Annotated in this window: 47 protein-coding genes and 2 pseudogenes; 11 read left to right on the top strand and 38 right to left on the bottom strand. The window is 54.3% G+C overall.

What is annotated here, in order from left to right; genetic code table 11:
- Positions 1–320: ATP-binding protein (locus tag SDD30_RS12770; RefSeq protein ID WP_434075310.1), on the bottom strand; the 320-nt coding region annotated here is incomplete at its 3' end.
- Between the two features lie 114 nt (positions 321–434).
- The gene (gene nth / locus SDD30_RS12775) at positions 435–1073 is read right to left on the bottom strand and encodes an endonuclease III (RefSeq protein WP_434075311.1); all 639 of its coding nucleotides are present in this window, start codon (positions 1071–1073) and stop codon (positions 435–437) included.
- A gap of 60 nt (positions 1074–1133) precedes the next feature.
- On the opposite strand from nth, the gene SDD30_RS12780 reads away from it, so the two are divergent.
- Both SDD30_RS12780 and SDD30_RS12785 read left to right on the top strand, forming a co-directional pair.
- Positions 1134–1382 carry a YkoF family thiamine/hydroxymethylpyrimidine-binding protein gene (locus tag SDD30_RS12780; RefSeq protein ID WP_434075312.1) on the top strand — a complete coding sequence of 83 codons (249 nt, stop codon included), beginning with the start codon at positions 1134–1136 and terminating at the stop codon, positions 1380–1382.
- A gap of 145 nt (positions 1383–1527) precedes the next feature.
- Positions 1528–1974, top strand: coding sequence for an OsmC family protein (locus SDD30_RS12785; protein ID WP_434075313.1), 447 nt, complete (start codon positions 1528–1530; stop codon positions 1972–1974).
- 110 nt (positions 1975–2084) lie between these two features.
- Here the strand turns inward: SDD30_RS12785 and pckA are convergent, their stop codons facing one another.
- Both pckA and typA read right to left on the bottom strand, forming a co-directional pair.
- Positions 2085–3665, bottom strand: a complete 1581-nt coding sequence (gene pckA, locus SDD30_RS12790; protein WP_434075314.1) for a phosphoenolpyruvate carboxykinase (ATP) — start codon at positions 3663–3665, stop codon at positions 2085–2087.
- Between the two features lie 108 nt (positions 3666–3773).
- On the bottom strand, positions 3774–5549 hold the full coding sequence (typA, locus tag SDD30_RS12795; RefSeq protein ID WP_434075315.1) for a translational GTPase TypA: 1776 nt from the start codon (positions 5547–5549) through the stop codon (positions 3774–3776).
- A 75-nt stretch (positions 5550–5624) separates the two neighbouring features.
- Between typA and SDD30_RS12800 the strand changes: the two are divergent.
- Positions 5625–5873 (top strand): annotated as a pseudogene (locus SDD30_RS12800) (ATP-binding cassette domain-containing protein); the annotation flags it as partial.
- Between the two features lie 362 nt (positions 5874–6235).
- Here SDD30_RS12800 and SDD30_RS12805 read toward each other — a convergent pair.
- The 6 genes from SDD30_RS12805 to SDD30_RS12830 form a co-directional block, all read right to left on the bottom strand.
- Positions 6236–6643 (bottom strand): HEPN domain-containing protein, encoded by a 408-nt coding sequence (locus tag SDD30_RS12805; RefSeq protein WP_434075316.1) that lies wholly within the window; start codon positions 6641–6643, stop codon positions 6236–6238.
- Positions 6640–7014: a nucleotidyltransferase domain-containing protein gene (locus SDD30_RS12810; RefSeq protein WP_434075317.1), complete on the bottom strand. Its 375-nt coding sequence runs from the start codon at positions 7012–7014 to the stop codon at positions 6640–6642. Before SDD30_RS12810 ends, SDD30_RS12805 begins: the two co-directional genes overlap by 4 nt.
- Before the next feature lie 90 nt (positions 7015–7104).
- Complete coding sequence (locus tag SDD30_RS12815) at positions 7105–7398, bottom strand: carboxymuconolactone decarboxylase family protein (protein WP_434075318.1); 294 nt, start codon at positions 7396–7398, stop codon at positions 7105–7107.
- Between the two features lie 74 nt (positions 7399–7472).
- Positions 7473–8459 (bottom strand): glucosidase family protein, encoded by a 987-nt coding sequence (locus tag SDD30_RS12820; protein ID WP_434075319.1) that lies wholly within the window; start codon positions 8457–8459, stop codon positions 7473–7475.
- 36 nt (positions 8460–8495) lie between these two features.
- A complete protein-coding gene (locus SDD30_RS12825; protein ID WP_434075320.1) occupies positions 8496–8804 on the bottom strand; it encodes a hypothetical protein in 309 nt (102 codons plus the stop codon).
- Positions 8805–8873: 69 nt separating this feature from the next.
- Positions 8874–9236: a response regulator gene (locus SDD30_RS12830; RefSeq protein ID WP_434075321.1), complete on the bottom strand. Its 363-nt coding sequence runs from the start codon at positions 9234–9236 to the stop codon at positions 8874–8876.
- A gap of 356 nt (positions 9237–9592) precedes the next feature.
- Between SDD30_RS12830 and SDD30_RS12835 the strand changes: the two genes are divergently transcribed.
- The 3 genes and pseudogenes from SDD30_RS12835 to SDD30_RS12845 all read left to right on the top strand — a co-directional run bounded on the left by SDD30_RS12835 (position 9593) and on the right by SDD30_RS12845 (position 11577).
- Positions 9593–9925 carry a cupin domain-containing protein gene (locus tag SDD30_RS12835; protein ID WP_434075322.1) on the top strand — a complete coding sequence of 111 codons (333 nt, stop codon included), beginning with the start codon at positions 9593–9595 and terminating at the stop codon, positions 9923–9925.
- 13 nt (positions 9926–9938) lie between these two features.
- Positions 9939–10172, top strand: a pseudogene (locus SDD30_RS12840) (DUF488 domain-containing protein); the annotation flags it as partial.
- Positions 10173–10551: 379 nt separating this feature from the next.
- Positions 10552–11577 (top strand): uroporphyrinogen decarboxylase/cobalamine-independent methonine synthase family protein, encoded by a 1026-nt coding sequence (locus tag SDD30_RS12845; protein ID WP_434075323.1) that lies wholly within the window; start codon positions 10552–10554, stop codon positions 11575–11577.
- A gap of 131 nt (positions 11578–11708) precedes the next feature.
- Here the strand turns inward: SDD30_RS12845 and nrfD are convergent, their stop codons facing one another.
- The 8 genes from nrfD to SDD30_RS12885 form a co-directional block, all read right to left on the bottom strand.
- Positions 11709–12974, bottom strand: coding sequence for an NrfD/PsrC family molybdoenzyme membrane anchor subunit (gene nrfD / locus SDD30_RS12850; RefSeq protein WP_434075324.1), 1266 nt, complete (start codon positions 12972–12974; stop codon positions 11709–11711).
- Between the two features lie 184 nt (positions 12975–13158).
- Positions 13159–13845 (bottom strand): 4Fe-4S dicluster domain-containing protein, encoded by a 687-nt coding sequence (locus SDD30_RS12855; protein WP_434075325.1) that lies wholly within the window; start codon positions 13843–13845, stop codon positions 13159–13161.
- On the bottom strand, positions 13842–16406 hold the full coding sequence (locus tag SDD30_RS12860) for a molybdopterin-dependent oxidoreductase (RefSeq protein ID WP_434075326.1): 2565 nt from the start codon (positions 16404–16406) through the stop codon (positions 13842–13844). Before SDD30_RS12860 ends, SDD30_RS12855 begins: the two co-directional genes overlap by 4 nt.
- Before the next feature lie 287 nt (positions 16407–16693).
- Positions 16694–18904, bottom strand: a complete 2211-nt coding sequence (locus SDD30_RS12865; RefSeq protein WP_434075327.1) for a molybdopterin oxidoreductase family protein — start codon at positions 18902–18904, stop codon at positions 16694–16696.
- Positions 18905–19017: 113 nt separating this feature from the next.
- Positions 19018–20715, bottom strand: a complete 1698-nt coding sequence (locus SDD30_RS12870; RefSeq protein ID WP_434075328.1) for a sigma-54 interaction domain-containing protein — start codon at positions 20713–20715, stop codon at positions 19018–19020.
- A 51-nt stretch (positions 20716–20766) separates the two neighbouring features.
- Positions 20767–22197: a PIG-L deacetylase family protein gene (locus SDD30_RS12875; RefSeq protein WP_434075329.1), complete on the bottom strand. Its 1431-nt coding sequence runs from the start codon at positions 22195–22197 to the stop codon at positions 20767–20769.
- Positions 22198–22284: 87 nt separating this feature from the next.
- Positions 22285–23781: a 23S rRNA (uracil(1939)-C(5))-methyltransferase RlmD gene (gene rlmD / locus SDD30_RS12880; RefSeq protein ID WP_434075330.1), complete on the bottom strand. Its 1497-nt coding sequence runs from the start codon at positions 23779–23781 to the stop codon at positions 22285–22287.
- Positions 23782–23906: 125 nt separating this feature from the next.
- Positions 23907–24608 carry a CPBP family intramembrane glutamic endopeptidase gene (locus tag SDD30_RS12885; protein WP_434075331.1) on the bottom strand — a complete coding sequence of 234 codons (702 nt, stop codon included), beginning with the start codon at positions 24606–24608 and terminating at the stop codon, positions 23907–23909.
- Between the two features lie 486 nt (positions 24609–25094).
- On the opposite strand from SDD30_RS12885, the gene SDD30_RS12890 reads away from it, so the two are divergent.
- From SDD30_RS12890 to SDD30_RS12905, 4 genes are all read left to right on the top strand, one after another.
- Positions 25095–25691 carry a DUF4912 domain-containing protein gene (locus tag SDD30_RS12890; protein WP_434075332.1) on the top strand — a complete coding sequence of 199 codons (597 nt, stop codon included), beginning with the start codon at positions 25095–25097 and terminating at the stop codon, positions 25689–25691.
- 245 nt (positions 25692–25936) lie between these two features.
- Positions 25937–27523 carry a glycoside hydrolase family 57 protein gene (locus SDD30_RS12895; RefSeq protein WP_434075333.1) on the top strand — a complete coding sequence of 529 codons (1587 nt, stop codon included), beginning with the start codon at positions 25937–25939 and terminating at the stop codon, positions 27521–27523.
- A gap of 82 nt (positions 27524–27605) precedes the next feature.
- On the top strand, positions 27606–27893 hold the full coding sequence (locus tag SDD30_RS12900; RefSeq protein WP_434075334.1) for a hypothetical protein: 288 nt from the start codon (positions 27606–27608) through the stop codon (positions 27891–27893).
- The gene (locus tag SDD30_RS12905) at positions 27890–28258 is read left to right on the top strand and encodes a toxin-antitoxin system TumE family protein (RefSeq protein WP_434075335.1); all 369 of its coding nucleotides are present in this window, start codon (positions 27890–27892) and stop codon (positions 28256–28258) included. The genes SDD30_RS12900 and SDD30_RS12905 overlap by 4 nt, the downstream gene beginning before the upstream one ends.
- On the opposite strand, the gene SDD30_RS12910 is transcribed toward SDD30_RS12905, so the two are convergent.
- Entirely contained in the window at positions 28223–28894 is a 672-nt protein-coding gene (locus tag SDD30_RS12910) for a superoxide dismutase (RefSeq protein ID WP_434075336.1), read from the bottom strand. The genes SDD30_RS12905 and SDD30_RS12910 overlap by 36 nt on opposite strands.
- Positions 28895–29146: 252 nt before the next feature.
- On the opposite strand from SDD30_RS12910, the gene SDD30_RS12915 reads away from it, so the two are divergent.
- Complete coding sequence (locus SDD30_RS12915; protein ID WP_434075337.1) at positions 29147–29569, top strand: nucleotidyltransferase domain-containing protein; 423 nt, start codon at positions 29147–29149, stop codon at positions 29567–29569.
- A 170-nt stretch (positions 29570–29739) separates the two neighbouring features.
- Here SDD30_RS12915 and SDD30_RS12920 read toward each other — a convergent pair whose 3' ends face one another.
- The 19 genes from SDD30_RS12920 to SDD30_RS13010 all read right to left on the bottom strand — a co-directional run bounded on the left by SDD30_RS12920 (position 29740) and on the right by SDD30_RS13010 (position 50055).
- Positions 29740–31044 (bottom strand): ABC transporter substrate-binding protein, encoded by a 1305-nt coding sequence (locus SDD30_RS12920; protein WP_434075338.1) that lies wholly within the window; start codon positions 31042–31044, stop codon positions 29740–29742.
- Positions 31045–31164: 120 nt separating this feature from the next.
- Positions 31165–32118 (bottom strand): DMT family transporter, encoded by a 954-nt coding sequence (locus SDD30_RS12925; RefSeq protein ID WP_434075339.1) that lies wholly within the window; start codon positions 32116–32118, stop codon positions 31165–31167.
- Entirely contained in the window at positions 32093–32842 is a 750-nt protein-coding gene (locus tag SDD30_RS12930; protein ID WP_434075340.1) for a copper homeostasis protein CutC, read from the bottom strand. The genes SDD30_RS12925 and SDD30_RS12930 overlap by 26 nt, the downstream gene beginning before the upstream one ends.
- Before the next feature lie 59 nt (positions 32843–32901).
- Positions 32902–33717, bottom strand: coding sequence for an amidohydrolase family protein (locus tag SDD30_RS12935; RefSeq protein WP_434075341.1), 816 nt, complete (start codon positions 33715–33717; stop codon positions 32902–32904).
- Positions 33714–34565: a sugar phosphate isomerase family gene (locus tag SDD30_RS12940; RefSeq protein WP_434075342.1), complete on the bottom strand. Its 852-nt coding sequence runs from the start codon at positions 34563–34565 to the stop codon at positions 33714–33716. The genes SDD30_RS12935 and SDD30_RS12940 overlap by 4 nt, the downstream gene beginning before the upstream one ends.
- 42 nt (positions 34566–34607) lie before the next feature.
- A complete protein-coding gene (locus SDD30_RS12945) occupies positions 34608–35441 on the bottom strand; it encodes a sugar phosphate isomerase family (RefSeq protein ID WP_434075343.1) in 834 nt (277 codons plus the stop codon).
- Positions 35438–36238, bottom strand: coding sequence for a GntR family transcriptional regulator (locus SDD30_RS12950; RefSeq protein WP_434075344.1), 801 nt, complete (start codon positions 36236–36238; stop codon positions 35438–35440). The genes SDD30_RS12945 and SDD30_RS12950 overlap by 4 nt, the downstream gene beginning before the upstream one ends.
- Positions 36239–36414: 176 nt before the next feature.
- Positions 36415–36648 carry a DUF433 domain-containing protein gene (locus SDD30_RS12955; protein ID WP_434075345.1) on the bottom strand — a complete coding sequence of 78 codons (234 nt, stop codon included), beginning with the start codon at positions 36646–36648 and terminating at the stop codon, positions 36415–36417.
- Positions 36649–36802: 154 nt separating this feature from the next.
- Entirely contained in the window at positions 36803–37909 is a 1107-nt protein-coding gene (locus SDD30_RS12960; RefSeq protein WP_434075346.1) for a M24 family metallopeptidase, read from the bottom strand.
- Between the two features lie 91 nt (positions 37910–38000).
- Positions 38001–39158: a Gfo/Idh/MocA family protein gene (locus tag SDD30_RS12965; RefSeq protein WP_434075347.1), complete on the bottom strand. Its 1158-nt coding sequence runs from the start codon at positions 39156–39158 to the stop codon at positions 38001–38003.
- A 25-nt stretch (positions 39159–39183) separates the two neighbouring features.
- Entirely contained in the window at positions 39184–40551 is a 1368-nt protein-coding gene (locus SDD30_RS12970) for a Na+/H+ antiporter NhaC family protein (RefSeq protein ID WP_434075348.1), read from the bottom strand.
- Positions 40552–40565: 14 nt separating this feature from the next.
- Positions 40566–41897 carry an L-fucose/L-arabinose isomerase family protein gene (locus SDD30_RS12975; RefSeq protein WP_434075349.1) on the bottom strand — a complete coding sequence of 444 codons (1332 nt, stop codon included), beginning with the start codon at positions 41895–41897 and terminating at the stop codon, positions 40566–40568.
- A gap of 20 nt (positions 41898–41917) precedes the next feature.
- Positions 41918–43054, bottom strand: coding sequence for a uroporphyrinogen decarboxylase family protein (locus tag SDD30_RS12980; RefSeq protein WP_434075350.1), 1137 nt, complete (start codon positions 43052–43054; stop codon positions 41918–41920).
- A gap of 30 nt (positions 43055–43084) precedes the next feature.
- Positions 43085–43930 (bottom strand): carbohydrate ABC transporter permease, encoded by an 846-nt coding sequence (locus SDD30_RS12985; protein ID WP_434075351.1) that lies wholly within the window; start codon positions 43928–43930, stop codon positions 43085–43087.
- Between the two features lie 21 nt (positions 43931–43951).
- Entirely contained in the window at positions 43952–44872 is a 921-nt protein-coding gene (locus SDD30_RS12990; RefSeq protein WP_434075352.1) for a carbohydrate ABC transporter permease, read from the bottom strand.
- Positions 44862–46181, bottom strand: a complete 1320-nt coding sequence (locus tag SDD30_RS12995) for an ABC transporter substrate-binding protein (RefSeq protein ID WP_434075353.1) — start codon at positions 46179–46181, stop codon at positions 44862–44864. The genes SDD30_RS12990 and SDD30_RS12995 overlap by 11 nt, the downstream gene beginning before the upstream one ends.
- Before the next feature lie 25 nt (positions 46182–46206).
- The gene (locus tag SDD30_RS13000) at positions 46207–47520 is read right to left on the bottom strand and encodes an ABC transporter substrate-binding protein (RefSeq protein ID WP_434075354.1); all 1314 of its coding nucleotides are present in this window, start codon (positions 47518–47520) and stop codon (positions 46207–46209) included.
- A 26-nt stretch (positions 47521–47546) separates the two neighbouring features.
- Positions 47547–48653 (bottom strand): ABC transporter ATP-binding protein, encoded by a 1107-nt coding sequence (locus SDD30_RS13005; protein WP_434075355.1) that lies wholly within the window; start codon positions 48651–48653, stop codon positions 47547–47549.
- Between the two features lie 169 nt (positions 48654–48822).
- Complete coding sequence (locus SDD30_RS13010) at positions 48823–50055, bottom strand: diphosphate--fructose-6-phosphate 1-phosphotransferase (protein WP_434075356.1); 1233 nt, start codon at positions 50053–50055, stop codon at positions 48823–48825.
- Between the last annotated feature and the right edge of the window lie 141 nt (positions 50056–50196).

Raw genomic sequence — 50196 nt, forward strand, 5'->3', positions numbered from 1 at the left:
CAGTGGCGGGCAAAGAGGAGCACGGCCTCTCCTTCCCCGGCCCCGCAGCGGGCGCAGCGGGGGGCTTCACCCTGACTCCTTTTGGCGGCCAGGTTAGCCTCGGCAGCCACGGGATCGAAGGCCGGCGCTTCCCGTTCCTCAATTGTCAGGGCGCCGGTGGGGCAGACGTTCAAGCAAACCCCGGCGCCGTCGCAGAGTTCTTCCCGCAGGACCCGGGCCTTACCATTTACCAGCTCTATTGCCCCTTCAGCGCAGGGGCTGACGCACAGGCCACAGCCAGTGCACTTCTCGTCGTCAATACGAACAATCTTACGTTTCATAACAACCACCTTCCAGCTCATGTTTTCTTGATCTGTTAACGCTGCATCTTTATTTTATCCCCCGGATTGGAAGATAGTTGTGAGGCTTTTTTAAAACTATTGTGATCCTGATCACTAATCACCGGCTTCATCACTTGCTTCCCGGCAGTAGCCACGCAGGATACAATCCCCGCAGCGGGGGTGACGCGCCCGGCAGACCTCCCGACCGTGGTAGATCAGCAGATGGTGAGCTTCCCCCCGGCTGCCCGGCGGCAGGGCGGCCATAAGCTGCCTTTCCGTCTCCCCCACATCATCAGCCCGGGCCAGGCCCAGGCGATTGGCCACCCGGAAGACATGGGTATCCACGGCAATAACGTCCCGGCCGAAGGCGTTGCTCAAGACCACATTAGCCACCTTTCGCCCCACGCCGGACAGGCGTAAAAGGTCATCCGGGTTATCAGGAACCCGGCCGCCATAGTCACTAACTATGGTCCGGGCGGCATCGACCAAATGAGCGGCTTTCATCCGGTAGAGGCCTAGACTCTTGATACAAGTCGCCACAACAGCAGGTTCGGCAGCCGCTAAGGCCGCCGGGTCGGGATAGCGCTGGAAGAGGGCCGGGGTTACCCGGTTCACCTGATCGTCGGTGGTCTGGGCCGAAAGGATGGCCGCCACCAGGAGCTCGAAGGGGTTGCGATAATGCAGGCGGGAACTCGCCCCGGGATAAGCGGTTCGCAAACCCTGCAAAATTGCTTCTACCCTGTCCCTTTGCATAACTTCCACTCCCGGTACAAAAAATATTTAACGGGCCCTATTTGCAAAGGAGGAATCCCTGTGCTCAGTGCCGAGGTAAGTCTCTATCCCCAAAAAACCGCCCGGGCCAGTGAGATCATCAACGAATCCCTGCAATCCCTGGCCCAGCAAGGGGTTAACTACCAGGTCGGACCCATCAGCACCGAAATCCACGGCTCAGAAGAGCAGGTCTGGTCCGGCATCCGCTCCCTGTTCGCCAAAGCCAGCTCCGCCGGCGAGGTCAACATGGTCGTCACCTTTTCCAATTCAGCTCACAAAGACCAAAAATAGCCACCGATAGCGTTTTTCTCCTCTAGCCCTGGGAAATTCTCCAGAATCCTTTTTCCCGCGGCTACTTTTTTTACTTCACATAACTATATTATCGTGCTATCATGGACAATGTCAAACTGCATTATTTGTGAAAGGGATGACCAGTATGGCTAAAACTACTTTTACCGCCACCGTCAAGTGGAGTGGCGAAGGCCTGTACTGCAGGGGCCAGGCCCGGGGTTTCCAGGTAGCCGTTGACGAGCCCCCGGATTTGGGCGGCAGCGATAAGGCCATGAACCCGGTAGAACTCCTCCTCTGCTCCCTGGGGGGCTGCATGTCCATCTGCGCCGCCGCCTTCGCCCCGGCCTGTCACGTGGAACTCAAGGATTTCCGGGTCGAGCTGGAAGGCGACCTGGACCCCGACGGTTTCTTAGGCAAAAACCGCGACGTCCGCAAGGGTTACCAGCAGATCCGCTACCGCATCCATATCGACTCCCCGTCACCGGAACGCAATATTAAACGTCTCCTGGAGATGATCGAGGAGCGCTGCCCAGTATCGGATACCCTGAAGGGCGTCGAAGTGGTGAAGCAGGTCATTGGCGACGATAAGTAAGCCAGGGCAGATGTCCATGCCGCCAGCGCGGCACCAGCAGATGGATAAAATCGGAAAAAAAGCCGGCATATACGCCGGCTTTTCTGCTTACTAAAAACCTTTTTATCTGCCTAGCTGGCTACCGGACCGGCGGCCCGGATGGCCTCCGGTACATCCTTGAATTTGGCGAAGTTCTCGTTAAAACGGCCTGCCAGCTTGCGGGCCATGGCGTCGTACTTCTCTGCATCTGTCCAGGTCCGGCGCGGGTTCAGGACCCCGGCCGGCACCCCCGGACATGAAGCCGGTACCAGGACGCCAAAAATCGGGTCCGGAACGAACTCGACCCCTTCCAGTTCACCCTTGACGGCCGCCCGGACCATGGCCCGGGTGTAGGGCAGGCTCATCCGCCGGCCGACACCATAGGGTCCCCCGGTCCAGCCGGTGTTGACCAGGTAGACGCTGGCGCCGTGTTGGGCTATCCTTTCCCCCAGAAGGTTGGCGTAGACCAGTGGTGACCGGGGCAAGAAGGGCGCACCGAAACAGGTGGAAAAGGTCGCCTGGGGGTCGGTAATCCCCCGCTCCGTCCCCGCCAGTTTGCTGGTATAGCCGGAAAGGAAGTGGTAGAGAGCCTGCTCCCGGGTCAATTTGGCAATCGGCGGCATGACGCCGAAGGCATCGGCCGTCAGGAAAACCACCGCCCGCGGGTGGCCGCCCACGCCTGGAATGACGGCATTGGGAATATAGTCCACCGGGTAGGCAGCCCGGGTATTCTCGGTCAAAGCATCGCAGTCGTAATCGATGCTCCGGCAGTCGGGGTCGACGGCTACATTTTCCAGGACGCTGCCAAAGCTGATGGCGTTCCAGATCTGGGGCTCGTGTTCGGCCGAGAGCTTAATGCATTTGGCGTAACAGCCGCCTTCAAAGTTAAAAATACCCTTATCCGACCAGCCGTGTTCATCATCACCGATGAGGCGCCTCTCCGGGTCGGCCGACAGGGTGGTCTTGCCGGTGCCGGAGAGGCCGAAGAAGAGGGCCGTATCCCCTTCCGGGCCCATATTGGCCGAGCAGTGCATGGGGCAGACGCCCCGTTCCGGCAGCAGGTAGTTCATCACCGTAAAAATGGACTTCTTTATTTCCCCGGCGTAGGAAGTCCCGCCGATGATAATCAGCCGCCGGTCAAAGTGCAGGAGGACAAAGGCCTCTGAATGGGTGCCATCGATCTCAGGTATAGCCTGGAAACCAGGGGCGCAGATGACGGTAAACTGCGGTTGGTGTTCTTTCAATTCAGCCGCCGCCGGCCGCACAAAGAGCTGGTGGACAAAGAGGTTCTGCCAGGCGTACTGGTTGACGATGCGCACAGACATCCGGTAGGAGGGATCAGCGCCGACAAAACCATCAAAGATAAACAAATCCCGGCCCTGGAGGTAGGCCGCCAGGCGGTGATAAAGGGCTTCAAATTTAGCCTCATCAATAGGCTGGTTAACTGCTCCCCAGCTGATGGTATCGTGCACGGAAGGAGTATCCACCATAAACCTGTCCCCCGGGGAACGGCCGGTATACTTGCCGGTCTTAACACTCAGGGCCCCGTTGGGGGCCAGGACGCCCTCTCCCCGGGCCAGGGCCATTTCCACCAGGCGGGCCACCGGCAAGTTGCGGTAGATGCTGCCGGTATTTATTAGACCCAACTTTGCCAAACCAAAAGTATCACCCACGGGTTCTCCCTTCCCTCTCTTTATGATCTTTTGCAATATACCATAAGCCCCGCGGGAAGGTCAACAGAATCGCGGCATGTATACAATACACCTGTGGACCCGGCCTTCTTATCCCCGCTTGCGCATCCGCAAACTTTTCGGCGTCACTTCCAGGAGCTCATCATCAGCAATAAACTCCAGGCACTGCTCCAGGCTCATCTCCCGGGGCGGCACCAGCTTGATGGCAATATCGGCGGTGGAGCTGCGAACGTTGGTCAGCTGCTTTTTCTTACAGACGTTGATCATCAAATCGCCAGGCCGGGAGTGCTCGCCGACGATCATGCCCCGGTAGACGGGCACCCCCGGGCCGACAAAGAGCTCGCCCCGCTCCTGGGCGTTCTCTAGGCCGTAACTGGTGGTTTCCCCGGCCTCAAAGGCCACCAGGGACCCCCGGCTGCGGGCGGCAATCTCCCCGGCGTAGGGGGCGTAGTGATGAAAAGCGTGGTACATAATGCCCAGGCCTTTGGTGTCGGTAAGAAACTCGGAACGGAAGCCGAAGAGGCCGCGGGTGGGAATATGAAAGGTCAGGCGCACCTGGCCGTCGCCCTTATTCTCCAGGTTGACCATCTCGCTCTTGCGGGGGCCCAGGCGCTCGATAACGATCCCCATATAGGTTTCGGGAACCTCGATGACCAGTTCCTCGACGGGCTCGCATTTGACGCCCTTGATTTCCTTAATAATCGCCTGGGGCCGGGAGACTTCGAACTCGTAACCCTCGCGGCGCAGGGTTTCTATTAAGATCGAGAGGTGCAGCTCACCCCGGCCGGAAACAGTCAGGGCATCGGGGGATTCTGTTTCCGCCAGCCGCAGGCTGACGTCGGATTCCGCTTCCCGGAAGAGACGCTCCCGCAATTTGCGGGAGGTGACGTACTCCCCTTCCCGGCCGGCGAAGGGGCTTTTATTCACCAGAAAGGTCATGGTCACCGTCGGCTCATCGATATGGACGAAGTCCAGGGGCCGGGGGTCGTCCGGGGAGGTAATGGTGTTGGCGACGTTAATATTCTCCAGACCGCTGATAACCACGATCTCACCGGCGGCGGCCTCTTCCACCGGCACCTTGTTGAGGCCTTCAAAGACGTGGAGGGTGGCTACATGGCCCCGGGCCAGGCTGCCGTCGGCGCGGACGATGGCCACCTCCTGTTTGGCGCGGATGGTACCGTTATACACCCGGCCGATGGCCTGGCGGCCGATGTAGTTGTCGTAATCGATGAGGTTGACCCCCACCTGGAGGGTGGCCGCCGGGTCGCCGCCGGGGGCCGGGATATGGCGGATAATGGTGTCAAAGAGGGGCTGTAGGTCCTCCCCGGCCCGGTCCGGGTCCAGGCTGGCCGTTCCCTGGCGGGCGACGGTGTAGACCACCGGGAAGTCCAGCTGCTCCTCGGCGGCCCCCAGGTCGATAAAGAGGTCCAGGACCTCGTCCACCACCGCCCCGGGCCGGGCATTGGGGCGGTCCATTTTATTGATGACGACAATTGGTTTCAGGCCGACGGCCAGGGCCTTTTTGAGGACAAAGCGGGTCTGGGGCATGGGGCCCTCGAAGGCATCCACCAGCAGCAAGGCGCCGTCTACCATCTGGACGATGCGTTCCACCTCGCCGCCGAAATCGGCGTGGCCGGGGGTATCGACGATGTTCAACTTATAACCCCGGTAAAAGACGGCGGTGTTTTTGGCCATGATGGTGATACCGCGTTCCCGCTCCAGATCGTTGCGGTCCAGGATGCGCTCCTGGACCACCTGCTTCTCGTGGAAAATGCCGCTCTGTTTAAGCATACCGTCGACCAGGGTCGTCTTGCCGTGGTCAACGTGGGCGATAATCGCCAGGTTGCGTAGCTTGTGCTGCTCCATAAATTACTTCCGTTCCTTCGTGTTGTGCAGTTTTTGCCGTATAGAGTATAACGCAAGGAAGGGGAGGAAGCAAGGGGAGAGGTGCATGGCTTCCTGGGGCCGAACGGTGCCGGTAAAACCACGACCATCCGCATCCTGCTCGGCCTGCTCCGGGCCGACGCCGGCCAAGCTCGCCTGCTAGGCGGCGACCCCTGGCGGGACGCCATCAAATTGCACCGCCGCCTGGCCTACGTGCCTGGCGACGTTACCCTGTGGCCCGATCTCACCGGCGGTGAGATTATCGACCTGCCGGGCCGGTTGCGCGGTGGCCTTGACCCGCGCCGTTAATCTTTCCCGGGAGAGGCGGAAAAGTACTAACCCTACGATACGGGCACTCTTGGAGATGTTTGATTATCTCCTGGTGGTTAAACAGGGTCCGGAATGGGCGTTAATCAACTATCATGGTTCGGAGGTGATTAGAGCCCTTGAGCTTGCTGGTTTCGGTAAGGGAATCTACCTTTTTCCCTCTCGCGGTATGGAAGATAGAAGGACCCCCGGAAGCCTTGCGTTCCTGGCGCCAAGATAATCCTGCATATAGCCGCCAGATCCTGGCCGGAGCCAGAACCCGGTGGCGAAATAAAACGCCCGGCGGGTTTCCCTGCCGGGTGCTTTGCTGCAATTCATTTGACTTTCTATAGTTGGATAGATCAGCCAGGACTGCGGATCTCTTTAACCACAAGAGTTTCAATCTGATCGACAAGAGATTTTACTTCCTCAAACCAGGGAGCAACAATATCGGCTTCAAATTTAACCAGGTCGGCATAATCCGCTTTCTGCCGGGCATCGAACAGCCTGTTATATAATGTTCCAGCCGAAGGATCAACCAAACCAGCTTTAACGATCTTCTGGTGGAAAAACGAACGGATACCTGAATGTTTGGCTGACGAGTAACCCTTAGCAAGGAGAATGGCCGAAACGGCGTAGAAACAGGCATAATATAACCGGTTAACGGAAGTACGTATATGGCCTTCTGAAAAAAGCAATTCCGCCTCAGCTATAGCTTCTTTAGCGCGTTCCATCCTGTACAGGATTAACTGCTTAATTTCTTCATTCATAGAACTATCCCCTCACGTCTTACATTCTGGTTGAAAGGCATGGCCTGGTATAGCGGGGAATTCCACTCCTGTTCGCTAAAAACCGCTATAGATAAAGCCGCTCCTGTCTCTAATTCCAGCGGGTAAAGTTTCTCGCGGATCGCATCTTCCAGGTGCCAATTAACAGGTCCTTTCGTAAGGATTAGTACATCATAGTCCGAATCTGGTTCGGCATCACCACGAGCCCTGGAGCCATAGAGTATTACTGTCGCACCGGGGACAACTTCGTGAATAAAATCACGGCAGCGTCCTAATAAGCCCTGTTCCTTATCTCCCGGGTAGTGACGAATGGCTCGGTAGCTTGTCGGGCTGCTCTTGTCCTCAACGGCCACGTTAATAATCACCCCTGCCACTATTATACACTTTGCGGCTTATAATAATATATTATTAAGGTCACGATCCATAGCCATAAAAAATCCCTTTTACCGGTAGGCGGCGCCGCCGGCGGCCAGGACACCGTTGCCAGCGACAAAGTAGGCCAGGCGTAGGGCTTCCCCGATCTCCTCTTCACTGGCGCCCAGCTCTCGGGCCTGTTTGGCCAGGACGGCTACGCCCTCGCTGGCGCCATGGGCGGCGTCCAGGGCCAGCGTAATCAGGGTTTTGGTTTTGGCGTCCAGGGCGCCGGGGGCCATGGCCGTTTCCGCCACAGCTTTGACGGCCCGGTAAAATTCAGGGTCCCGCCCGGAGAGGGCTTCAATAAAGGCTGGTAGGGGCATAGTATCGCCTCCGTATTTTTTAGTTAGAGTTATTATTTCTCCATCCTCCTTTAAAACCCTGCCAGGGTTTACATTTACCCTTCCTGGAGGTAGTGCCTGAGGGCCATCAGTAGAATGCCGGCCTCGGCGGCGTGATAGGGCCAGGGGTGGCCGCGGGCGATAATATTCTCCCGCAGGCCGGTCACATACTGGCGTACCCGCCAGCGATCCTCCATCAGGATGGCAGCGTAGACCACCAGGGTGGTGAGGAAATTTGCCGGTGTCGTTTGCTCGTACCAGTGCGGGTAATTACGCAGGAAATTACCGTAGATCCGCCTGGCCGTCCTTTCCTCCAGGGACAAAACGCCGGTGATTAGAGGAAATAGCTGGGCCAGGGCGTCGGGATACCATTTCTTCCAGTTGGGCCGCCGGCGCAGGCCGGCCCGGTAAATAGCCGGACAGTAACCGCCGTCGACCCGCATCTTGGCCTCCATGGCGCTTTTGACCCTCCCGGCCAGGACATCGTACCTGTCTGCCTCCCCAGTGTACCCCTTGGCCTGCGCCCGCAGCCAGGCGTAATCTTTTAAGCCCCGGTAGACCTCGCAGTTGTCCATCAGGTATTTAACCTTCCAGTCAGGCCGGGCCAGGGTGAGGTTGTCACGCTGCAGGGTAGCCAGCATGGCCCCGGCTACCTGGTCCAGCTCCGGCCAGTGGTGCGCCAGCCAACCCCCGTCACCGCTGCTTTCATAATAGCGCCGCACCAGGGTGAGGAAGGTGGCGGCATAAGAATCGGAAGAATCGTAGCTAAAGGTGGGGCTCTCCATCCCTTCCCTATCCAGATGATAATCGTAGACGGTTCCAGTGACACCGTAGCGATCCGGCTTTTCCAGGTGGGCCAGGTACCAGTCCAGATAGGCCCGCACCCGCTCCGGGCTATAACCCCAGGCCGCCAGGCCGTAGAGGGCCAGGTGGGCGAAATAGGGGACAATTTTGGGCTGGCCCGGATAGGCGGTGACCACCGCCCCGCTGGCCAGTTGCTGGGTAAGGATCCAGTCGGCTTCCTGCCGAATAATAGCTTCCATAAAAAACACCCCCACCATATGGTATGGTGGGGGTGGCTATTCTAACATTGAAGCCAACCCATTTTTACTCAGCCTGGCTAGTTCACTACGTAGTTCCCCCAACCTGGTTTCAGCCAGTTCCCAGTCAAAATAATCCTGCTCAACTTCCCAATCGCCCTGTGGTAATGATTGTCGAAAGGTATTAAAATCGGTACTATATTTTTTTTGGAAAGTGGTGCTCATTACTTCATATTTACGGATATCACTCAGTACTTTTTGCCGGAGCAATTTCCGCAAACTTTCATTAGGTTCTTTGGCTGGCTCTAAACGAATTAAGGTCTCAAGTAACTCTTTACTAACGGACATCCCTTGTGCCCCCTTTCTATGAAACCATTCTAACATTAATTCCATATACTGTAAAAGCCAGGTTTATTTCTAAATATTACCCCGGACCCTTTCCAGGGCCAGGCGTACTCGTTCCGGGTCGAAAGGCTTGACGATAAAATCCACCGCCCCGAGGGACCGGGCTTCCTGGACCATCCACCCCTGGCTCATGGCGGTGATCATGATGGCCTTCACCCCGGGGTCATAGCCCCGCAGCAGCCGCAGGGTTTTCAACCCGTCCAGGTCGGGTAGAGTAAAATCCAGGGTGACGACATCTGGTTTGAGCAGGGGGTACTGCGCCACTGCCTCCTTGCTGCTGCCGGCCTCGCCGACGACCTCATGTCCCTGATCTTCCAGGATGTTCCGCAGCACTTTACGCATAAACAGGGCATCATCAACAATGAGAACACGCAAAACAAAACCCTCCTGTATGGCTTCAGAAAAGACAGCTTTTCATGGCGAACGTAATATCATTATTTCGCCCTTTTCTTATTAATACCTGCCAGGGCTAAAAGTTCTTTAGCGCACAAAAAAGAGGGCCTATGTCCGTAAGTAAGCCTTTTATCGTCAACTAAAACAATGGTCCCCTGACGGCGCAGAGCCCCCACACCTCGTAGCCGTCTTTATACTCTAAAATGTAACGTCCTGGAATACGCCATGAAGTTTTTCCTATTATGTGCGTAACATCACTGCTTTCTTTACGGGACAGCTTACAATTATAGTTGACAAACATAATGACGGCCAGAAGGCCGCCGGGGAGGTACAAATAAATGGATATTATCCGCATTGCTGAGCAGCCACAACAGGTTTCCCCCAGGGGTGTAAAGGCCCGAGCCGTGTTAGATTTACCCTCCATCAATATTATGAATCTGACCCTGGCCCCGGGTGACGAGGTGCCATCCCACCTTACCCCGGTAGACGTTCTCTTCCATGTTATTGAGGGTGAGGATTCCATTACCATTGGCCCGGAAACGGCCCGGGTCACCGCCGGAGATATAGTGGTCAGCCCAGCCCGCATCCCCCACGCCCTGGAGGCTAATGCCGGCACCGATTTCAGCGTCCTGGTCATAAAGATCCCCAACCCGAAAAAAATGGCCAAATAAAACCAGTATCGGGATGTTTAAGCTGAAGCGTATTTACGAAAAAGCAGTTGCCGATGATGGGCTAAGGGTCCTCGTTGATCGCCTCTGGCCGCGGGGAATCAGTAAAGAAAAGGCGGCTGTGGACCTGTGGTTAAAAGATATCGCCCCCAGTTCCGGGCTGCGGCAAAGGTTTGCCCATGACCCGGCCCGGTGGGAAGAATTTCGCCGCCGCTATGAGGAAGAGCTGGACCTTAAAGTGTATCACTTCATCCCCCTTTAGTAGTAACTAATTTTGTCCGGCCATAGCACGGAACTCACCTGGGCGCCATTAACCTGGCTACCGGCCGACCATAAACATGATAGCCCGGTAGATATGCCGGCCCTGTCAAGAGCCTGATTCGCTCAAACCTCTATATACTTTTCGCCAGCAGGATAAAGCCCTTCCTCCCGGCGCGGAGGCGCCCGGTCAAGGCTCCGGTTAATTCCCCGGACGAGTATTCCATTACAAACCAACCCGCAATAAGCCGCGTGTGATAAGGATCACACTGGAAAAGGAATCCGCTCACAAATACAGCCAGCAAAAAAGGTTAAAATTCTTATATAAGCTAAAAGAGCAACAAATAAACATGATAAAGGAGAGCCGCCTCATGAAACTACCCGGTAACTGTTTAACAACAGCCATGGGTATTCTTCCCCACCCTGATCCGGAGACAGCCTTAAAACTGGCCCTGTCACTGGATATCCCCTTCTGGCCGCAACTACCCCGGCTGAGCTTTTATGAGGATATGTACGCCCAGGTATCAGAACACCTGCCCGGCATTAAACTGGATTTTAACGCCAAGGTTATCCGCTTCAATATCCACGACTTTTACGAAGAACTTCCTGCTTATATCGATAACTGGGAAGATCCGGGCTACTTTCGCCTCTCACCCCGGTACGCCAGGGTTTACCAGCGGTTTTTGGCGGCAGATTTAGCCGCTTATCCCGCCATTCGCGGCCAATCCATCGGCCCCATCAGTTATGGTCTCAAAATTATTGATGAAAAACAAGCGCCCATCATCTATAACGACGAAGTCAGGGGGGTCCTCTATGATTTCATAGCCAAGAAAATCCAGGCCCAGTACCAGGACCTGGCAGCCAGGAACTCCCAGGCTTTTGTCTGGGTAGATGAACCGGGCCTGGAACTGGTCTTTATGGCCGTTACCGGCTACAGTTCGGAAAGAGCAAGGGAGGATTACCGCCAATTCCTGGCCACCCTCCCCGGCCCTAAAGGGGTACATCTCTGCGGCAATCCCGACTGGTCCTTTTTGCTGGGCCTGGAACTCGACATTATCTCCCTCGATGCCCTGCAGTGGGGACACATTTTTACCCGTTACACCGGCGAAGTGAAAGAGTTCCTGCAAAGGGGCGGCATTATCTCCTGGGGCATCACCCCCACCCTGACCGAAGAGGTAGAAAAGGTAACGGTTGCCAGGCTGGTAGCCCAGTTGGAAAACCTCTGGGATTATTTGCAAGGGCAGGGGATCAGCAAAGAAACTATTATCTCCCAGGCCTGGCTGGCGCCGGCCCGCTGTTGCCTGGTAAATGCCGACGGCACCGCTTCCGTCGAAAAATCCTTCCGGCTGCTCAAAGAAGTGGCCGGGGTAATTAGGAAGAAATACGGGTTATTATAAGGGTCGCCAATACGCTTTAATCTTAAACGCAAAGGCGTTAAGCCGGGCCATCATCCCGGCTTAACACCATTAATATCTATGACCTTGTTGCTTCTGGGGAAACACCAACGCCTTGTTAGCAAACACCAATGTTACTCCTTATCTGGTAGGGACCGTTGCGGCGGCAGGAAATTATAGGTACTCACCATCAAAGCAATAATTAACAATACCAGGCCGAAGGGCAATAGGTCTACGAGCGTCTCGGCGATGCTTGGTACATAGGGCCAGGAGCTGGCAAAGACCGGGGCACCGGCCCGGAAGACCCCGACAGCTACGGGGTAAGGCCACCCTTCCACCCCCATACCGGGCAGGTCCAGGCTCAAAGGAAACTGGTTGAAGGCCGGGAACATCAGCATCAACCGGTGGACGAAGACACCGATAAAGAGCAGGGTGCACCCCAGCAACAGGTTTCCAGGCGCGCGCACTCCCCGGCCGGTGAAGAAATAAACCATGACGAGGGCCGGAAGGACGATTTCCGCCAGATAAAGGGGGCCGTAGCGCTTAAAGAGCAGCGTCAGGGTACCCAGGGAGGCATGGCTACCCCACCACCAGGAGAGGAGGAGATCCATGGCAACGAAGAAAAAGTGAACGGCCAAAGCCCCGGCTGCAATCCAGGCCAGGGTCTGATAGGCGCCGGCATGCCGGTCAAACCTTTCCCGCCCGGCTACCACCAGGCTGACCACCAGGACCAGGGCCGTACCCGAGGCTACGGCCACGGCGATGAAATCCGGCGGCAGGATGGCCGTATGCCACCATTCCCGCGAAGCCTGGGTGGCAAAAATCAAGGCGGTAATGGTGTGAATGAGAATGGCCACCGGCAGCCCCACCAGGGCCACCCGCCGCGACCAGCGGGCGGCCAGACAGGCTACTTCTTCGTCAGCAAGCTTCCTCGTCCAGCCGTTAAAGAAACCACGGTCTTCCCGCCGCCAGTCGGGCAGGAGCTGGAAATAGACGCTGCCAAAGGTTAGGATGATATAGGCGCTGACGACGATGACGTCCCAGACCAGGGGCGAGCGGAAATTGGGGTGCAGCAGCAGGTTATAAATCCTGTCCACCCGGCCCAGATCGGGCAGGATAATGGCCGCCGCGGCCAGAATGCTGGCGAAGGCGGACAAAGAAGCGATGCGGGTGAAGGGCTTGAGCTGCTCCAGGTTGAAAAGGTAAACCGACGAGGAAACAATCAGCCCCCCGGCGGCGATGCCGACAAAGAAGGCGAAAGTAGCGATATACAGCCCCCAGCTAAAGGGGTTGCGCATATGGGTGACCACCAGGCCGTTATTGAGCTGGTAGCCCCAGGCTGCCAGGCTGGCCAACAGTAGAGTAAGGGCCGGAATAAAAAGCCGGTTTCTCTTTAACACCCTTAATCCCCTCCGAAACTATTTTCCATCGTAGCCGCCCGGGTAAGCCAGGTTTCCGGGGCGGCTCGTTGACGTGCACAGCTCCGCTTTGTATCGCAGCTGCCCGGGTGAGCCATGTTCCCTGCATTGTCACCGTTCGTGTGGGTGGCGTTCCCCGGGTTGGATTCCTTTAAAGCGGTACGCCTTATTTCCGCGGGCCAACAGGTGGCAAATAGAAGACCTTCGGCCTGGTGCTCAGTTCCTCCTGCAATCGCGTCGCCGCCCGCTCCCGCACCAGGCGGCTGACCTCAGAATTGGGGTCGTCCAGGTCGCCAAAGAAGCGCGCCCCGGCCGGGCAGGCCTGGACACAAATAGGTAGATCTCCTTGATCGGTATACTGCACGCAGAAGGTGCATTTTTCCACTATTCCTCTGGGACGATCCGGCGTGTAAACCAGGCGGCCGTTCCGGTCGCGATGCTCGAAAGGATAGCCGTAATCATACCCCGGCATATAACCTACCTTCGCTTTGGCCTTTTGCTGGTCCTCCCAGTTAAACTGGCGCACGCCATAGGGGCAGGCGGCCATACAGTAGCGGCAACCGATACAGCGCTCGTAGTCCACCAGCACCCGGCCCCGGTCGTCGGTGTAGGTCGCCCCCACCGGGCAGACCTTTTCACAGGGCGCATTTTCACACATCTGGCAGGATACGGGTAAGAAATACATCTCCACTTCCCCGTTTTGCGCTACGGGAAGCTGGTGTTCTGGACTTCCCGGAGTAAAAACCCGGTTCCACCACATCCCCGGCGGCTGGGAGTTGTGCCCCTTACAGACCACGGTGCAAGTGCGGCAACCGATGCAGCGATCCAGGTCGATCACCATGCCCAGCCTCATTGCCCTTCACCCACCTTTCGCACATCACATAAGGCCTCGTTCCAGGCCGTATTGGGCGACCAGATACCAGGGGTAAAGTAGACTTCGTGGGTTGGTTTGATAAAGGGGTAAGTTAGGGAGTTATAAAAATCCTCTTCGAGATAGCGGCTCCACCACCCCTGCTCAAAGACGACGACCTGCCGCCCCTGGCCGGGGTCCAGGGCGGCGTAGCCCCGCACCCGGCCGCGGTCGTTATAGGCCTCCACCAGGTCGCCTTCTTTAATCCCTCTGGCGGCAGCGTCCTCCGGGTTTAAAAAAACCCGCGGCCGGTTGTCCTGGAGCTCGTTCATCCAGATGTTGTTGGAGTGAGTGGAATGAACCCGGTAGAGGGAGTTGCGGGTAATATAGGCGAACTGGTATTTACCCTTGACCTGGGGGTTCAGGGCGTACTCACTCTCATTAAAGGGCGGTTTGTGCACCGGCAAGGTTTCCCCCAGCCGGATAAAGGTATCCTCCTCTTTATAAAATTCGATGCGCCCGCTCTTGACGAAGCGCGCCGTAGCCGCCAGGGCCGCCGGCCGGCTGATGGGGGGAAAGGGTTTCTTAAACTGCACCTGCTCGTAAAAGGGGATCTGCCGGTCACCCGGGGCTTCACTATGGACCCGCACCGGCCCTTTTTTGAGCTGATCAAGGGTAATCCCGGCCACCGGCGGCCCGCCTTTAGCCAGCAACAGCTCAATGGCTTTTTCGGCAGCAGCGTTCTCGTCCAGGCCGGGGAAGAAATGCTGCTCAAACCCCGGGTTCAGCCTCCGGGCGAGTTCCCGGGCCATCCACAGTTCGGAATGGGACTCGTAAAGGGGTTTAATGGCCGGCTGTTGCAGCTGCATATAGGGGTGCAGGGGCGTAGTGACCAGTTCGGTCTTCTCGTACCAGGTGGCCGCCGGGAAGACGACGTCGCTGTAGCGGCAGCTGGTGGTCAGGGAGAAGTCCAGGCCGACAATCAATTCCAGTTCATTCTGCAGGGCCATTTGCCGCAGGCGGTCGGCCATATTGTGCTGGTCCAGGGGATTGCCCCAGCCGTAGATCAGGGCCTTGAGGCCGTTCCTAGGCCAAGATGCCGTCATACTGGTAGTCGGGCCGTGGAGTATATAGAGCCACGGCACCCAGCGGGGGGCCTTGGGGAACCACCAGTCCTGGATGTCAAAGCGGATCTTGTACTGGCCGGCGTAGGTGGAGATACCCGCCCCCGGTTTACCGATATTGCCGGTTAAAACGGGCAGCAGGGCCAGGGCGCGGCCCTTTAAGTCGCCGTGATACCACTGGTAGTTGCTGGCGCCGTAAATGACGTTTAAGGGTTTCGCCGCCGCCATCTCCCGCGCCAGGCGCACCACCGTCGCCGCAGGCACCCTTGTCTCCTGCTCCACATAGGCCGGGGTGTAGCGACCCAATTGCTCCTTGAGGAGCTGGAAGATGGGTTTGGCTTTGATCCTCGCCCCATCCCGGAGCTCGACCTCCACTTCCCCTTCCAGGATGACGTCGCCGGGTAAGTCCAATTTTTCCGGGTTCACGGCTAGGGGCCGGCCGTTATAGGCGACAAAGGCCTCCCGGTACTCCGGCAAGGCCGCCGGCGGCTCCAGCCCCTGGATCTCTTGCGCCCGCAGGCGCTTCCCGGTATCCAGGCGCACCAGGAGGGGCAGGTCGGTAAAGGTCTTGATAAAATCAGCCTCGTAAAGCTTTTCCGTAACGATTAACCGGGCGATACCTAAGGCCAGGGCGGCGTCGCTGCTCGGTTTCAGCTGCACCCACTCATCGGCTTTGGCGGCCGTTGGTGAATAGTTGGGATCAAAGACAACCACCCGGGCACCATTATTCCGGGCTTTGATGAGCAGGTCAGCGTCAATCAGCCGGGTCACCAGGACGTTGGAGCCAAATATGGCGATATAGCGGGAGTTAAGCCACTCCAGGGGTTCCAGTTCCTCCGACTGGACCCCGAAGGTCATGGGCCAGAACATGGGCAGGTCGCCGTTCTGGTCGTAGGGGTGGATGAGGCTCCAGCCCACCAGGGTGGAGAGGGCGATCCAGGCGCCCTTCTGGACGTGGCCGGTGCCGCCCACCTGGAAGATAAAACCGATGCTCTCGGGACCGTACCGGGCGGCAATTTCCTTCAGGCGGCCGGCGGTATAGTCCAGGGCCTCTTCCCAGGAAACCTCTTTGAAATCACCCTTACCCCGGTCCCCGGTCCTAATTAAAGGTTTTTTAATGCGGTCAGGACCATAGATCAGGTTGATAAAGGAGAGCCCCCGCAGGCAACCCCGGGGGCCGTATTCCGGCTCCGGGTAGTCGTTGGACGGCAGTAAAGCCTTGATCTGCCCGTCCACTACCATGGCGCGGATGCCGCAGGCCAGGGTGCAGTTGGGAGAACAGGTGGTACGGACGTATTGAACCTCCCGGGCCACGGCTGGCCCTTCGGCCCCGGCCTTCGGGACGAAGTACCTGGTGGCCCCCGCCGTACCCGCCAGGGCGGCTGCCGCCGCCGAAGCCTTGAGAAACTGGCGCCGGGTGAGTTTAAGCTTCTGTTTCATATATACCCCCTCATCCTCCTTGTGATAGTAACCCGTGGAACAAGCCTGGGTAAATCTAGTAATTACATGATGCAAGATTTATGCCAACCCATAAAAAAATCCCGGGGCTTATCCGGCCGGGATTTTGGGTGCACCTGGTTTAACCATGTCTCTAAGATTTTATAATGACTCTCTAAGATTTTAGAATATCCCCCTTTCCTCCGTAAATAGGGTTCTGTTAAAAATGGGCTGCGGGGCTGGCGGTACAGGCTCCATGCTCCCTGGCCTATCCCGGAGCACCTTGCCACTTATTCTCCGCTGCTTGCCACCAACTTTTCAAGGCGGCATACCCCGGCCTTGGCCAGGGGTTGGCCGGAAAGAGGGTCGACGTTACGGCCGGTCAGGTGGTTGGCCGCCTGCTGCCGGCCCTGTTCACTGGGGTCCAGGTCGCCAAAGTGGAAGGGAACAAAGACCTCTCCCGGTGCTACTACATCGGTAACCCTGGCCGGCACCTCAATCCAGCCATGGCGGGTCACTACCCGGACTACTTCGTCATCCGCTACCTGGAGCCGGGCCGCATCGGCAGGATTAATCTCCACATAGGCCCCCGCTACCAGGGCCTGGAGTTCCGATATCCGCTTGGTCCTGGTCCGGGTATGGTAATGTTCGATAATCCGCCCGGTATTGAGCCAGAAAGGAAATTCCCCGCCAGGTACTTCCGGTGGCGGTGCATAAGGAACAGCCCAGAGGCGCGCCCGGCCCTCCGGGTGATTAAACTCGCCGTAGCCCTGGGCCTCCTCCGCCCGGGTGGGAAAAACACCGGCGGTATAGAGCCGCGGCGTTCCCCGGCTTCCCGCCGGGCAGGGCCACTGGACGCCTCCCAGGCGTTCCAGCAGGGCATAATCTACCGCCGTCATGTCGTTAGGACGGCCGCGGGTAAGTTCTTTTAGCTCGGCGAAAGCCGCCGCCGGCCCCTTCCAGGCCATAAATTCCCCTGCACCCAGGTGCCGGGCTACCCGGCTAACGATGGCCAGGTCGTCCCGGGCCTCACCCGGCGGGGCTACAGCCCGGCGGACCAGGTTGAGGCGCCGCTCGGAGTTGGTAATCACCCCCGTCTTCTCGCCCCAGCCGGCGCCGGGGAGGAAAAGATCGGCAAAGGCCGCCGTTTCCATGGGGTAAAAGATGTCCTGGACAATAAGAAAGACCTTCTCCAGCTGACGGCGGGTGAACCCCTGGTCAGGCAGGGAAACGGCCGGGTTGGTACCAATTACCCACAGAACCTTCAGCCTGCCGGCGTTGATTAAGGAGAGCATTGCGTTGATGTTATTGACCCGGCGGGGTAACCGCTCCTCAGGGATACCCCAGTAAGCAGCCACCTGATGCCGATGTTCGGTGTTCTCCGGGTTACGGAAACCGGGCAGGCTGCTGCTACCGCCAATTTCCCGCATACTAAGGGCCGAAGCCTGGCCGGTAAGGGAGAAAGGAGCCGCCCCGGGCCGGCCGATTTTCCCGGTGATGAGGTGCAGGGAGTTAATCAAAGTCACGGTGTCTACAGCGCAGCAGCTCTGATTAACCCCCTGGCAGAAAACCGTGACCGCGTTCGGAGTGCGGCCGAAGAGGCGGGCGGCAGCCACAATGGTCGCCGCCGGTACGCCGGTAAGTTGCGCCGCCCGTTCCGGGGGATAGGTAGCCGCCGCCCGGGCGAGTTCGTCGAAACCCGTCGTCGCCCGCCGGATAAAATCCCGGTCCAGGAGCTCTTCTTTAATGAGGATATTAATTAACCCGTACAACAGGGGAAGATTGCTGCCGCAGCGCAAGCGCAGGTGCAGGTCGGCCACCCGGGCCGGCAGGGTCAAGCGCGGGTCGGCCACCATGATCTGGGCGCCGTTGAGTTTCCGGTTGCGTAAAATTCGCTGCCAGAGCTGGGGGTGCATCTCGGCCGGATTGGCGCCAAAGATAAAGATCAGGGGGCTGACGTCCAGATCCTCATAACACCCCGGCGGGGCATCGACGCCAAAAGAACGGATATAGCCCTTCGCGGTGGAAGCCATGCAAAGGCGAGTATTGGCATCGATATTGGGCGTTCCCAGGACGCCTTTGGCCAACTTGTGGATGGCATAATACTCTTCCAGGGTGAGCTGACCGCCGTGGTAGATGCCTACGGCTTCCGGTCCCCCGGACGCCAGGGCTTCCTGGATACGACGGGCCACCTCGTCTAGGGCCTCGGTCCAGGTAACAGGCTCCATCCCCTGGCCGCGGCGACGCAAGGGTACTGTTGCCCGCTCCGGGTGGTGCAGGGTTTTCCACTCATACAAACCCTTGAGGCAAAGATGGCCTTGATTAACCGGGGCGGCGGCGTCAGGCTTTACGGCCACGGCGCGGCCGTCTTTCACGCCGAGGTACAGGCCGCAACCGGTACCGCAATAACCGCAGGTGGTAGCCACCCAGCGGTCCACGGCTGTTTCCCCCTGGTCCCGAAAAAGATTGATTATGCCCTGTTGTAACTCTGCCGGTGCCATCAGCGCTCCCCCAAAATGAAATATGCGATGTGGGAGGTGAGAAGTGGGATTCTTGTAGAAACTGGCTACGCCAGTTTCAAAATTAAAACTTACTCGCCTCGCAATAAACCGGGCTAATTTATATCGATGTTATACCGTTTCAATTTCTGGTACAGGCCGGAGGGATGGATACCCAGGATCCTGGCTGCCTCTTGCTTGTTGCCGCCGGCAGCCGCCAGGGCCCGCTGGATGGCTTCTATCTCAGCTGCGGCCACGGCTTCCTTTAACTCCAGCCCCGGCTCCCTGCCCGGCACCTGGGACAGCGTTGCCGGCAGGTGCTCTCGGCGGATAATCTCTTCCCCCGGTTCCAGGAAATTAAAGGCGTGTTCCAGGACGTTCTCCAGTTCGCGGACGTTACCCGGCCAGGTGTAACAGTAGAAGAGTTCCTGCACCTCCGGGGCCAGGCCCTTTACGGCCAGGCCATAACGGCTGTTCAGGCGCCGGATAATGGCCACCGCCAGGACGGCGATATCCTCCGGCCGCTCCCTCAGGGGCGGTATGGTCAGGGTTACCACCGCCAGACGGTAATAGAGGTCGCGGCGAAACTTGCCGGCCGCTTCCAGGGCCAGGAGGTCCTGGTTGGTGGCGGCGATAATCCGCACGTCCACTTTGATGGTCTTACGTCCCCCGACTCGCTCAAAGGAACGTTCCTGTAAAGCCCGTAGGAGCTTGGGCTGCATACTTAATGGCAAATCGCCGATCTCATCGAGGAAGATAGTGCCGCCGTCGGCCAGTTCAAACTTGCCCGGTTTGCCGCCCCGGGCCGCCCCGGTAAAGGCCCCCTCTTCATAGCCGAAGAGCTCCGCCTCCAGCAGGTTCTCCGGAATGGCGGCGCAGTTAATTTTAATCAAGGGCTCATGGCCACGGGGGCTGGACCGGTGCAGGGCCTGGGCCAGGAGTTCCTTCCCGGTGCCACTCTCGCCGGTGATTAAAACGTTAGCCTCCCCGCCGGCCACCCGGGCCGCCAGGTGTTTCAGCCGAACCATGGCCGGGCTGTTCCCCAGGATGCCCTGCCAGGCATCCTGTTCCCCCTGGAGGGAACGGAGTTCCTGCCGGTAAAAAATAATCTTGTTTTCCAGGACCTGGAGGCGGCGGGAGATATCCGTAAGACCTGATGCAGCCAGGTCTTCCAGGGCCAGGGCCTTGCCCGCGGCCCCCAGGAGGTTACCGCCAACATCTTTCACCGGCATTTCCGATAATAGCAATTTCTTGCCGGCATACTGGACCTCATGGCCCACCACTGGCTTCCCGGTAGCCAGGACCTCAGGCAGGCGGCTGAAGGGTAAAACAGATCTTACCTCCCGGCCGATAAAGGTCTCGGCCCTCTGGCCCAGGAGCCCGGCATAGATCTGATTGATGCTGACGATTATTCCCTGGCTGTTTACTACCACCAGGTAAAGGGGAAAGTCATCCAGGAGGGAGGCATAGAGCCCGTTAATGGTTTGCAGCTGGGCCGCGTCTGGTTCCCTGGCCTTAAAGAGAAGGGCTACGCCACCCTGACCGTCGGGGAAATAGTCAACGCGGTAGTTTTTAGCCCCAGTGGCAAAAAGGGTGTCCATCAGGGGTCTACCACCGGTAAACACTTCCGCCAAGCGCGTCTCAGGAAAAACCTCCGTCAGCCGCCGGCCTTTTAGATCCTGGCCGGCCAGTCCCAGGATGGCCGCTGCCGGGGCATTGGCCGCCATGATACGGCCGCCGGCGTCGACGTAGATCATCCCTTCTCCCCCGGTTGCCAGAACTCTCCCCCAAAATTCCAGGTCGATGCCCGGCACTATCTCCCCTCACCACCTTGCCCCTGCAGGTTTCTTGTTTTATGTTAACATTTACGGGCCGCTTTTGTAAAGCGTGCGCACCAGCCGCCAGGCTGCGCGATCGATAATCCTGTCGCCGCTGCCGGCAGTGGCGCTCATCAGTATACCTGTAGCCCCGGCGGCTACACCGGCCGGCATACTCAGCCACAGCCGCTTGCCCCTGACCTCCAACCTGGTGCCCGCCGGGAGGTCCAGGCTGTTGGCTGCCTCCTTTCTGGCTTTAACTCGAGTACCCGTGACTGTCAAATCAAGCCTCTGCACCCCCTCCGGCCGGAAGATACGCATCTGGAGGGCGTATTGGATTCGGGGATTAATAGCCTCCCTGGTTGCCAGGCCAATGGTAAAATGATCGGCAGCCTGCGCCGCCCCCACGCCCACCAGGTCGGCGCCGGACTCCAGTTCCCGGCCGACGGTATCCTCTACCGGGTCCAGGAAGAGAATAGGGGGCGGGTTGCCGGCCCCGCTACCCTCGTCTCCCGGCAGCACCGGGTCGGTAAAGCTGCCGAAAAGCTCGTTGGTGCGGATAAAGGCCATGAGGAAGGGCGCGATCACCCGGACCTGGGTGACGTATTTCTTAACGGCCTCCAGTTTCAACCCCTTCTCCCGGTCATCCAGGGGCAGGTAATGCCAGCGGGTATCCAGGCCCTCCAGTGCCCGGGGCGGGTGCAGGGACAAATTGGGGTCATACTTCCAGGGCCAGGGGAAATCGCCCCGGTGTACCAGATAAGTCCATTCTTTAGTCTTAAAGTTTTGTTCCGCCAGGGTATATTTGACGAAAGCACTGGTAGCCAGGTGATCGTGGTTCTGGTCATTGGGGTCGGGGTAAACCACGTCCGTTGGATTAAAATCGCGGAGGATAGCGGCCAGGTTTTGAACGACACCGGCGCCGCAGTAAACGGCCTCCTGCTGGTAGCTAAAAGGATAGGGGGACTGCCGGCTGCCGTTCAACCCGGTATAGGGGCAGTTTTCATCCCAGTTCGTCTCCCACAGCCTGCTCAAACCGCCATCTGGGTAACCCAGGAAGAGGATATCCCCAGAACTAAGGCCTAGATGCGCCATGGCCGCAAGGGATTCCTGGTGGCGGGCCTCCCCCAATCTCCGGTAATCGGCCGGGGTCGGGGCAGCTACCCTGGAATTCTCCGCGGCCGCCATTTTAAAGCCGTCGCCACTGGTCATGACTACTACCCGCACCCGGCTGCCGGCAGCCCGTGCTTTCAGGATTACCCCAGCCCCGCCCAGGGCCTCGTCGTCGGGATGGGGAGCGACGATTAACACCCGCTCCCCGAAGGCAGATGCCCCTGTCCCTGGGAGGCCCTTCCGGGCCGGTGGCAACCAGTCAGCTAAATAAGGGCGGTAAAGGACGACGGCCAAAAGCGTCGCTAGAGCCAGGACTATGCCAGCTCTTAATCTTATTAATACCTTACCGATTCGGCCAGGTGCCATGATCATCCCCCCGCTCCCATCTGCAGGTACACCTGGCCTTAGGGTGCCAGACCGCTTACCTTTTTAATCATAATATCTTTACTTAACTTAATAAGCTGGTTTCTTTTCCAGCCCGACCACGCACTCCACATGGTGGGTATGGGGAAACATATCCACCGGCTGTACCGGGCCAAGAGTAAAACCAGCTTCCTGCAAGTAAGCCAGGTCCCGGGCTAGAGTCGCCGGGTTGCAGGAGACATAAATCACCCGCCGGGGCGCCATGGCGGCCACCGCCGCCAGCACCCGCTGGTGGCAGCCGGCCCGGGGCGGGTCTAGGATTACTACCTCCGGCCGGTAACCTGCCCCGGCCAGGCGCGGCATTACCGCCTCGGCCGCCCCGGCGCGAAAGCGCGTGTTGGTAATCCTGTTTACAACCGCGTTGCGCCGGGCGTCAATAATGGCCTCCGGCACCACTTCCACCCCCGTCACCCGGCCGGCCCGGCGGCTGAGCCACAGAGCGATGGCGCCGTTGCCGCAGTAGGCGTCCAGAACCTCTTCCCCACCCTGTAACCGCGCCCTGGTCGCGGCTTGATCATAGAGCACCTCCGCCTGGGCGGAATTAACCTGAAAGAAGGTCGCGGCCGATATGTGGAAGCGCAGGTCCCCCAGGCGTTCCTCCAAATAATCGCGGCCGTAAACAAGTGACTGTTGGGGGCCACCCCCCTGCTCAGGCTGCCCTTCCCCGGAGAACTTGCTGGCTGCCGCCGGCGTCCATCCCCGCCTGCCTGGTGCTACTCTTTCCTGGTGACCTGGTCCCCCGGCTTCTGGCCTCTTTGTTTTTCGGTAAGTGATACTAACATCGAAAGGTTTATTAGTAAAATTCTGCGCCTCGTTCCGGCCTCTGCCACCAGCCGCCAGGGATACAACTCCTACCAGTTGTGGCAATCTCCCCGCCAGTTTCTCCGCCAGCTCCTCTCCTCCCGTCCAGCCCACCCTGTTCTCCAGGGCCACCAGCAGTTCACCGGTGGCCCGGCCCTGGCGTAGGGTTACATGCTGCAGGCCCGAGGTCAATCCCGGTAGCAACCGGGCTATCTCCCGGGCCGCCGCCAGAAGACCTTCAGACAACAACGGGCAGCAGGAAAAGGGAGCTACTTCATGGCTCCCCGGACGATAAAATCCCAGCCGGTTTTTAGCAACGTGCAACCGCACCTTGTTGCGGTAACCCCAGGGGTTGGTCATGCCCAGAACCGGTAACACCCGCACCTCCTGCAGGTGCCCCAGGCGCAACAGGGCATCGACCACCAGGCGCCTTTTCCAGTGTAACTGGGCGCGATAATCCAGGTGCTGCAGGTCACAGCCGCCGCAGGTGGCCGTCTCCGGACAGGGAGGCAATACCCGGTCCGGCGACGCCTTAACGACCTGCACCAGCCGGCCCAGGGCGTAATTTTTTTTAGTGGTCACCACTTCCGCCCCGACCTGCTCCCCCGGTAGGGCGCCGGGCACAAAAATGACCCGGCCGTCCGGAAGGTGGCCGACGCCGGCCCCTTCATGGCTTAAGCCGGTAATGGTGATAAGGTTATAGGCTGGATGCATTGCTGTACCCATCGTGACTCCCCCTGGCGCCGTATCCCCTGGAACCCCTCATGTTGAGTGCCCCCACTAAAAACGAAAAAATGAGGGGACGGTAAATTACGGTAAATCGTGGTAAACTAAGGAGGCGATAAATTCATTTACTGAGCCCACCGTAGCGCATAATAAAGGAGGAGGATCATAATCGTGTTCCAGGTAGCGTGGGCCGTGATTGAGGCCAGGATGTTGCCTGTACGCTCATAAAGGTAGGCCAGGCCCATACCACCCAGGGCCAGGGGTAAAAACCGCATGAGGTCCAGGTGCAGGAGGCCGAAAATAGCGCTGCTGCCCACCAGGCCGGCTACGAAACCATAGCGAGCCTTCAGGGCCGGGAAAAGAAAACCCCGGAAATAGAGTTCTTCCGTCAGGGGAGCCAGAAAGGACCCCAAAAACAAAGGAATAAGCAAGTCGGCCGGGCGCCTGGCCTGCGTCACCAGGTCGGCGAAGGGCTGGGGGGTCGGGTTGGGAAAGAAGGCCTGGATAAATGTCCCCACAACCATTACTAAAAAAAATAAGCCAAGACCGCCGGCCAGGCCTGTCGCCAGGGCCTGCCCGGCTCCTTCCTTCTGTAACCCCAGAGCCGCCAAGCCCAGGCCGGATTTCCAGCGGACGAAATAATGCAGACCACCCAGGATAGCGGCCGCCTGGGCCAGACCTACCAGGAGGTAGCGATAGGTCGCTGGTAGCCCTAAGCCAAAAAAGTGGATAAATAACCCCGCTCCATAGCCCGCTGTTAGCAGGCCCAGGAGTACCAGCAAAGTATCCCGTAAACCCCAGGGGATCCTGCTATCTTCTTCTGGCAAAACCTCACCCCATCCCCTGGTTTGACCGGGTTCCCGTCATCGATCCCAAGGCTTTTATCCGGGCTTGAGCCCATTACGAATCCTTTCCTTATCTCTTAATCCCTTACTATATCCTTCTGCGTCGCCACCGGCTTGAGGTAGCGTAAATCATTACCACCCTTACTTACCACGGCCGGGTCTAAAATCTACACCAGCCTCGATTAAGCGGCGGCCGATATTGTTCGAGGGGCAGACATTTATTTTAAATATACCTCAAAGAACTACTGTTTAAAAGTATTTTTTTGTCAATAGCGCGCTATTTCTCTGTTTCTCTTCCCGGGGACAAACCCTACTAGAAAATTTTTCCTGCTTGCATTAAGCTGGAGGATTAAGGGTAGTTTCCTCATCTTAACGGCAATAAAGTAGAGGCAAGTGGATATAATAAGCTATGAATTTAAACTTCTGTTAGCGCTAAGCATTATTCCACCAGAGAGCGGGGATTATGGCATGGTCACCACAGTTTCAGTGCTCATTCTGGCCTGCCTGGCCGGGATGTTGCTCTGGTATTGGCGCCGGCGGGCTAATAACCCGGCAGCCAAACCATTAACGGCGGCGCAACCGCCGGCCCGGGATCTACCGGCAAAATACGGGAAAGACGAAATCGTCCTCATGGTCAAAGACCCTTACTGGCTCTATGCCTACTGGGAGTTGAGCGAGGGCAAAAAGGAAGAGCTACACCGCCGGTTCGGAACGGGTGTCTGGGAGAATTCCCGCCCCATGCTCAGGGTCTATGATCTGACTGATCACCCCTATGATTTTCTCAGGGCACCTTTTTTTGAAATCGCCATTACCGATATGGCCGATAACTGGTATATCCACACCGGCAAGCCCTGCAGCACCTTTTGCATCGACCTGGGACGGTTGATTCCCAATTACGGTTTTGTCACCCTGGTCCGGTCCAATATCGTGACCACGCCGGCCGATAGGCCCAGCGGCGTTATCGATCCCCTGTGGTCTCCCCTTGAGGCTTGCTGGCAGGCGGTAGAACGTTATGGTAAGGGCCAGGGGTTGAGTTCCCCTGAATTAATTAAAGACCGGAGCTAAGGACGGCACCAAATCCTGGTTTCCGTCCGCCCCCGGTTTACATATAGGACCCAAAGCCCTTATTCAGCACCCTTAAATATAATTGATAGGCATTTGTCCAGGCAAGCAACCTGGTAAAGGTGTAGCGGCCGTGGGGCCGGAAGTAAATAACTCAAGCTTAAGTCTGGAGATGATGATGCCGAATCCCTCCGCGCTTGAGCCCTGGCAATGCCTGCCCAAGAAACTAATTAGAAAGGAACAAACCTATGCCCCGTGGTTATGTCGCCTTAGTTCTGCACGCCCACTTGCCCTATGTCCGGGACCGGGAAGACGACTTTTCCCTGGCGGAAAAATGGTATCACGAGGCCGTTACCGAGACCTACATTCCCCTAATTCATGCCTGCCAGCGCCTGCACCGGGATCAGGTGCCTTACAAGATTACCATCTCCCTGAGCCCGCCCCTGACGGCCATGATGGCCGATACCCTAATCCAAGAGCACTACCGCCGTTACCTGGAACGCCTGCGGGAGCTGGCGGCCCGGGAGGTCTGGCGCACCCGCAACGACCCTCGTTTCCACATCGTGGCCCGTATGTACCAGGATCTCTTCGAAAAAACCTATGGTACTTACCTGGCTTACGGTGGTAATTTGATCAACGCCTTCCGGGAACTCCAGGAGAGCGGCAACGTGGAACTGATTACCTGTGCCGCCACCCACGGCTACCTGCCTTTAATCGGCCTACAACGGGAGGTCGTCCGGGCGCAAATAGAGGTGGCCGTCAACAACCACCGCCGTCTCTTCGGCCGGCCGCCGGCTGGATTATGGCTGCCGGAATGCGCCTACAATCCCGGCGACGACGAAACCTTACGGGATTATGGCCTGAAATACTTTTTCTTGGATGCCCACGGTCTTCTTTACGCTAAGCCGCGGCCGCGTTACAGTATCTTTGCCCCTATTTACACCCCAGCCGGGGTGGCGGCCTTCGGCCGCGACCTGGAGTCTTCGGAACAGGTCTGGAGCGCCCAGGAAGGCTACCCGGGGGATTGCGACTACCGAGAGTTCTACCGGGATATCGGCTACGACCTGGATTTTGACTATATCAAACCCTACATCCACCCATCAGGCCTGCGCCTGGATACAGGGATGAAATACTATCGCATTACCGGCAAGTCCAATTATAAAGAGCCCTACGTTCCGGAGTGGGCGAGTTTTAAGGCCCATACCCACGCCGGTAATTTCCTGTTTAACCGGGAGCACCAGGTTAACTACCTGGCCGACTACATGGACCGGCCACCCATCATTGTCTGCCCCTATGACGCCGAGCTCTTCGGCCACTGGTGGTTTGAGGGGCCCCAGTGGCTGGAATCCCTTTTCCGCCAGGTGGCGGGACTCGCTCACCGACCCTTCAGTTTTATCACTCCCAGCGAATACCTGGAGCGCTTTCCCGTCAACCAGCCGGCCACGCCCTGCATGTCCAGCTGGGGTAACAACGGCTACAACGACGTCTGGCTCGGGGGTTCCAACGATTGGATTTACCGCCACCTGCATCACGCCGCGGCGGAGATGATCCGGTTGGCCAACCAGCACCCCACTGCTGAGGGTATCCTGCTGCGGGCCCTGAACCAAGCCGCCCGGGAACTTCTGGTAGCCCAAAGCAGCGACTGGGCCTTTATAATGAAAACCGGCACCATGGTCGATTACGCCGTGGGCCGGACGAAGAAACACCTGCTTAATTTCTGGGATCTCACCCAAGCGGTAGATAAATACGAACTAGACCCGGAGAAGGTGCAGGACCTGGAGGAGGATAATAACATTTTTCCGGATATAAACTATCGTGTTTTTGCCAGCAAGTAGGTAGAAGGAAATAAACTCGCCTATTTGAATTTGCAGGCTGAATTTGTTAGAATAACCTTAAATACAGGCAAGGAGTGATAACATGGCACTAGATGCAAATGAAATAAATTCGCCGAGGTATACGACTAAAAAAGTTGTTTTAAAAACCATTCAAGCAAAAGTTGAAGAAATAAACCATAGCCTGGAAGAACTAAAAAAAAACCTGGGTTATTTTGAGAAAAAATATGGTATGTCTTCGCAAACATTCTATCAGAATTTTGTTCAGGGAAGTTTAAGTGATGAAATAGATTTCTTTGAATGGAAAGCTACAAAAGATATTTTTGATGAACTAAGAATTGAAAAAGAAGCCTTGCTAGAGGTCTTAAAATGATCCAGGAATACTTTGACTTTCTGAAGAAAATCGCTAGCACCTTTGCCTTCACAAAAGATTTGCGAGTTGTAAAAGAAGTGACTGGTATTAACAGAGGGTTTATTAGATTCGTTATCCAATTTCTTGATGGGTCTGAACTCCATGTCTTTGAACACGTTAATATCAACCTGCATAAAACTGATTATGCTTATCACTGGCAAGATGCAAATTATAATCTTATAGCACGATGGGATAACGCCGCCCACCATCCAGAAATAAAAACTCATCCTCATCATTATCATGAGAAAGAAAAAGTTAACCCTTCCAGCGAACCAAATCTAACGGACATATTAAGGAAAATTAGTGAGAGGTACCTGAACCGCTAAAGAAAATTGTAAACGCCGCTCTACCTCCGGCCAGTTGACCAGCTGCCACCAGGCCTTGACATAGTCGGCACGCCGGTTCTGATAGTCCAGGTAGTAAGCGTGTTCCCAGACATCCAGCACCAGGATGGGGAGGCCACCCCACTGGGTCAAATCCTGGTGCTTCTCTGCCGTCAGGATCTCCAGGCGGCCCCAGGCCGGCTGCCAGACCAGGATGCCCCAGCCCGAGCCTTCCACATCAGTAGCCGCTTGCGTAAACTGCTCCTGGAAAGCCGTCATGCTGCCAAAGTAGCCGCTTACTTTTTCCCGTAGTAAACTCCCCGGCCCATCTCCCGCCCAGGGGCTCATCACCGTCCAGTAGATGCTATGCAGGATATGGCCCGACCCGTGAAAGGCCAGTTCCCGCTCCCAGTGCTTAACCAGGGCAAAATCGCCCTTCTGCCGCGCTTCCATAAGTCTGATCTCCGCCTTGTTAAGTCCCTCGACATAGGCCAGGTGGTGACGGTCATGATGGATACGCAGTTGCCTTTCACTGATAACCGGTTCCAGGGCGTTATAGGGATAAGGTAAAGGCGGCAACTGGTGCCCGCCCGGGGGCACCGCCGGCCGCAGCGGCCAGAAGGTTTGCGCTTCGGCCATGCCAAATCCTCCCGGAAGTTATTTCCTTATATACTATGCGTTACTGACCCGGGATGGTAATAAAGGAATTACCGGCGAAGACCTCTGGCCTACCGCCTTTCTTCATTCCTTTGCCCGCCATAATGTGGTAAAATACTGAGGGGCAAACTACTATATAACAAAAAATGCTCCAGACTATGCGAGAAGATTTGGGTGACCTCGATGTTTTCCTGGTGAGTTTAAAAAACATAATTCAAAGGGAGAATAAGCCGGATGAGCTTAAATAGATATTCCCTTACCCTGGAAGAGAAAGAAGCCATTATTAAAATCATTAAGGCCTATCTAGCTAATATACCGTCTATAAAATTTGCCTATCTCCACGGATCATTTTTAGGGGATTTACCTTCTCGCGACATTGATATAGCAATTTATTTTGATCCTGCCCTTACCCCTGACGACCAACTTGATTTATCTTTAACTATTTCCTCGGAATTAAGTTTCAAGTTAAGGTTGCCGGTTGATGCCCACGTTTTAAACGAAACTTCCCTTGCTTTCGCCTATGGAGTAACTAAAGGTATAGTGATTATCTCCCGTGATGAGCCGGCTCGACTCGAGTTTTTAGAAAACACCTGGATAAATTATTTTGACTTTGAACCGCTGCTGCGGGAAGCCCTTATAGACCTACTTCAGGTTTAAAGTAAAGGCCTCTTCGGCCGCCCCGATAACCCGGTTGCACTCCCTTATAGACCTACTTCAGGTTTAAAGTAAAGTATGTATAATAACAAATTGCCTGGCCGAATAACCCTGGCCAGGCATATTTGCATGCACGTTTTAACGCAATTATCCCGTTTTTTGGGCTTTATATTTTATTTACCATGCAATATGCCCTCTAATTTTGTCTGCATGTTATTCAGGATATCTGGAATCGGTTTATCTGTTGTAATCACTTCTTGTATGCCGGCCATAATTACATTGGCTACTTTAGCAAAATCGGGTCCATAGGGGAGTGGGGTTACAGTGGGAATAATTTTTTCCGTAAAAGTTTTACGTACTGGATCGCCAAATTCCTTGGGGAAACGGGTGGCAGCACTTTTAACCTGGGGTAAGAAACCGATGGGGATAAAAAATGTCTTTAAGGAGTAATCACTCCGTGTCAGGAATTCGGCAAATTTTACCGCGGCTTCTTTATGCTTGGAAGCTTTAAATATAGCCAGGTTATTATCGTCAGGAGCAGAATACGGTGTTTTGTCTACACCAACTGGTAGAGTCGTTACACCCCAGGTTTCATAAAATTTTTCGTCAGTCATTGATTTATCTAAACTCTGAACCACTCCTTTTAAAAAGGGGGTATCGAAGCCAAAGACCAGGCGGTTTTGGGCTGCCAGGGGGCGAAACTCCCCAAATTTCTTGCCAGGTAAAGTATAACCTTTTTGGACCGCCGCCCTTAGCCATTCTGCGTAGGGCTTCATTTTATCGGCTTGTACCTTATCTCCATCGATAGGGGCAGCGTTAAAGCTCTTCATAAAAGCCCACTGATGCTCTAAACCCAGGGTACGGATAGTTGTATCGAGCTGTAAAGGCACAATATCTTTGGGGAACTTTTCTTTGATCTTGGCCATTGCTTCAGTCAGTTCATCCATAGTTTGCGGGGGTTTATTAGGATCCAAACCGGCTTCCTGCATTAGTTTTCTGTTATACCAAAAGCCTAAAGTAGTGTTTATCCAAGGAATATAGTAATGCTTGCCATTATATAAACTGAAATCATAACTCTTTTTATAAACATCATCCAGGTATTCTTTAGATAGCAAGTTGTCTACAGGTTCCAGGGCTCCCATAGCAGCAAGGCTTATGGCTACATCATTATGAACCTGGGCAATATCAGGTGCATTTCCTCCCGTCGACATAACAGTTAATTGGCTCTGCTCATCACTAACAGGTATAGGTACATTCTTTATTTTAATATTGGGGTTTTGCTTCTCAAACTCTTTAATAACATCAAGCATTTGCTGTTTGGTAGCTTCCTCGGCAGTGACCGAATTGACGAAGGTTATCTCAATCTTTTCCTGTGAATTATTACCTGAAGTACTCTGCCCCTTTTGGCCGCAGGCACTCATAATCATAGCTGCAACCAGGGCCGCCATTACTAGAAAAAGCCATCTTTTCTTCCACATTTCCTTAACCCCCTGTCATTCTAATTTTAGATCCTTGTCCATCAGTATACCTTTAATCCCTTGGGCACCAGATACAATCCTGATCCTGCCAGGCCTATGGAATTAGAATAGTCTCACCCCCTACAAAAATTTACCTGGTACTGCTACTGCGTTCATATTATCGCCCCCACTCCTCCTTTTTTGCAGCCAGCATAAAAGTATAATCCCGGTGGTTACAAGAAGCATTCCCCATATTTGATGTAGCGTCACTTTTTCTTGCAGCCACCAGGCACTGGAGAGGACAGCGGCTACCGACGTCGCCAGGCACAGTACCCTGGCCAGCCAGGCCGGCAGGTCGTGCAAGGAACGGTAATAAGTGAGGTAATGGGTCACCTGTATTAAAGTACAGGCCAGGATCAAAGCCCAGGTTAAACCACTAGCCTGGGGTAAAGGCCAGAGTTCATTATGCGATATCGCCAGGGCAAAATAAGCGAGAGCGCAGATGCCGGAGTTAAAATAGGCCACGATGATATCTTCAACCCCGTGAAGACGGTGCTTGATAATCTCAGCATTAACCGCCAGTAACAAGGCGCTCCCCAGGAGCATGACATCACCAGCAGAACCGAAGTGAAAATTGGTTAAAGAAAGCTGCAGTACCTGGCTGATACCCATTAACATGGTGGCCATTCCCACCCATTCAAGGGGCCTTAACCTTTCCCGCCAGAGAAAATAGCCTATTAGTAAACTAAAGAAAAGATCGGCACGCATGAGAATACCGGCATTGGTAGGTAAACTTAATTTTAAACCCCAGTTTTCCATCAGGGTCAGGGTGGCGGCGAACAAGCCGACCAAATATAGTTCCGGGTAACTCTTCCCCGCTTTTATAATGCTGGCCTTTTTCCCTTTGGCCAGGAGATAAAGCAGGTAAAAAAAGTTGGTCCCGGCCATAACGCAGAAACTGAAGAAAATAACACTTACTTCTTGAAAAACTATCTTACCAATGGTAAGAAATAGGCCTACTATGGCCGCTGCCAGCAGACCGTTAGCAATGCCACCGGCGATCGAACCATTATTCGTTTGTACAGTACTCGTCACCTTTTACAGGCGACCTCCCTATAATATTGTCCAGTGCGCGACGGGCGGCTCTTACTTTACCGGCATCCAGTTGCCCCAGGGGATCAGCCGGCGTCCGCAGGCCCACTCCCAGGTGGACCTCCCGGGCACCGGTAGCCTGGATGGCAGCGGCTACGTTGGCCGGGGTTATACCCATGCCGGGCATCACGCATATATTGCTGCCGGCCCGGACCTGCAGTTCCCTGATTAAAGGCGCACCCTCCTGGGTACTTCCCGCCCGGCCCGAAGTAAGGAGCCGCTTGACGCCTTTATACTGCAAAAGTTGCTCTAGGGTGCGGTAAGGGTTGGCGGCCATATCAAAGGCACGGTGGAAGGTAACCGGCAATGGCTCTGCCGCTGCTACCAGTTCCACCATAGCGGCAAGGTTAACCTCCCCCTGGCTATCTAAAACCCCCAGGATTACACCATCCATCCCGGTATCCTTTGCCGCTTTGATGTCCTGCCGCATGGCGGCTATTTCGGCCGGGCTGTAGTTGAAATCCCCGTGGCGGGGGCGGATCATGGTAAAAATGGAGATTTTGCTAATCCGCCTGGCTTCCGCCATAAAGCCATAGCTGGGGGTCAGGGCCCCTTCAGCCAGGCCGCAAGCCAGCTCGATCCTGTCAGCGCCGTTATCCTGAGCGATGGCGACATCCTCCAGGGTGAGGGCAATGACTTCCATGATGACTTCGGTTTGTGTAACCATTGGAGGCCACCCGTGCTAAATATTTCGTAGTAACACTGCGAAAAGCATTGCCGCCATAGTTAATTACCCCCTTCCAGGTGCAGTAACCGGGCCGCCGTTCCTCCCATTATAGCCTGACAGGTAGATTCAGGCAGGTTTAACAACCTTAATATCCGCCGGTAGTCATCGTAGACGGCCTTCATTTCCCGGTAATGAACATCGGTGCCGAAGAGAACTTTTTCAAAGGCACCATCCCAATAGAAGAGGTCCTGGAAAAACCCCGGCGCTTTGCGCGGTCGCCAGCCCACCGGCGAACCCGTCCAGTCGACGTAGACGTTCTGGTGAAATCGGGCCAGTTCGCTGGCTTCCTGGAACCAGGGCACACCAAGGTGGGCCAGGATTATCATTAATGCAGGGAACTTTCTGGCGATGCGATCGACGTAAATAGGCCGCATCCGGGCCGAAGAAACATCGTCAGCGCCATCTGCAGGGGTAACCATCATAATCCCCGTATGAAAGAGAATGGGCATATCCAATTCTTCCGCCTTTTCGTAAAAGGGCAGGTAAGCGTCGTCATCATAGTTGGCCCGGGGACGAGTTATCTTCAGACCTTTAAAGCCCCGATCGTGGAGCTCCTTCACCTTTTCCGGCCAATCCAGGCCCAGCTTGATGACCCCCAGGCCGATGATGCGGTCCGGGTAACGTTCCATGGCCTTCTGCACGTCCTCATTGTTCGGGCTCAAAGAGCCCAGGCCATAGTCGGCACGGCCGGCACCGCCGATACCCAAGCCGCTGAGACAAACTTTATCGATACCCATCGCATCGCATGTCGCTATGAGTCTCTCCAAATAGTCCTCTTCAGCCAGCAGGTGGTGGTGAAAATCAATTACGGTCATGGGTGCATCACCGGCGCCTTTGCTGTTTCCGTGTCGGTGATAATGGCCGCATCGGGGTGTTCCTGCAACAGGGTTACCGGATATTCAATACATACCGGACCCGCCAGGGCCATCCGGACGGCGAAACGCTGCCACTCACCGCCATCAGCATAAAGGCGGATGCGCCGCGCAGCCAGGATCTCCTTCATACCGATGGTGACGGCCATGGGAGGGAAGTCCAGGAAGTTGCCGCCGGCCGAACGGGAGGCGTTCATGGTAATGGTCTCCGGGGCCAGAGGTAGGATCCTGGTCGTTGAGTGGCGAAATTCCTCCAGGGTGACCCGGTAGTAGCGGGAGATGGGCGGCTCATTAAAAGCGATATGGCCATGGATGCCGATACCACCGTAACAGGTATCAATGCCGCCCACCGCTTCGATAGCTTCCGCCAGGCGGTCCAGGTTGCGGGGGTCCGGGAAGAAGATATGTTCATCCGGTAGCCGCAGTTCCGGGTCAAGGAGCCGGAAAAAGTTCTTATCCATAAAGCCACGGAAGCTTAAAGGGTGGTCGACGGGAACCGGCCGGCCCTGCCAGTCCAGGTACTCGTCCATGTTGAAGGTATAGAGGTTGCGGCAACTAATCCTTTCCTTATTAATAATTTCTGCCAGCAGGGGGTAATGGGGTTTAGGGCCCACCGGCAGGATCAGCCGGGTGGGTTCCCCTTTGGCGTTATGCTCCTTGATCTCGTCGGCAATACTGCGGGCCAGATGCCGGTATAACTCCTCGTGTGGATAAACTTCCAGTTTGACTTTGCTTTCAGCCTGCAATGCTTCGATGGGTTGCAGTAGTTTTTGCAGCAAGAATTGATCCATGGTGAAGTCCTCCAGGGTAATTATATAGTAGTGGATATTCATTTAACCCGGAATGAGCTCCGGTTTTGCCGCCACGGCCTCAATCATACTTATACGCAGGTTGGGATGCATCTGTAGGTAAGAAGCAGGACAAGCGGGAGTCATGGGACCATAAAGGGCTTTGCGGGCGATTACCGTATGCCAGGTGCGCATAAAACATAGATGGATAGTACGCGCTTTAAGGATCTCTTTCATGCCAATAGTTATTGCCATGCGGGGCATGTGATCAATGTCGCCGTCGGAACACATGGCCGCCTGGACCACGGTCTCCAAGGTTAACCTGGTAATGCGAGTAGGCAACTCAGCGTACGAGCGGCCACCGAGTTCCCCTTCGCCAACGGGTTCATTGTAAGCAAAATGCCCGGCGATACCAAAGCCCCCGTAGCACACATCAACACCGCCCACGGCCTCCATTTTACGCTCCATGGCTCCGGTATCGTGGGGATCGGGGAAGACGCGGTTCTCGGGCAGGACATTCAGTTCGTCAGGCAACAAATTATAAAACTCGTGGTCCATATACCGGCGGAAACTGAGGGGGTTATTATAGGGGATTAGCTCTCCCTCGAGGGTCAGCAGCTCATCCATGTTGAACATAACAACATTGCGGCAGCTGATTTTTTCCTCCCGGCAGATTTGGGCCAGGATTTTATAATCCAGGGGACCAACGGGCAGGATGAAGCGGGTCATTTCTCCCCGGGCGTTATGTTCCTTGATCAGGTCGGCCATTTCCCGGGCAATGGCCTGTTGCAGTTCTACAACAGTGGGGTATATCTTGACCTCCTTAAACCGGAGATCCTGTAGTATGTCTTCGCGGGTCACTTGCCATGGATTTTTCAAGGTTCTCCCTCCAGATTACTTGTTTTATGACTTTCTATTACCAGGCCACCCTTCTGGTGGCCATTCCGGCTTAAGTGTACTTTATAGCTGTAACGATCAGCTCTGTAAGCATTGATTGATAGCTCTACCGGGCGATTATTAGCATAGCCAATGCGGACTGCCTTTAATATTGGTGCGCCTTCCTTTATTCCCAATAACCTGGCTTCTTTAGGGCCAGCCACAGCCGCTGTTATTTTTTGGTCAGCCTCGGTAATAATAACGCCAAATTTTTTATTTAGATTTTCGTATATACCTTCATAAGTTAACTCCTCCGACTTTAATTCCTTACCATATTCAAAAGGCCAGTAGCTACGCAAATAGTTAACAGCTTTACCATATATCATTTGAACGCTCTCGATTAAGTAAACTTTATCAGCATCAAAAATATTAAGTTGAGGTAATGCCTCTAATTCAGTAGCAGTAATTTTTAAGGGCTGCATCTTAAGGATTTGCTGGCTTCCCTTTAAACCCTGGACAGCCATTTCCTCAAAAAAACCCGTCGGCTGGCCAAGATTTTCTTCGACCATATCGCGAATGAGAAAAGTACCCTTTCCCGGGCGTCGCTCCAGCAGCCCTTCATTGACCAGGGTGGCCATGGCATGGCGAACAGTAGTGATGCTAACGCCGTATTTATCAATCAGCTCTTTCTCGGTGGGGAGGGCATCACCAACCGACCATTTTCCTTGTTTGATGGCTTCCTTTAAATCGCTGGCAATTTGAAAATGGAGGGGAATGGGTGTTGCGCGGTTAATTGACATATAATATTTCACCATAATATTATATAGTTGTTAGGTAGCTAGCTTATATGGTAATTATATAGTTTCGATGCGATCATTGTCAAGGTTTTTTTAAAAAATTATGGAGGCAACATACAAAACTATAGGATCGTAGGAGTTCCAACGTAGAAGGATAAATATTCTCATCGGTTAAGAATTTAAGCATTGCTGGCCGCCCCATACGTTTCTATCTCCCCCGCCCGGCACAATTTGGCGGCATATCTTATGCAGGCTTTGATATCTTCTGTAGTCAAATGCGGATAAAGCTTAATAATATCCTCAAAGGAATACCCCTCAGAAAGTAGATCCAATATTAAATAAACCGCTATTCTGGTACCCTTTACTACAGGTTTTCCACCTAAAATTTCCGGATTGCATACGATTCTTTCCACCTTTAAACCCTCCACGTACATGAAATTTGGTTCTGCCTTTACTATACACGTAATTATAAGAGTATAAACCAGCATTTCCCTCAATTTAACTTCGACAAGGGTATGGCCCTGGCTTTTCTCTACAAGTATTTATACCTCATTAAGAAGATATGCTTTACCTCTCCACAATAAGGGGCCGCTTAACTTTCTGCCCGCCAATCTCCACCGTTGCCACCGGCCACCATGCCGGTACGGAGGTGATAAAATCCAGACCGCCGGCAGCAGTTACCAGCACCGTATCCTCACATTTGCTGCCCTGGACGGTGGGGTTCCAGGCCAGCATCTGGTCCGGCTGGATGATTTCCTCCGCCCCTTCCCCGGCCCGGTACTCCCGCGGCGCGTAGCCGATGGCGCCGCCCTGGTGGTGGCGCTGCCACTCTTCTGGAAAACCGGCGGCCGCATAAGCCGCCCGGCCCTGGTCAAAGATAAACCGGCTGCTGGCGCTAACAGTGCTGGCCTGCAGGAAAGCCGCTTCCACCTTTAAAGCCACATCGTAAAGCCGCCGTAAATCATCCGGTACTGTGCCGAAATAGACGGACCGTGTCATGGCTATGTGCAAGCCGCCTTTCTCGCCTACCAGGCCGATGACCGCGTATTTCTCCAGCTTTTTATTCGTTGGCACGGGATGACGGTACTTTAAAGCACGTTCATCAGTGCCTACCAGCAAAACCGCTGGGCGCACGCCATACTTGAGTAGCCTCCCGGCAAGCTCGGCCTGGATCTCCCACTCCGTCATCCCGGGGTTAATGTTTACACAGGTGGCGGCCAGTTCCCGGGAACAAATCGCCCCTATCTCCCTGGCGCGGGCGATTTCCCCCTCAGTCAGGCTGTAGCGGAGCCGGTTAAGTTCAGCACCCAGTACCGGCCAGTCGCCCAGAGGTATATCGCTGCCAACCCTGCGGCTGCCAACAAGGTCGGCAATGGCCTTTTCCCTGCTCGCGTACCATTCATAAGTCCAGGGCTCAAAACTAAGATCAAAGACCTGTTCCTCAATGATGCGTTCGATTTCATTCTTCGGCGCTACTACATATCTCTTTTCGCCCAAGATTACCAGGGCCGCCGCTCCCGTTTCTGACCCGGTCACCACCCGGTTATTGCCCCCGGCGGTAAACCAGGCAAAATTTAACGCCCGCGATAGGCAGATGCCATCTAAACCCATCCTGGCAGCTAAATCCCTGATACGCTGTTCTTTTTGAGCTGTTTCATTTTGCCTGTTTGTCATTTTCCTCGCTCCTGTTAAATTTTAGTATCTCATTTCCGCATTTCGAATCGGAAAGCTGCATTAATACAAGGTCTGTGACTTTGGTGGTAGATTATACCCAATGGTTTATATCCACCCAGCCGCCCTTTTCGCTGGCCTCCAGGGCCGCCTCGATCACTTCCTGGCAGCGTAAGCCATCCGCAAAGGTAGCTCCCCAGGGGGTTACCTCAGCCCCGGTAGCGATACAGCGCAGGAAGTGCTCGAGCATATGGATGTGGTAATGCTCCCAGCCCAGGTTGTGACCGCGCGGCCACCAGTACTTAGCATAGTCATGGGCCTCCGGTTCGGATGCGTGGATGGTGCGCATACCCTGGAGATATAAAGGATCGCCCTTGCTATAAAACTGCAGCTCGTTCCCCCGGGAGAGGTCGAACACCAGGCCCCCCTCGCTACCGTGGACCTCAATCCGCCACATAGTTTTATAACCGGTGGCTACTTTACTGGCCTCCAGGGAAGCCATCGCCCCATTATCCAGCTGGAGCCAGATCATGGAGGCGTCGTCAACGTCAACCGTACACATCTGACCGCTACCATTGGGTCGCCGGCAATTGAAAGTATGGTTCCAAGCCTGCACTGATTTTACTTCCGTTTGCAGAAGAAAACGCAGCATATCGATAGCGTGGGAATTCAGGTCGCCCAGGGCACCCGAACCAGCCTTCTCTTTACTCAAGCGCCAGAAAAAGGACGTCGTGGGATCAGACAGGCGGTCCAGTAGATAAGCAGAACGAAAATGGTATATCCGGCCCAGGCGCCCCTCAGCAATAATCCGCCTGGCCAGGCGTAGGGCCGGGGCAAAACGGTAGTTAAAGGCGACGATGTGTTTCTGACCCCTACCTCCCGCTTCTCTGGCCGCCTGGTACATCCTTCGCGCTTCGACTAGGTTCAGGGCCATGGGCTTTTCAACGATGACGTGCTTGCCGGCTTTAAGGGCAGCGAGGCAGGGCTCGCAGTGGATGTCATTGGCGCCGGTGTTGGCGAAGATATGGATATCTTCGTCGGCGATCATTTCCTGCCAGTCGGTAGTCCATTTTTGATATTGGTAGCGCGCGGCGGCTTCCCGGACATTGGCCTCATTGCGGCCACAGATGGTCACCAACTCCGGTTCTGCCGGAAAGGGATAAAAAATATAAGGGATTTTTTTTAAAGCATTGGTATGGGCTTTGCCCATAAAGCCGTAGCCCAGCATCCCCACGCCAAGTTTAACTGGCATCTTAGCCATTCCTCCTTTAAATGTTTTAAACCCGGCTGGCCTGGCGGCGCCAACCGGCCAGAAGCCCGAGAATAACTACTAGCCAGGAGAAAATATTATAGGGGGTAGTCTGCAAAGCGCCTACTCCCAGGGTACCCAGGACAATAAAGTTTAAATTGGTCCATGGTACCAGGGCGGCGACGGCAAAAGAGCCTTCCACGAGGTCGCGGGAAAGGTGTTCCGGCCGGTAGCCTGTCGCCGTATACTGGTCTTTAAGCCATAAGGATGGTACTAGAACCGCCGGGATGATAGCGCAGGTGAGTACTGACATTAAAACGGCCAGCAAAGTACCGGTTGCACATATCCTGCCTTTTAGCAATTTCATCTTAGCCAGCTTGCCCAACAACAATTCCAGCACTCCGATGTGCTGCAATACGGTAGCCCAGGCTGAAGCTAGAAGAATTAGCTCGATAATATTACCGAAAGCGATTATGCCGCCTTTATTGAGCATCGCCGCCACTTCATTGCCGGCGGTGGCGGTGTAACCGAAGCTCATAAACCGGATAACGCTAGCCAAATCTATTCCCTGGACGACCATGGCTACCACCGCTGATAACAACAAATTTAGCCCCAGGACCGGTACCAGGGGTACGCGCAAAACTATTAATATAAACAGGATGCCCACCGGTACCAGCAGCCAGGGACTGATGACGAATAGCTCCTTTAAGGTGGCTAGTAAGCGTGCCGTCGCGGCGCTGTTCGCCTGGCCGGTCCAGAAAAATCCGTAAAGGCCGTAAAAGACCAGAGTGATAACCAGGGCCGGAACCACCCGGCGGGTAAAAAGTTTGACCAGTTCAAGTATATTGCCGCCATTGGTACTGAGCGCCATGGCTGAGAGGTCACTTAACGGTGAAACAATATGCCCGGCTATCCCCCCGCCCGTCACCGCCCCGGCCGTAACGGGTAGAGGTATCCCCAGACCATGTCCGATGGCCAGCAAGGCGACCCCGATAGTACCGAAGGCGCCGGCATCGGAACCAGTAGCCAGGGCCATCAAAAAGGTCAGCAGGCAGGCTTCCGCCAGGAAAAACCGCGGCGCCAACCACTGCAGGCCGAAGTAAATAAAGGTAGGGATAATACCCGCCGCGATCCAGATGCCGATAGTGGCGCCAATCAGCATCAAGATCAATAAGGCAAAGGTGCACTGGTTCATGCCCTGTAAAGCTGCCCCTTCGATTTCCGCCCACCGGTAACCATAACGCCAGCCCACCACGCCGGCTAAAAATATCCCCAGCAAAAAGGGAATTTGTAACGGCAAGCCCAGCAGGCTTGCCGTTACTAACGCCATTATCGCCGGGATGGTTGCTCCCAGGGCGGCGAGAAAGGAGATTTCTTTTCCTGTTTCATCGGTCATAAATTGTTCAATCCTTAGATCGCCACAATTTCCAGTTCCAACAACCGGGCAAACTCCCGCAGTTCCGGTGTAAAATCACCATAGGTCAAAACGTAATGGTGTTCAAAGCCTTTATTGAGAATCGCATCCAGGGCCGGGCCCACCGGCGTTTCCAGGCGCACCGGTAAAGTATTGCCACTGAACAACATCGGTGCCTGTAGGCCCGTTCCTTTACCAAGGAGTAGCCTCAGCTTGCCGTTTTTATCAGGGCTCAGCCGGCTGATGGTTACCTTGCCTTCGCGTAAAGGAAAATAAAGGGACAGGGGGATCTTGCGATTGGGATGGACCCCCGCTAACGCCCTGGCAGTGGCAGCCATCAACGACCGGGGCGCGGCACCGCAGTGCCAAAAGGTAAGCTCATTCTTTTCTTCCTCACCAATTACCAAGTCAGCCAGGAAGGTCGCCTGACCCGACCAGTATTGTCCCAGCAGCATAGTCACAGCCCCGTTAACGTCGGCTTCGCAGGCGGCGACAATGCCGTCATCGTTCAGTTGCCCCAGGGAAAAGCAAGCCGCGCCCCCATAGGCAGCCATAAAGTCGGGCCAGCATTCGACGGCCACGGCGTCGAGGGATTTGTCAGCTATTATCTTCTTCAGAGCCAAGTAGGCGCGCAGGGATTTCTGCGCCGCGCCGGTATCGACCTGATCGTAGCCCACCAGGCCGGCGGTTAACTCCGGTTCACCGGTTAGATCCATTTCGCCGGCCAGGGTAAAGACTTCCAGTAGGGAAATATAATCGACAGCTACCCCCAAGGTGCTATATAAATCCACCTCGTTAAAATTGGAGGTGTAATACCCTGCCGGCCGGTGACCAACCAAACCGATGCGTTTTCCCTTCAACCATTTGGCCGCACCAGCGGCGCGGATGAAAGCCAGGACTTCCTGCTCGACCTTTGGTGATCCCGGGTTGCCATAGACACCCTTAAATCGCTTCCCGGCGGCAGTTAAGGCATGGGCACCAAGGTTCAGCCCGCAGAAAGAATTGAGCCGCAAACGTTCCCCGGTGGGTTCTTCTTTAACTGCCCAGATTAACAAAGGCAAATCAATGTTTGCCGTAAGGTTAAGGATCAGGGAAGCATCCGTAAACGTCCCCTGAACAGCAATAATGGCCGCCACATCCGTTTCCTTTAGTCTCCGAGCGGCGGCGATTGCTTCCTCGGGAACGGTTACCGGTTCTTCGATAATTTCTGCGGCCACCCCGGCTTCCTGTAAAGTTTTTTTAACCCCGGTAAAGAATTCGTTAGCCAGCGGCATGTCAAAAAACGGCCGGCCCAACATTACTAAACCGACTTTAGCGCTGTTACTCAATTCGGCACGCCTCCACTTTGTTAATCGATTTCTGAATTATATCTCCCGTATTCCCTGGCGGTTTTATACAGAGTAACAATATTTTCTGGCGGGACCTCAGCCTGAACGATATTAGCCGGAGCGATAATATAGCCGCCACCCCGGCCCAGATCATCGATCCTGGCTTTAGCCTCTTTCCTAACATCCTCTACACTGCCACCTAGTGCCTGCTGGATGTCAATGCCGCCATGAAAAACAATTTCTGACCCAAACTCTTTTTTAATCCTGGCCGGATCCATTCCCTCTGCCAGGTGTTGAATCGGGTTTAACACATCAATGCCAGCTTCAATAAACAGGGGTATTAAAGGATAAACAGCGCCGCAGCTATGCAGCATGATCTTAGCCTGAGGAGCTTTCTTCTTGATAAAACTGAAGAGCTCCTTGTGCAGGGGTAAAAACATCTCGGCGTAAAGTTTCGGTGAAATAAAAGGTGCTGCCTGCATACCGTAATCCTCGGCGTGGACGACCAGGTGCACGTAAGGCCCTACCTCGTCCAGGTAAAGGTCATAAAATTCCAGATAAAGGTCAAGTATTTTACGCAGCAACCGCCTGGCAAAGTCTTTATTGATCATCAAATCGGTCATAAACTCTTCAAAGCCCCGTAAAATCCAGGCATTGTCAAACAAGCCATAAATATAGGCGGCATGAGCGGCAACGGCATAATCGGTTTCCTCGTATAAATACCTGGCCCTTTCCGCTAGACCATCAGTCCGGCCCAGGGCAGCGGGATCCGGCCAGGGATATTTGTCAATGGTATCGACATCGGCACCGCTCAAAGGGTTCCGCATGATCGCCCTTTCATTGCCTAAAAGGCGGTAGAGAACGCCCCATTCATCGCTGAAGGTGCCATCGGGATAATTCTTTTGCTGGTATCCCGCCGGTGGTTTCAGCCACACATGGCGAAAATCGATATCCAGGGCCGCCAGCACCCGTTCATCGTAGTAATTGCCGGTAAACCCTTTGCGAAAGGGAGCCACATCCCCTTCAATATGCAGATATTCTTTTAAGGCAAAATAAGCCGGATCGTTGATGAACGAAGCGGTGTTGCACAGGTCCAAGGGCACCAGATCCGGTTCTTGATGGTTTAAAACCGCCAGGACCCTCTCCCGATGATTCATACGCTTAAATGCACTCCCTTTAAAATATCATTACCCTTTTACGGCGCCGCCGGTCAAACCTTCCACCAGGTACCGCTGGATGAGGACGAAACCGATAATAACCGGGATAGTTACGATGGTCGAAGCCGCCATCATACCGCCCCAGTCGTGTTTGAATTCCCCGCCGAAGGCCAGGATCATGCCCGGGGGCAGGGTCTTCATGGTAACGTCATTAACCAGGGTCAACGGGAAAAGCAGGTTGTTCCAGGCGTCCAGAAAGGCAAAAACGGCGGTCGCTACCACCCCGGGTATAATTAGGGGAAAGACTACCTGGCGCATTGCCTGTAAGCGGGTACACCCATCAACCATGGCTGCTTCTTCAATTTCAACTGGTACAGTATCGACAAAGCCTTTGATCATCCAGATCCCAAAGGGCAAAGTAAAAGAAGTATAGGCCAGGATTAGCCCGAAATAGGTGTTCAACAAGTGGGAACGGACATAGAAAAGGTATAACGGGATTAGCAAAACTACCAAGGGAAACATCTGCGTTACCAACACTCCGATAAGAATGGATTTGCGGAAACGGAAACGAAGCCTCGACAAGGCGTAGCCGGCAAAGGTAGCCAGAGCTACGGCAATCACTACCGTACCTAAGGACGTGATAACGCTGTTGATGAAAAAAGTCCAGATAGGGGTGATCCCGTTACTGAGGTTGAAATAATTGATTAGGGTTGGGTGTAACGGCCATAGATCGGGAGGCAGTTTAAATACATCAAGGTTCTCTTTTAAACTGGTACTTAACATCCAGTAAATAGGGAAAAGAGTCCAAAGCACGGTTAAGCCTAGTACCAGCGCTAACAAGCTACTCCATAATAGCGAAAAGCGTCGCCTGATCATTGTTATTCCTCCAAAGTTACCCTAAAAATCTTTTTGTAGGGCGCGGACGTAAAAGATAGAAAGGATCAAGAGGACAATCACCCAGATAATACCCACCGCTGAGGCATAACCCATATCGTACTGCTCAAAGGCCAGCCGGTAAATATAAATCACCGAAGTGGTGGTGGTGTAGACCGGCCCACCTCCGGTCATAGTAAAGATGATAGGGAAGTTGTTGAAGTTCCTGATCACCATCAAGAGGCTGGTGATTACCAAAATGCCTTTTAAATGGGGCATCGTTACATGCCAGAACTCTTGCCAGCGGCTAGCCCCTTCCACATAAGCGGCCTCTTTAACATCTTCCGGTATGGCCTTTAACCCCGCCGTAAACATTAACATATAAAAAGGGGCTTGGTTCCACACGTGGGCGACAATGATGGCGATCATCGCCAGGTCGCCGTTCATCAACCACGGGAGAAACTGTTGGATCACATGCAATTTCTGCAGGACATAATTAAAAATACCTACTTCCACGTCAAACATATACATAAAAAGGTAACCGACAACAATCCCCGGGATAACCCAGGGGACCAGGATTATCCCCCTCAGACTGGTAAAACGTTTGGGAAGTTGGTCGATGGCTAAAGCCATGATTAAACCTAGGACCAGACTGATAACCACGGTAAAAAAGGTAAATACCGCTGTATTTTTGAAGGCAATCCAAAAAGTGTCATCGTGAATGACGCGTAGATAGTTTTGAGTTAACGTAAAGGCAAATTCATCCGGCCGCGTCAGTTGATAATTAAAAAGTGATAACCAGAGGGAGTTTAAGAGCGGGTAGAGAATGATAACCCCCATTACCACTAACGACGGTGCTATCAGCATAGCGGCAATTTTGGGGGAGGCGCCGGGCTGGCGCCCGGCCCTCCCTACTTTCTTTACTCTATCCAGATTACTTGCCACCAAGAATGCCCTCCAGTTTTGTTTGTACACTCGCCAGTATTTCCGGTATGGGTTTATCAGTAGTTATGGCTTCCTGCATACCAGCCATAATAGTAGTTGCCACTTTGGTATAATCAGGACCATAGGGTAAAGGCACCACCGTCGGAATAATCTTTTCGATAAAAGCCTTCCGGATGGGATCCTCACCGATGGCCGGGACGCGCTGTACGGCGCTCTTGGTGGCAGGGACAAAACCGACCGGGGCAATATAGTGCGCCAGGGAATAATCGCTATTCACCAGGTACTCGGCGAATTTGGCTGCTGCTTCCTTGTGTTTGGAAGCTTTGAAGACAACCAGGAAGTGATCATCCGGGGCAGCATAATGCTTGCCATCTTTACCGGCCGGTATAGGAGCCACTCCCCAGGTATCATTGAATTCTTTATCCGTGATTGATTTATTCAGGCTCTCTATAATCCCTTTGACATAAGAACCGTCGAGGGCAAAGAGCAGGCGATTTTGGGCGGCGAGGGGCCGGAATTCGCCGTATTTCTTACCCGGCAGGGTATAACCGTTTTTCACCAAACCACGCAACCATTCGGTAAAGGCTTGCATTTCCGGGGTATTGACATTGGCTTTATTGCCCTCAACCGGCAGGGCGCCAAAGGCACGCATCAAAGGCCACTCATGCATCAAACCTATGGTCCTGATGGTCGTGTCCAGCTGAAGAAGCACAACTTCCTTCGGTAGCTTTTCTTTGGCCTGTTTCAGGGCTTGGTTGAGTTCATCGATAGTTTGCGGTGGTTTATTGGGATCCAGGCCGGCCTGTTGCATTAATTTTTTATTATAAAGGAAACCGGGTCCGGCGGGTGCCCAGGGAATACCAAAATGCTGATCCTTATAAACCGTTAGATTTAATAAACTTTGCTGCAGGTCTTGCTTGAAATTTGCCGACAGAAGGTTATCAACGGGTTCCAATGCTCCCATAGCTGCAAGGGTTACTACGTCATCAGGGTGCACCTGGGCAATATCCGGAGCATTGCCGCCAGTAACCATAATCGAGAGCTGATTCTGGATATCACTTACAGCCACTGGTTTAACATCAACTTTAATATTGGGGTTTTCCCGTTCAAAAGCAGCGATGACATCTTTAATTTTATCCCTGGTACCTTCCTCAGTCGAAACCCAGTTGACAAAAGTTATGGTTTCTTGGCCCTGCTGCTGGGCACCCTGGTCCTTGGATCCACTACTGGTCTTACCGCAACCGGCCAGGGCCATAACGCCTATTATTAGCACCATTATACCTAAAAGCTTAATCTTACTGCGCTTCACCTTAACCCCTCCCAATTTTTAAAAATTATTTTCCTAAGAGAACCCCTTCCAGTTTGCTCCTGGCACTATTTAAGATTTCATCGATGGGTTTGGTGGTCGTGATTACCTCTTGCATACTGGCCGATACAATAGTTCCGGCTTTGGTATAATTAGGACCATAGGGAGGTGAAATAGTTGTAGGGTTTATTTTTTCAATAAACGCTTTCGCCACCGGATTATTAAAGGCATCCGGGAAACGCTTGACGGCGCTATCTGTAACCGGCAAGAAACCTACAGGAATTACATACTTCTTTAAAGCTACGTCACTGTTAGCCAGATACTCAGCAAATTTAATCGCTGCTTCCTTATGCTTAGAAGCCTTGAAGACGGCGGTGAAATGATTGCTACCGCCAACAGTATAGGATTTCCCGTCCGGTCCGGTGGGCAAAGTGGTTACACCCCAGGTTTCATAAAAAACCTGATCGGTAATCGACTTATCAAAGCTTTGAATAATCCCTTTGACGAAAGGGGCATCAATGCCGAAGACCAAACGGTTCTGGGCGGCCAGGGGTCGAAATTCGCCTAGCTTCTTACCGGGCAGGGTGTAACCTTTACTTACTAGGTCACGTAGCCATTGGGCATAGGCTGTCATCCCATTAATCTCAACTTTATCCGCCGAAAACGGCAAGGTACCAAAAGCCTGCATAAAGGGCCACTGGAAAGTAAGGGCAAAGGGACGTACAGTAGTATCATACTGGAGAGGAACAACATCTTGCTTTTTAGCCTTGATTTGGGCCATGGCAGCATCTAGTTCTGCTATCGTTCGCGGCGGCTTGTTGGGGTCCAGGCCAACCTCCTGCATCAGCTTTTTGTTATACCAGAAACCATTCGGCCCGCCGATCCAGGGGACTAAAAAGTGTTGATTCTTGTAAATGCCAATATTATAGTAGGCCTTGTTCACATCAGCGGCAAATTCTTTGGAAAGTAAATTGTCTACGGGTTCCAAAGCACCCATCGCCGCCAGGCTGATGCCTACATCATCGGGTAGCTGAGCTACGTCGGGAGCATTACCTCCGGTGATCATGATGGTTAACTGATTCTGGATTTCCGTAAATGGAATAGGGATATTTTTAACTTTGATATTGGGATTCTCGGTTTCAAAGGCTTTGATAACTTCTAATACCTGATTTTTTGTAGCTTCTTCTGCCGTCGCCCAGTTAACAAAAGTTATTTCTACTTTTTCCTGAGAGCCATTCCCTCCATTTTTTGCTTGCGAAGAATTACCCCCGCCACAGGCAGTGAGGGTTAAAGTGAAGATCGTAAACAAAACCGATAAAACGATCCATTTCTTCCTGGACATTGCCTGGCCTCCTTCAATAACTCAATTTAAGCAACAATACTAAACGTAATTAGACAGGAACCGCTTTGGGCATCAAACAGGTGCATGTTACCTTGACTGGCTTTAGCTTTAATAGTGGATCCCATTTTAGGTGTTTTCTCGAAACCGCTGGCCTTGATCACAGCCTCCTCTTTACTTGGTGTGCGGGCATGGATAATGGTTTCCGAGCCGATATTCTCTACCACCTCCACTTCGCAGGGTATATAAGCCCCCTTATCCTCACCATTTACTACAGCCAGGCTTTCGGGGCGGATACCTAAAACAACCTCTTTTCCTGCTGGTACTGCCATATTTGTTCCCGGAAGGTTCAGGGTAAAACCCTGGGCCTTAAATTGCACTTTGCCGTTCTGTTGTTCAATAACACCCTTCAGGAAGTTCATTGGCGGCGAGCCGATAAATCCGGCTACGAAGAGATTGTCGGGGTTATTATAAATTTCCTTAGGGGTCCCCACCTGCTGGATCAGCCCATCCTTCATGACTACAATCCGTGTGCCCATGGTCATCGCTTCTGTCTGGTCGTGGGTAACATAAATGATCGTTGTTTCCAACCTTTTATGCAGCTTGATCAGCTCAGCCCGCATCTGCACCCTGAGCTTGGCATCCAGGTTGCTTAAAGGTTCATCCATTAGGAATACCCGGGGATGGCGGACGATGGCCCGTCCCAGGGCTACCCGTTGCCGCTGGCCGCCGGAAAGTTGCTTGGGATACCTGTCCAGCAGGTGGGCAATGCCCAGAATCTCGGCTGCTTCCTTAACACGAGCTTCAATCTCTTTTCTGGCTATTTTGCGTAAGCGTAAGCCAAAGGCCATATTGTCAAAGACCTTCATATGGGGATAAAGGGCGTAGTTCTGGAAAACCATGGCGATATCCCGATCTTTGGGCTCCAGGTTGGTTACCTTCCGGTCGGCGATATAGATTTCTCCTTCAGTAGGCGTTTCCAGGCCGGCAATCATGCGCAGGGTGGTGCTCTTGCCGCAGCCAGAAGGCCCGACTAGGATCAAAAATTCGCCATCTTTAATTTCCAGATCGGTTTTCGCCACCGCCGTCGTATTGCCAAATACTTTTGTTATACCTTCCAATCTAACTCCTGCCAAGGGAACTTCCTCCTCCGGTATGAGATATGAGATGGGGGATGCCTGTCGAAATTGGCTGCGCCAGTTGCAGATTTAAGCTTGCCTGCCTATCATATTCTCCCGTTCGCTAATAGGGGCAGCCATCACGGGTAATTCCCGCGGAATAAGTTATGAGATAGTGGATTACTGGCTAACGACCGCTATTAGTTACTCCCCCGCAAGCGGCGTAGGCGGGAATAATAGTCTTCTGAATCTCCTCCCGCCATAATACCGGCGATATCTCCCCCACCAGGGGAGTCAACCAGGTTACAAATTCTGGCGTCACCCTTTTATTGACGGGGTCGTAATAATGCAGCGGCACTTTTTTTTCTATCCCGGCTACTTTTTCTAAAGGCGTAGAGCTTATATCCGAGCTATCACCCTTTCTAACCAGGGTAACCATCTGTCCCCCGCTACCCTGGATCGCCAAGCGAACGGCCGCCTGGCCGACCTGAAAGGCCTCCTCTTCATCAATTGGTGACACACAGGCGGCAAAACTCCTCTGGTTCATACCCAGGATCTGGGCCCGAGCGCGTAAGCCCAATTTGGTATTTACCAGCTGGGCCAGATATTCGGCTGCCCCCGTCCGTACTGTGTGACAGCCATTGTCGGCCATCCCGGCAAAGGGCTTATTGCCCAGGGGCTCGCCTTTTTTATTGTGCAGCCCCTCACCAATAACCGCCAGGACATAACCCTGCTCCCGGTATACCCTATCAATATGAGTGATAAATTCATCTTCATCAACCGGTACTTCCGGGATAAACAGGGGATTTATGGTGGTGGTGGCACCCATAGCTAGAAAACTGGCGGCGGCCAGCCAACCCACCAGGCGGCCCATGGTTTCCACAATGCGTACCTGCTCAAAACGCTGCATGGCCTGCAGATCCAAGGCCTGGTCCCGGACGGAAAGGGTTACATAACGCGCCGCGCTGCCATAACCGGGAGCATGATCGGTAACCTCCAGGTCGTTGTCCACAGTCTTAGGCACACCGATTATTTCTATGTCAACGTTGATTTCCCGGCAGGCATTTTGTAACCGCAGGCAGGTGTCCATGGTACCATTACCGCCAATAAATAGAAAATAATGGCATTCCTTTTCTTTAAAAAACTTAACAACCTTAGATATATCCTCATCGGTAAGTGGAAACCGGCTACCGCCGAGAATAGCCGCCGGTGTATGGCGTAACTTTACCAATTCTTCCTGGTTTAAATTAGTGAGGTCGATACTCTCCTTCCTTAAGGCCCCTTCCAACCCGTGGATCAGCCCATAAATCCGGTCGACCTGGAGCTGCTGCCTGGCCGCGGTAATAATACCTGCCAGGGTACTGTTGATTACCGAAGTAGGACCACCTGATTGCGCCACAAACATCGACCTGTACTTCATTTTCAACTACCACTCACTCCATTGTTTAATATACCAAGAATTACGGTAACAGGACCCCTTCGAGGTTATTGTTGGTCGGGTAGAGCAAGACGCGGTACTTGTAACGATCAGCGCGGTAGGCGTTAATGGAAAGTTCTACCG

The organism is Moorella naiadis (nom. illeg.) (assembly GCF_051020825.1).
Classification (GTDB): domain Bacteria; phylum Bacillota; class DSM-521; order Neomoorellales; family Neomoorellaceae; genus Neomoorella; species Neomoorella naiadis.

What these genes read in the sequence shown, in the direction of transcription:
- nth (WP_434075311.1), bottom strand. Translation starts at nt 1,073, where the DNA reads ATGCAAAGGGACAGGGTAGAAGCAATTTTGCAGGGTTTGCGAACCGCT.
- SDD30_RS12785 (WP_434075313.1), top strand. Translation starts at nt 1,528, where the DNA reads ATGGCTAAAACTACTTTTACCGCCACCGTCAAGTGGAGTGGCGAAGGC.
- typA (WP_434075315.1), bottom strand. Translation starts at nt 5,549, where the DNA reads ATGGAGCAGCACAAGCTACGCAACCTGGCGATTATCGCCCACGTTGAC.
- SDD30_RS12805 (WP_434075316.1), bottom strand. Translation starts at nt 6,643, where the DNA reads ATGAATGAAGAAATTAAGCAGTTAATCCTGTACAGGATGGAACGCGCT.
- SDD30_RS12815 (WP_434075318.1), bottom strand. Translation starts at nt 7,398, where the DNA reads ATGCCCCTACCAGCCTTTATTGAAGCCCTCTCCGGGCGGGACCCTGAA.
- SDD30_RS12820 (WP_434075319.1), bottom strand. Translation starts at nt 8,459, where the DNA reads ATGGAAGCTATTATTCGGCAGGAAGCCGACTGGATCCTTACCCAGCAA.
- SDD30_RS12825 (WP_434075320.1), bottom strand. Translation starts at nt 8,804, where the DNA reads ATGTCCGTTAGTAAAGAGTTACTTGAGACCTTAATTCGTTTAGAGCCA.
- SDD30_RS12835 (WP_434075322.1), top strand. Translation starts at nt 9,593, where the DNA reads ATGGATATTATCCGCATTGCTGAGCAGCCACAACAGGTTTCCCCCAGG.
- SDD30_RS12845 (WP_434075323.1), top strand. Translation starts at nt 10,552, where the DNA reads ATGAAACTACCCGGTAACTGTTTAACAACAGCCATGGGTATTCTTCCC.
- SDD30_RS12855 (WP_434075325.1), bottom strand. Translation starts at nt 13,845, where the DNA reads ATGAGGCTGGGCATGGTGATCGACCTGGATCGCTGCATCGGTTGCCGC.
- SDD30_RS12860 (WP_434075326.1), bottom strand. Translation starts at nt 16,406, where the DNA reads ATGAAACAGAAGCTTAAACTCACCCGGCGCCAGTTTCTCAAGGCTTCG.
- SDD30_RS12865 (WP_434075327.1), bottom strand. Translation starts at nt 18,904, where the DNA reads ATGGCACCGGCAGAGTTACAACAGGGCATAATCAATCTTTTTCGGGAC.
- SDD30_RS12875 (WP_434075329.1), bottom strand. Translation starts at nt 22,197, where the DNA reads ATGGCACCTGGCCGAATCGGTAAGGTATTAATAAGATTAAGAGCTGGC.
- rlmD (WP_434075330.1), bottom strand. Translation starts at nt 23,781, where the DNA reads ATGGGTACAGCAATGCATCCAGCCTATAACCTTATCACCATTACCGGC.
- SDD30_RS12890 (WP_434075332.1), top strand. Translation starts at nt 25,095, where the DNA reads ATGGTCACCACAGTTTCAGTGCTCATTCTGGCCTGCCTGGCCGGGATG.
- SDD30_RS12895 (WP_434075333.1), top strand. Translation starts at nt 25,937, where the DNA reads ATGCCCCGTGGTTATGTCGCCTTAGTTCTGCACGCCCACTTGCCCTAT.
- SDD30_RS12900 (WP_434075334.1), top strand. Translation starts at nt 27,606, where the DNA reads ATGGCACTAGATGCAAATGAAATAAATTCGCCGAGGTATACGACTAAA.
- SDD30_RS12905 (WP_434075335.1), top strand. Translation starts at nt 27,890, where the DNA reads ATGATCCAGGAATACTTTGACTTTCTGAAGAAAATCGCTAGCACCTTT.
- SDD30_RS12910 (WP_434075336.1), bottom strand. Translation starts at nt 28,894, where the DNA reads ATGGCCGAAGCGCAAACCTTCTGGCCGCTGCGGCCGGCGGTGCCCCCG.
- SDD30_RS12915 (WP_434075337.1), top strand. Translation starts at nt 29,147, where the DNA reads ATGAGCTTAAATAGATATTCCCTTACCCTGGAAGAGAAAGAAGCCATT.
- SDD30_RS12920 (WP_434075338.1), bottom strand. Translation starts at nt 31,044, where the DNA reads ATGTGGAAGAAAAGATGGCTTTTTCTAGTAATGGCGGCCCTGGTTGCA.
- SDD30_RS12930 (WP_434075340.1), bottom strand. Translation starts at nt 32,842, where the DNA reads ATGGTTACACAAACCGAAGTCATCATGGAAGTCATTGCCCTCACCCTG.
- SDD30_RS12935 (WP_434075341.1), bottom strand. Translation starts at nt 33,717, where the DNA reads ATGACCGTAATTGATTTTCACCACCACCTGCTGGCTGAAGAGGACTAT.
- SDD30_RS12940 (WP_434075342.1), bottom strand. Translation starts at nt 34,565, where the DNA reads ATGGATCAATTCTTGCTGCAAAAACTACTGCAACCCATCGAAGCATTG.
- SDD30_RS12950 (WP_434075344.1), bottom strand. Translation starts at nt 36,238, where the DNA reads ATGTCAATTAACCGCGCAACACCCATTCCCCTCCATTTTCAAATTGCC.
- SDD30_RS12960 (WP_434075346.1), bottom strand. Translation starts at nt 37,909, where the DNA reads ATGACAAACAGGCAAAATGAAACAGCTCAAAAAGAACAGCGTATCAGG.
- SDD30_RS12965 (WP_434075347.1), bottom strand. Translation starts at nt 39,158, where the DNA reads ATGCCAGTTAAACTTGGCGTGGGGATGCTGGGCTACGGCTTTATGGGC.
- SDD30_RS12970 (WP_434075348.1), bottom strand. Translation starts at nt 40,551, where the DNA reads ATGACCGATGAAACAGGAAAAGAAATCTCCTTTCTCGCCGCCCTGGGA.
- SDD30_RS12980 (WP_434075350.1), bottom strand. Translation starts at nt 43,054, where the DNA reads ATGAATCATCGGGAGAGGGTCCTGGCGGTTTTAAACCATCAAGAACCG.
- SDD30_RS12985 (WP_434075351.1), bottom strand. Translation starts at nt 43,930, where the DNA reads ATGATCAGGCGACGCTTTTCGCTATTATGGAGTAGCTTGTTAGCGCTG.
- SDD30_RS13000 (WP_434075354.1), bottom strand. Translation starts at nt 47,520, where the DNA reads ATGTCCAGGAAGAAATGGATCGTTTTATCGGTTTTGTTTACGATCTTC.
- SDD30_RS13010 (WP_434075356.1), bottom strand. Translation starts at nt 50,055, where the DNA reads ATGAAGTACAGGTCGATGTTTGTGGCGCAATCAGGTGGTCCTACTTCG.